43 protein-coding genes (2 of these 43 cut by a window edge) are annotated in these 57,671 nt (G+C 48.3%); 20 read left to right on the top strand and 23 right to left on the bottom strand.

What is annotated here, in order from left to right:
• The 5 genes from queA to N2K84_RS08145 all read right to left on the bottom strand — a co-directional run.
• Positions 1–1,043 carry the 5' portion of a tRNA preQ1(34) S-adenosylmethionine ribosyltransferase-isomerase QueA gene (queA, locus tag N2K84_RS08165; RefSeq protein WP_282591304.1) on the bottom strand. It extends 7 nt beyond the left edge of the window, so only the first 1,043 of its 1,050 coding nucleotides appear in the window; it begins with the start codon at positions 1,041–1,043; its stop codon lies off the left edge, out of view.
• Positions 1,044–1,142: 99 nt separating this feature from the next.
• Positions 1,143–1,856: a tRNA pseudouridine(55) synthase TruB gene (truB, locus tag N2K84_RS08160; RefSeq protein WP_282591303.1), complete on the bottom strand. Its 714-nt coding sequence runs from the start codon at positions 1,854–1,856 to the stop codon at positions 1,143–1,145.
• 156 nt (positions 1,857–2,012) lie between these two features.
• Positions 2,013–2,267, bottom strand: coding sequence for a DUF3098 domain-containing protein (locus N2K84_RS08155; RefSeq protein WP_282591302.1), 255 nt, complete (start codon positions 2,265–2,267; stop codon positions 2,013–2,015).
• Positions 2,268–2,294: 27 nt separating this feature from the next.
• The gene (locus N2K84_RS08150) at positions 2,295–3,173 is read right to left on the bottom strand and encodes a cell division protein FtsX (protein WP_282591301.1); all 879 of its coding nucleotides are present in this window, start codon (positions 3,171–3,173) and stop codon (positions 2,295–2,297) included.
• Positions 3,145–5,649: a YfhO family protein gene (locus tag N2K84_RS08145; protein ID WP_282591300.1), complete on the bottom strand. Its 2,505-nt coding sequence runs from the start codon at positions 5,647–5,649 to the stop codon at positions 3,145–3,147. The genes N2K84_RS08150 and N2K84_RS08145 overlap by 29 nt, the downstream gene beginning before the upstream one ends.
• A gap of 69 nt (positions 5,650–5,718) precedes the next feature.
• Here N2K84_RS08145 and N2K84_RS08140 point away from each other — a divergent pair, with 69 nt between their 5' ends.
• A complete protein-coding gene (locus N2K84_RS08140; protein WP_282591299.1) occupies positions 5,719–7,200 on the top strand; it encodes a lipopolysaccharide biosynthesis protein in 1,482 nt (493 codons plus the stop codon).
• A gap of 14 nt (positions 7,201–7,214) precedes the next feature.
• Here the strand turns inward: N2K84_RS08140 and N2K84_RS08135 are convergent, their stop codons facing one another.
• The 4 genes from N2K84_RS08135 to N2K84_RS08120 form a co-directional block, all read right to left on the bottom strand.
• On the bottom strand, positions 7,215–8,270 hold the full coding sequence (locus tag N2K84_RS08135; protein ID WP_282591298.1) for a polysaccharide pyruvyl transferase family protein: 1,056 nt from the start codon (positions 8,268–8,270) through the stop codon (positions 7,215–7,217).
• Positions 8,267–9,631 carry a Coenzyme F420 hydrogenase/dehydrogenase, beta subunit C-terminal domain gene (locus tag N2K84_RS08130; protein WP_282591297.1) on the bottom strand — a complete coding sequence of 455 codons (1,365 nt, stop codon included), beginning with the start codon at positions 9,629–9,631 and terminating at the stop codon, positions 8,267–8,269. Before N2K84_RS08130 ends, N2K84_RS08135 begins: the two co-directional genes overlap by 4 nt.
• Positions 9,631–10,818, bottom strand: coding sequence for a glycosyltransferase family 4 protein (locus N2K84_RS08125; RefSeq protein ID WP_282591296.1), 1,188 nt, complete (start codon positions 10,816–10,818; stop codon positions 9,631–9,633). Before N2K84_RS08125 ends, N2K84_RS08130 begins: the two co-directional genes overlap by 1 nt.
• A 96-nt stretch (positions 10,819–10,914) precedes the next feature.
• Complete coding sequence (locus N2K84_RS08120; RefSeq protein ID WP_282591295.1) at positions 10,915–12,198, bottom strand: glycosyltransferase family 4 protein; 1,284 nt, start codon at positions 12,196–12,198, stop codon at positions 10,915–10,917.
• 593 nt (positions 12,199–12,791) lie between these two features.
• On the opposite strand from N2K84_RS08120, the gene N2K84_RS08115 reads away from it, so the two are divergent.
• From N2K84_RS08115 to N2K84_RS08055, 13 genes are all read left to right on the top strand, one after another.
• On the top strand, positions 12,792–13,889 hold the full coding sequence (locus N2K84_RS08115) for a DegT/DnrJ/EryC1/StrS family aminotransferase (RefSeq protein ID WP_282591294.1): 1,098 nt from the start codon (positions 12,792–12,794) through the stop codon (positions 13,887–13,889).
• Positions 13,890–14,015: 126 nt separating this feature from the next.
• Positions 14,016–14,519, top strand: a complete 504-nt coding sequence (locus N2K84_RS08110; protein ID WP_282591293.1) for a GxxExxY protein — start codon at positions 14,016–14,018, stop codon at positions 14,517–14,519.
• Between the two features lie 102 nt (positions 14,520–14,621).
• Entirely contained in the window at positions 14,622–15,191 is a 570-nt protein-coding gene (locus N2K84_RS08105; RefSeq protein WP_282591292.1) for an acyltransferase, read from the top strand.
• Complete coding sequence (locus N2K84_RS08100) at positions 15,188–16,498, top strand: nucleotide sugar dehydrogenase (RefSeq protein WP_282591291.1); 1,311 nt, start codon at positions 15,188–15,190, stop codon at positions 16,496–16,498. The genes N2K84_RS08105 and N2K84_RS08100 overlap by 4 nt, the downstream gene beginning before the upstream one ends.
• A 2-nt stretch (positions 16,499–16,500) precedes the next feature.
• Positions 16,501–17,442 (top strand): Gfo/Idh/MocA family protein, encoded by a 942-nt coding sequence (locus tag N2K84_RS08095; RefSeq protein ID WP_282591290.1) that lies wholly within the window; start codon positions 16,501–16,503, stop codon positions 17,440–17,442.
• 18 nt (positions 17,443–17,460) lie between these two features.
• Positions 17,461–17,994 carry a nitroreductase family protein gene (locus tag N2K84_RS08090; protein WP_282591289.1) on the top strand — a complete coding sequence of 178 codons (534 nt, stop codon included), beginning with the start codon at positions 17,461–17,463 and terminating at the stop codon, positions 17,992–17,994.
• Between the two features lie 143 nt (positions 17,995–18,137).
• Positions 18,138–19,235 carry a 4-hydroxythreonine-4-phosphate dehydrogenase PdxA gene (gene pdxA, locus N2K84_RS08085; protein ID WP_282591288.1) on the top strand — a complete coding sequence of 366 codons (1,098 nt, stop codon included), beginning with the start codon at positions 18,138–18,140 and terminating at the stop codon, positions 19,233–19,235.
• Positions 19,236–19,247: 12 nt separating this feature from the next.
• On the top strand, positions 19,248–19,832 hold the full coding sequence (gene ruvA, locus N2K84_RS08080) for a Holliday junction branch migration protein RuvA (protein ID WP_282591287.1): 585 nt from the start codon (positions 19,248–19,250) through the stop codon (positions 19,830–19,832).
• A gap of 19 nt (positions 19,833–19,851) precedes the next feature.
• Positions 19,852–27,375 (top strand): T9SS outer membrane translocon Sov/SprA, encoded by a 7,524-nt coding sequence (sov, locus tag N2K84_RS08075; RefSeq protein ID WP_282591286.1) that lies wholly within the window; start codon positions 19,852–19,854, stop codon positions 27,373–27,375.
• A 275-nt stretch (positions 27,376–27,650) separates the two neighbouring features.
• The gene (locus N2K84_RS08070) at positions 27,651–28,040 is read left to right on the top strand and encodes a heme-binding domain-containing protein (RefSeq protein ID WP_282591285.1); all 390 of its coding nucleotides are present in this window, start codon (positions 27,651–27,653) and stop codon (positions 28,038–28,040) included.
• 50 nt (positions 28,041–28,090) lie between these two features.
• The gene (locus N2K84_RS08065) at positions 28,091–28,561 is read left to right on the top strand and encodes a heme-binding domain-containing protein (protein ID WP_282591284.1); all 471 of its coding nucleotides are present in this window, start codon (positions 28,091–28,093) and stop codon (positions 28,559–28,561) included.
• Between the two features lie 395 nt (positions 28,562–28,956).
• Complete coding sequence (locus N2K84_RS08060) at positions 28,957–30,216, top strand: peptidase U32 family protein (protein WP_282591283.1); 1,260 nt, start codon at positions 28,957–28,959, stop codon at positions 30,214–30,216.
• Positions 30,217–30,408: 192 nt separating this feature from the next.
• Positions 30,409–33,162, top strand: a complete 2,754-nt coding sequence (locus tag N2K84_RS08055) for a hypothetical protein (protein WP_282591282.1) — start codon at positions 30,409–30,411, stop codon at positions 33,160–33,162.
• A gap of 9 nt (positions 33,163–33,171) precedes the next feature.
• On the opposite strand, the gene N2K84_RS08050 is transcribed toward N2K84_RS08055, so the two are convergent.
• From N2K84_RS08050 to N2K84_RS08005, 10 genes are all read right to left on the bottom strand, one after another.
• On the bottom strand, positions 33,172–34,284 hold the full coding sequence (locus tag N2K84_RS08050; RefSeq protein ID WP_282591281.1) for an AMP-binding protein: 1,113 nt from the start codon (positions 34,282–34,284) through the stop codon (positions 33,172–33,174).
• A 136-nt stretch (positions 34,285–34,420) separates the two neighbouring features.
• Positions 34,421–35,446, bottom strand: coding sequence for an o-succinylbenzoate synthase (menC, locus tag N2K84_RS08045; RefSeq protein ID WP_282591280.1), 1,026 nt, complete (start codon positions 35,444–35,446; stop codon positions 34,421–34,423).
• Complete coding sequence (locus N2K84_RS08040) at positions 35,443–36,354, bottom strand: 1,4-dihydroxy-2-naphthoate polyprenyltransferase (RefSeq protein ID WP_282591279.1); 912 nt, start codon at positions 36,352–36,354, stop codon at positions 35,443–35,445. Before N2K84_RS08040 ends, menC begins: the two co-directional genes overlap by 4 nt.
• Before the next feature lie 12 nt (positions 36,355–36,366).
• Positions 36,367–37,503 carry an AAA family ATPase gene (locus N2K84_RS08035; RefSeq protein WP_282591278.1) on the bottom strand — a complete coding sequence of 379 codons (1,137 nt, stop codon included), beginning with the start codon at positions 37,501–37,503 and terminating at the stop codon, positions 36,367–36,369.
• A gap of 88 nt (positions 37,504–37,591) precedes the next feature.
• On the bottom strand, positions 37,592–38,416 hold the full coding sequence (menB, locus tag N2K84_RS08030) for a 1,4-dihydroxy-2-naphthoyl-CoA synthase (RefSeq protein ID WP_282591277.1): 825 nt from the start codon (positions 38,414–38,416) through the stop codon (positions 37,592–37,594).
• A 12-nt stretch (positions 38,417–38,428) separates the two neighbouring features.
• Entirely contained in the window at positions 38,429–40,111 is a 1,683-nt protein-coding gene (gene menD, locus N2K84_RS08025; protein ID WP_282591276.1) for a 2-succinyl-5-enolpyruvyl-6-hydroxy-3-cyclohexene-1-carboxylic-acid synthase, read from the bottom strand.
• A complete protein-coding gene (locus N2K84_RS08020) occupies positions 40,108–41,223 on the bottom strand; it encodes an isochorismate synthase (protein WP_282591275.1) in 1,116 nt (371 codons plus the stop codon). Before N2K84_RS08020 ends, menD begins: the two co-directional genes overlap by 4 nt.
• Positions 41,216–41,650 (bottom strand): PaaI family thioesterase, encoded by a 435-nt coding sequence (locus tag N2K84_RS08015; protein WP_282591274.1) that lies wholly within the window; start codon positions 41,648–41,650, stop codon positions 41,216–41,218. The genes N2K84_RS08020 and N2K84_RS08015 overlap by 8 nt, the downstream gene beginning before the upstream one ends.
• Positions 41,651–41,795: 145 nt before the next feature.
• Positions 41,796–43,925 (bottom strand): alpha-galactosidase, encoded by a 2,130-nt coding sequence (locus tag N2K84_RS08010; RefSeq protein ID WP_282591273.1) that lies wholly within the window; start codon positions 43,923–43,925, stop codon positions 41,796–41,798.
• Between the two features lie 319 nt (positions 43,926–44,244).
• Positions 44,245–45,534 carry a S28 family serine protease gene (locus N2K84_RS08005; protein WP_282591272.1) on the bottom strand — a complete coding sequence of 430 codons (1,290 nt, stop codon included), beginning with the start codon at positions 45,532–45,534 and terminating at the stop codon, positions 44,245–44,247.
• 180 nt (positions 45,535–45,714) lie between these two features.
• Here N2K84_RS08005 and N2K84_RS08000 point away from each other — a divergent pair, with 180 nt between their 5' ends.
• The 4 genes from N2K84_RS08000 (at position 45,715) to N2K84_RS07985 (ending at position 51,666) form a co-directional block, all read left to right on the top strand.
• A complete protein-coding gene (locus N2K84_RS08000) occupies positions 45,715–46,155 on the top strand; it encodes a DUF4395 domain-containing protein (protein WP_282591271.1) in 441 nt (146 codons plus the stop codon).
• Between the two features lie 271 nt (positions 46,156–46,426).
• Positions 46,427–48,214, top strand: coding sequence for a sensor histidine kinase (locus N2K84_RS07995; protein WP_282591270.1), 1,788 nt, complete (start codon positions 46,427–46,429; stop codon positions 48,212–48,214).
• A 95-nt stretch (positions 48,215–48,309) separates the two neighbouring features.
• Positions 48,310–50,880 (top strand): TlpA family protein disulfide reductase, encoded by a 2,571-nt coding sequence (locus N2K84_RS07990; protein ID WP_282591269.1) that lies wholly within the window; start codon positions 48,310–48,312, stop codon positions 50,878–50,880.
• A 9-nt stretch (positions 50,881–50,889) separates the two neighbouring features.
• Complete coding sequence (locus N2K84_RS07985; protein WP_282591268.1) at positions 50,890–51,666, top strand: LytR/AlgR family response regulator transcription factor; 777 nt, start codon at positions 50,890–50,892, stop codon at positions 51,664–51,666.
• Positions 51,667–51,703: 37 nt separating this feature from the next.
• Here the strand turns inward: N2K84_RS07985 and N2K84_RS07980 are convergent, their stop codons facing one another.
• Positions 51,704–52,945, bottom strand: coding sequence for a dipeptidase (locus N2K84_RS07980; RefSeq protein ID WP_282591267.1), 1,242 nt, complete (start codon positions 52,943–52,945; stop codon positions 51,704–51,706).
• A gap of 10 nt (positions 52,946–52,955) precedes the next feature.
• Complete coding sequence (locus tag N2K84_RS07975) at positions 52,956–54,371, bottom strand: UDP-N-acetylmuramate--L-alanine ligase (protein ID WP_282591266.1); 1,416 nt, start codon at positions 54,369–54,371, stop codon at positions 52,956–52,958.
• Positions 54,372–54,420: 49 nt separating this feature from the next.
• Here N2K84_RS07975 and N2K84_RS07970 point away from each other — a divergent pair, with 49 nt between their 5' ends.
• The gene (locus tag N2K84_RS07970; RefSeq protein WP_282591265.1) at positions 54,421–55,245 is read left to right on the top strand and encodes an MBL fold metallo-hydrolase; all 825 of its coding nucleotides are present in this window, start codon (positions 54,421–54,423) and stop codon (positions 55,243–55,245) included.
• Between the two features lie 68 nt (positions 55,246–55,313).
• Here N2K84_RS07970 and N2K84_RS07965 read toward each other — a convergent pair whose 3' ends face one another.
• On the bottom strand, positions 55,314–56,300 hold the full coding sequence (locus tag N2K84_RS07965; protein ID WP_282591264.1) for an NAD-dependent epimerase/dehydratase family protein: 987 nt from the start codon (positions 56,298–56,300) through the stop codon (positions 55,314–55,316).
• A complete protein-coding gene (locus N2K84_RS07960) occupies positions 56,297–57,106 on the bottom strand; it encodes an SDR family NAD(P)-dependent oxidoreductase (RefSeq protein WP_282591263.1) in 810 nt (269 codons plus the stop codon). Before N2K84_RS07960 ends, N2K84_RS07965 begins: the two co-directional genes overlap by 4 nt.
• Positions 57,107–57,529: 423 nt before the next feature.
• Between N2K84_RS07960 and mutA the strand changes: the two genes are divergently transcribed.
• Positions 57,530–57,671 carry the start of a methylmalonyl-CoA mutase small subunit gene (gene mutA, locus N2K84_RS07955; RefSeq protein ID WP_282591262.1) on the top strand. The gene runs 1,736 nt beyond the window's last position, so the window shows 142 of its 1,878 coding nt (coding positions 1–142); the start codon lies at positions 57,530–57,532; its stop codon lies off the right edge, out of view.

Below are 57,671 nucleotides of genomic sequence, written 5' to 3'. Positions count from 1 at the left end.
ATCAACATTGCATCGCCGTATGTGCCAAAGCGATAACCCTCTTTGATGGCTTTTCGGTAGGCTTCCATCACAAAATCATAACCTCCAAAAGCAGCCACCATCATCAGTAAGGTTGACAGGGGCAGGTGGAGATTGGTGATCATGCGGTTGGCCACACTGAATTCGTAGGGAGGGAAGATGAATTTATTGGTCCATCCTTCATATGGTTTCAGGTGGCCCTGGGTGGATACGGAGCTTTCGAGTGTCCGCATGACGGTTGTTCCCACGGCACATACATTTTTCTTGTTCATTTTTGCCCGGTTAACCACCTCGCAAGCTTCTTCGGTAATATAAATTTGTTCCGAGTCCATCTTGTGTTTGGTCAGGTCTTCCACGTCCACACTGCGGAAATTGCCCAATCCTACGTGCAGGGTAACAAAGCTGAAGTCAACGCCTATAATTTCGAGCCGTTTCATCAGTTCGCGGCTAAAGTGCAGACCGGCAGTAGGTGCGGCTACGGCGCCTTCGTGTTTGGCAAATATAGTTTGATAGCGATCTTTATCTTCAGGGGCTACCGGGCGCTGGATGAACTTGGGCAGCGGTGTTTCTCCCAGGCTGTAAAGCGTATTTTTAAATTCGTCGTAGGGGCCGTCAAACAAAAAGCGCAGGGTGCGGCCTCGTGATGTAGTGTTGTCGATGACTTCGGCAACCAGCAAATCGTCTTCGCCAAAATACAGTTTGTTTCCGATGCGGATTTTACGGGCCGGATCCACCAGTACATCCCACAAACGCTGTTCGCGGTTCAGTTCGCGTAGCAGGAAAACCTCAATTTCGGCGCCCGTCTTTTCCTTATTGCCGTACAAACGAGCCGGAAAAACCTTGGTGTCGTTGAAGACCATCACGTCCTGATCTTCAAAGTAATCGGTGATGTCTTTGAATAACTTGTGTTCAATCTCCTTTGTTTTCCGGTTCAACACCATCAGACGCGATTCGTCGCGGTTGTCGGACGGATGCAGGGCGATTAACTCTTCCGGTAATTTGTACTTAAACTTCGATAACTTCATAGGTAAATGATATCTGTATTTTCTTAATTGACTTTCATATAGCAGGATCGCTGTCCGGATGCTGCCTGTAATCCAAAGTGACCTTTTACGGCGCAGTTGTTAGTTGGTTACAAATTGATTTAAATTTTCCACAAAAAAATCGATGCTCATCGCTTCTTCTACGTCAAACTTTCCTATTTTGGTGCGTTTTAGGCCGGTCAAATAAGCGCCGCTGTTCAGTGCCTCGCCAATGTCACGCGCCAAGGCCCGGATGTAGGTGCCTTTGCTGCACGCCACCCGGATAACCAGTTGGCTGCCCTCAAAACGGATAAGTTCGATGTGCGGAATCCGGATCAGTTTGGCGTTTAGTTTCACGTCTTGTCCTTTGCGGGCATGGGTGTAAGCCCGTTTGCCGTCAACCTTGACTGCGCTGAAAATAGGCGGCACCTGCAACTGTTCGCCGGTGAAATGCTTCAATACTTCCTCAATCAACGTCTGGTTGATGTGGTCGGTTGGGAATTGTGCGTCTTCTTCTGTTTCCAGGTCGAAGGATGGCGTGGTGGCGCCCAGCTTTAGGGTGGCGATGTATTCCTTTTCTTCGGCTTGTAAACTTTCTATTTGCTTGGTGGCTTTCCCGGTACACAGAATCATCAGACCGGTGGCTTTGGGGTCGAGGGTGCCGGCGTGGCCCACTTTTAGTTTCTTTATTCCCAACGCACGGCAGAGTTTGTTGCGTACTTTTTGTACCAAATCAAATGATGTCCATTCCAGCTCTTTGTCAAACAGTAAAATTTCTCCTTGCTGGAAATCGTATTTTTTGGGTTCAATCCCCATTCTAAAGCCTTTAAAATTATTTATTCAACTGAAATTGCCTGTTCGGATTTTTTCAGCCTGCAAAAATAGTAAATCAACTGGTAATCGGGTAAGTCGAAGGAAAATAAATGGGTAAATAAGGGGAAAGGTAACAAAGCCTTACGATAAAGCTACCTGTTAGTCCTGTGGTTTGGCTTTTTTCATGATGGCAAAAATGACAAACATAAATCCGAACAGCACCACAACCGGGGCCAGGGTAATCCGGCGGAAGCTGAAAATCTCGGTATTGAAAACCGCAGGATCCTCACTTTGCCCGCCCACCATTAGGATAAAACCAATAACAATAATGACGAAGCCGATGAGCAGAAGTCTGAAATTTTCTTTTCCTAAAGCGAATTGGGAGTCTGTTATGTTTTGTTCTTTTTTTGCCATGATCGTAAACTTGCTGGTCAAAAATAATCAATAATATAACTCTTCAAACCGTAAGCGAAGAAATTTATTTACAGCCAGTAGGGTTGAAAGCCACGAAATTAGTACTCCGAACAGTAAAACAATAGCAAAGGTGATCCCAATCGTATCGATTTGCCGAAGATCCAGGATACCTTTAAAATCCTGTTGGAACGAATGAATCAGCAACAGCAGCGCCGCGTTGGCGATCAATCCGGCCAGTAGCCCGTAGCTGATGCTTCTCATCACAAAAGGCCGGCGGATAAAGGGGCGCGTTGCACCAACCAGTTTCATGGTGTTGATGATAAACCGCTGAGAATAAATAGAAATGCGGATGGTGTTGTTGATGAGGGTGGTGAAAATAAACAAAAGCGACAATGAAAAAACCAGCAGAAAGAGGCTGATGCGTTGCACATTTTCGTTGATGATTTTGACCAGGTCTCGCTGGTAAAAAACTTCCTGTACTTCGGGGAATTCCAGAAATTCGTTTTCGAGAATCACCAGACTGTCGGGTTGCATGTATTCGGCATATAACTTGACATCGATAGATGAGAACAGCGGGTTGAAGCCCAGGAAGCCGGTAAAATCCTCGCCCAACTCTTCGGTCAGTCGTGCGGCGGCTTCTTCCTTCCCGACAAATTCGGTGGATTTCACAAAGGGCGTAGCGCTCAATATTTTTTGCAGGCGGAGTACCTCCACATCGCGAACATGATCGTGCAGCACCAGCGTAAAGCCAACATGCTCACGTACGTATTCCGATAGCCGTTCGGCATTCAATACCAGCAACGACAGAATGCCCACCAAGAACAATACCAGAGTAATGCTGATGGTGGAGGTCAGGTATGAGCGCACCAATCGGCGTTTAAGCCTTGCCGGAGACTTCCTTTTCATGAACAGCCTTCTTTTTGTAAGTTGAATAGCCGACCAGTGCCAGCGCCAGGATCAGCAGGAGCGAACTGGCCAGCGAAATTTTATTTCCGGTGAAATACGAAGCCGGTTCAAAACGGAATTCAATCTCGTGCTCACCGGCAGGAACAGGCAGGGCCCGCAGCACGTAGTTGGCCCGCAGATGATCGGTTTCCTGCCCGTCGATGTATGCTTTCCAGCCTTTGGGGTAATAAATTTCGGAAAACACGGCCAGCGAAGTATTCTTTGCCCGTGCCTTGTATTTCAGGTAATTGGGGCGGTACTCCAGCAGTTCGATCTGCGACTCGCCGGCCCCGCCAAACTGCATGTCTTTCAGCATTTCGGAGAAACGTTGGTCAACCAGGGCTTCTTCCGCAGCATCAAAACCGGCCAGCGCAGCGATTTCCTCGTTGGCATCTTCCACCAACTTCACTTCATCCACAAACCAGGCATGACCCAGGGCATGGTGGTTTTGGAGCGGCGCACGGTTCGGGTCGTAGATGATGTATTTCGTGTTCAGCATGTTGACCACCGAAAGCGAACGCATCACCGAATCGATGGCTTCCGGCTTCTGAAATCCACCGATCAGCGTACGGACCTCGGGGAACAGCTGATGGTCGAACAATTCCTGGTAGCGCTCCATTTTAGCGCCATGATAACCCCCCAGCGATTTGTGGAAATACGAGGTGGAGGCATCCTGAAAGAGGCTGACTGTAAGGTTCAGGACGCGGTAATCCGGGTCGGTGTCTTTCAAAATTTCCTGATCGGCAGCCGACGCTTTATAGGGTGCTTCGGCCTTCGATTTGGAGGTGAAATTATCATCGTTCAAATATTTTTTATTTACCGGCCACATGTCGGCAAAGATCAGTGCCACCCAAAGTGCCAGTGCATAGCTGGCTTTGAGTTTTTGCTTCACGTACAGCCAGATGAGGCCTGCCGCCAGGCTGATAAATATCAGTGCTTTAAAGGCATCTGTTCGTAGCACCATGCGGCGGTCGTCGCGCAGGGCGCCAAGTAGTTGTTCGGGCCAACCGGCTTGCGCCAGGCGGGCATCCGTTGGTCCGGTAAAATCGCCTGCCAGTCCGGGGAACACCACGAATAGCAAGGCCAGTCCGCCCAAAATAAACCAGGCGTGTTTCAGTTTTTTCAGCAAAATAGCCTTATCCAGTCGTTGAAGATAGATTTCGCGGATGGCCAGCACGCCCAGTAAAGCCATTGAAAAATGCTGGATGACAATGATGTTCTTCACGTCGCGGAATTTGTTGTAGCCCGGAAAGTAGTCTATCATGAAATTGCTGAGCCAGGCCGCATTCTTTCCCAACGAAAGCAAGAAGGAAACGACTACCACGGCGGCAATCCACCATTTGTCAGTTCCTTTTACCACAAATAAACCAAGCACAAACAGGAAGCACAGCACGGCCCCGTAGTAGAATGGAGCGCTCGAAATGGGTTGGCTCCCCCAATACATCGGTAGGGCGGCAGTTACTTGTTTGGCTGCGGCTTTTCCCTGGTTCTTTTCGAAAAAGCGGTATACCTCCGATTTCTCGCCCAACGGTTCGCTCATGCCACCGCCTTTAAAGCGCGGGATGAAAGCCGTCATGGCCTCGCCCCAGTCGTAGCTGTAATCCAGGATGTAATTTTTATCGAGCCCCGCGGTTTGGTTGTCTTCGTCAGTGGTAAGCTCCGAAGCGCCGCGAATGGAATCTTTCCCGTATTCATAGGTGGTGTACAAACGGCCAAAGTTAGTGCCCACGGCCAGCACCAGGGCAATCAGCAGCAGGCCGGATGCTTTCAGGAAGGCAGGCAGCGTTTTTTCCCGGACCGCTGCAACCAGGTAGCTAATTCCGATCAGCACGACCATGATTCCGGCGTAATAGGTCATTTGCGGGTGGTTGGCGCTCAGCATCCACGACAGGCCAATGGCGGTAACCAAACTGCCTGCAACTGGTTGGTTTCGGTAGGCCATCAGTACCCCTGCAACCACCAGGGCCATGTACGTCAGCGTGTGTACTTTGGTCATGTGCCCGGCGCCCATCAGTACAAAAAAGAAGGTGGCAAAACCGTACATGAGGGCGCCAGCTGCACCGGCAAAGGGGTTGACGCCCAGTAACAAGGTCAGCACAAAAAAGAACAGGCAGTACAATACGAGATAGCCGGCCGGTCGGGGAAGGAGGGTGTTGTAAAATGTCTGCACCCTGGCCAGCAGCTCGCCGCCATGTTTCACGGAAATCAGGTAAGCGGGCATCCCGCCAAACATGCTGTTGGTCCACAAGGCTTCTTCGCCGGTTTCGGCCCGGAAATCATTGACTTCTTTTGCCATGCCCAGATAATGGGCGGTATCGCCGGCATCCAGCTTTTTGCCTTCAAGCTGGGGCGAAAAATAGAGAAATGCGGTGATGATAAAGAAGAGAATAATTCCGGTTACTGCCAATATATTGCGATTGCCTTTTATCTTTGCCATAATTATTTAAAGCTTTTCTCGTTTCAAATTGAAGCAAAAATAAAGAAATAATCAGGGAAACCGGTACAAATGGGCATTATCATTAAACAATCCATAAAAGGCAGTCTTTGGTCGTACCTGGGGGTGCTCATCGGGTTTGTCACCACTTCGTACCTGTACCCCAATTTTCTGACCACCGATATGGTAGGCCTGTTCGGATTGTTTGGCGCATACGCTACCCTGTTCGGTCAGTTCTCGATGCTGGGTTCGGCAGGAGTAACCTCACGCTTGTTCCCCTATTTTCGCAACAACGCAAGCGGGCACCACGGGTTCGTGGCCATTACGGCCCTGTTTATGGCAGTAGGCTTCTCCCTGTTTTTGCTGGCCTATTTCCTGTTTTCGCCCTTGCTGATGGAAAACAATCAGGAAAAATCGGCCTTGTTTGCCGACTACATTTACCTGCTGGTGCCACTCACCTTCTTTGCCATGATTTACACGCAACTCGACACGTACAATAAGGTGTTGTACGATGCGGTGTCGGGCATTTTTCTGCAGGATTTTTTGCAGCGCGTGTTCCTGTTTTTGCTGGTCGTGGTGTTTGCATTAGGGCTGATTAATCATCACCAGCTTATTTTGGGTTACGCAACTGTAATTTCCCTTAAAGGATTGCTGATCCTGATCCTCCTTTTCCTCCGGGGCGAAATCCATTTCCGGACTGATTTTAAGTTCATCAACAAATCGTTTCTGAAAGAAATGATCGATGTGGCTGCTTTTTCCATTTTGGGGGGGCTGGGCACAATGGCGGTTTTCAATATCGACAAAATTGTCGTCAACCAGATTCTGGACCTCAGCAATACGGGCGTCTATACCATCGCTTTTTACTTTGGAACACTGGTGGTAATCCCGTCGCGCCCACTGTTGAAGATTTCGGGCACCCTCATTGCCGATGCCTGGGCCGAGGGCAAGCTGGCAGCCATCCGCGACATCTACTATAAAAGCTGCCTCAATCAGTTTATCATTGGCGGTTTTCTTTTTCTGGGCATCTGGGCCAACATCCACAACATTCTCATTATTCTGGGTGACGATTATGTCCAGTCCAAATGGGTCATTTTTTTTATTGGCCTGGGCTACCTTTTTGATATGCTGACCGGCGCCAATGCGCAGGTCCTCGCTTTTTCAAAGCATTACCGGGTGTCGCTTTATTTTGTTGTGGTGCTGATCGCGGTGGTTGGCGTTTTACTGTATGTGCTCACCCCGCTGTGGGGAATTGTTGGGGCAGCCGTGTCCATTGCGGCCGGGCTTTTCCTGAACAACCTGATGAGATATTCTTATCTGCTATGGAAGTTTAAGTTGCAACCGTTTAATTATAAATTTTTGATTGTTGCGATTATTTTGATTTCAGCATTTCTTATACAAGAACTAATCGCCCGGCAGAATTTGTTTATCGATATTTTTTTGAGAGGATTCATTATTACGTCAATTTATTTACCAACGGTTTACTATCTTAAAATATCACCAGATATTAATGCATCTGTTGATAAGATCCTTCGCCTCATAAAAAAGGCTGTTTAGTCATGATTTGCTGTTCAGGTCAGATTTGTCTTCAGAAACTCGATTGATTTTCTTTTTTCGGATTCCAAGATGCTTGCAACCGAGTCATAATCGATAGGCTCATCTTCGTAATTCTCTTCAAAATCCTTCAGTCCAAGGAAATAATACTTTTCAAGGTTTAAGATCTTTAACAAGTTTAATAAACGTGTTGTCCCTCTTTTATTATTCGCCAGGCAAATAAATCTTTTACGGAAGATTATGGAAAAAACCACGCAGTGAAACGAATCGGTTACCACCAGATTTGCGTGTTTTAAATAATATAACCACTTAGATATATGGTTGTAATAAAACAAATTTTTACTTCTTGAGATCCGTTTCCCTTTAATGGAGATAAATTTGAGTTTTTTTTCCAAGGCAAATTTCCTGAAGTACGTTTCATTTTGCTTGGTTTCGTCAAGAAGCATGTAGGCTAAATAATTTCGCGACTCGTTTTGAGCCGTGTTTTTTATTAGTTCGTCAAAACAACTGCGATCAACCAATAGTGTTGGATCCAGTACTTTCACGGCGTTAACGCCAAAGTTTTCCCTACAAATCGTCACTCCGGATTCTTCCCGAACCGACACCGCTTGAAATCGCTTAATTAATCTGGAAATCTCCGTGGAAATTTCTTCGTTTGCCTCCCATTTATCGATGCCAAAACTTGCCGCGTAGGAGATCTTTCGTTTTTCATCATCAACAAAATCGAAAAAATAAGTACATAGTAACTTTTTATTTCCTTTATATCTCCATACCTGGTCGCTTCCAACCACAAAAGCATCAAGAACGTTGTTTAATCCTTTTAATTCCTCCTCAGTTATCGTTTTCATTAACATGTTTGGAAAATGTTCTTTCCTGAATTTTTCAAATTGATAACCGAGAATCTTAATTAGATATGCGATCAAACGATCTTTTATTGTATCCGCTTCTGGTTCAAAATTTATTATATATGCTTGATGCCCTAATGACTCGATGGATTTGTAAAGCGAATAGGCCTGTAATACAGCTCCAAAATTATGGTTTGAATAATGAAACGTAAGGATACCTATTTTCATTTTCTTCTGATTTTAGTAGAAATAAGAGTTTGGATATGATATAGAATGGTTGCAATTTTCAACATTTGTAAACTGCATTTCATTTTTTTATCAAAGAGCAATGCGCTTTTATAAGTTTTCCAAACCTCAAGACTTTTTTTTCGATTCTTCATCCGGAGGATCTGGACCAGCATAAACGCAAATGATATCTTTTCGTTTGTATGCCTTTTGGGCGGAAGTGAAAATTTGTTGTTGGCAACGCGTTTCATTCTGAAAGATAGGCCTTTGCATCGATGGTTGTAACTTCCTTGCTGCGAGGATATGAACCGGCTGATGCTTAATCCCTCAAGATGCAATTTTCCTGTATTAATTTCTTTCTGAACGAAATTATCCATAAACAACGTGCGGGTCACGATCAAACTGTTCCCTTTTCCGTCCTTTCGATAGGGTTCAAGCCAGGCATCTCCCAAAGATATATCCGCTAATTCGGTTGTAACATCATCGCAAAAATCACATGCATTTGCTTTAAACAAGCCTGTTCCCCACATGTCACCAGCCGATCTCATCCGAACCGATTTTTGCACCCCTGTATTTGTGTCATTACAGGTGAAATAGTAATCGCTTGCATCGCTTTTAAGATCTTTAATCCGATAGTTGGGATTTCTGTAGTATTGTAATTCAGCTCCCGCCTTAACAGCCAGATATTCTGTAAAGAACCGACTTTTTATTCCGCCGCAAATTATTCCGATCAGGAAAGGGATCTTTGATTTTAAGTTGGGATTCTGATGCTGCGCCAACCGAATTGCCTTTACAAAGCAGGCAACACCGGTAATTGCGACCTTCCCTTTCATGTCATTAATCCTTCTTAGTGCCTCGTCTAATGTGACAGGATAATATTTTGTAGTAGAAGCACCTAGTACCTCTTCCTTATTTTTGCTAATGGCATATTCGTATTGATAATCTTTTCGTTGAGACTCTTTAACTGAAATGACATAATCAATCAGCCCTTCTTCCATGAACCGCATGAGTAAAAACGTTGCAATTCCCCCGGATGATGAGCTTGGCCTGTAATCGTGTGAATAGCCTACATAGATTCCATTGTACCGGCCAATTAGTGGATGATGACATGTGCTATCGTCTAAAAAAATACCGGCTATTTCATTTTCTGTTTTAACTTCCTTTTGGGGGATTGGATTAAACGGGCAAACGTCCAGACATTGTCCCCCGGATTCACAATTACCCGTTAATTGCGGAATTAGAAAGCCATCATCATTCCATGACATTTCCAAGGCTTGCGAAGGACATTGATATACACAGACTCCACAACCAGTGCACAAATCGTGTTTTACCACTAACTCTATTACCCGAGGAAAATTTGACATTACGAGATCGAATGATAGAATTCAATTAATTCTTTGCTTTTTATTGCTTGATTGTACTTATCTCTAATAAATACAGAACCATTATGGCCTAAACGAGATCTTGATCCCTTGTCATTATACAACGACAAAACCTTATCGGAGAAATCTTCAACATTTCCTGCTTCAAATACCAATCCACAATCGGCTTCCTTTACGATCCTTTTTTGTGCCGGGCAATCACTTACAATAAGTGGTTTGCCCAAGGCCATGTATTGAAATATTTTATTGGCATAAGTGGTGTCATGATGCCGGTTCCGAAGCAAGGGAGAAATACAGATATCACTTGCACTAATATAGCTTTGAAGTAATGCTTCATCCTGAAAGCCTTCAAATGCTACATAGTCGGACACTCCTAAATCGACAGTGAGTTTTTTCAAAAATGGATCACTTTTACTGGAGCCGACAATAATTAATTTAATGGTTGGGATTGCATCTCTCAATTTTACCAGGCTCCTAATTGCTGTTTCCAGACCTCTTCTTATTCCGGTGTCGCCAAAATAGAAGAGAGAAAAGCTTGATTCGAATCTTTTGATGATCTGTTGTTTAAGGTCAAGCTCTAAATAAAATGATGGTTGCACACTATTGGGAACAATAAGTATTTTAGAGGCTTCCACCCCATAATTTTCCATGAGATCGTCTTTAGCTTCTTCTGTTACCACCACAATTTTATCCGATTCATGCACCAACTTTTTTTCCCATTTTTTCCATCTGGATGGATAAATAAGGACATTGCCCGGGAAATGAGTCACATGGTGGTACATCTTCATAATCTCTGGGATATTCTCATGAAGATCGAGAATAATCTTTCCGTTATAGCCTTTGATTGCTTTCAGAACAGCTTTCCCAATACGGATATTATGAATATGCAACGCGTCTGGTTTTTGTTCGCGGATAAACCTTTTCACTTTATACTGCATCACCATCCGATAAATGAAAATAGAATAAGCCAAAGCGGAAAATTTTCGAACAATATTTCCTGTTTTATAACGAACTACCTTAAATCCATCCATAATTTCCGATTCGGCCTCACCGGTATAATCCAGGCAAAAAAGAACGACTTCATGCCCTCCCTCGATCAGATTTACTGCCTCATTTTTGACTCTCGGGTGAGGTGGGTATTTTTCATCCAAGATCATTCCTATTTTCATGCGTAACCCTATTATTTAATTTTTTCTTTCAAGTGTAATTCTACTGTTTATTCCTTGGTATAGCTGCAACTCAGAATTTTCGTTTTCCTGAATCGTTTACTTTGAATTCATAAGCTCTGACATCCTTTGGGTCAATGCTTTTCGCGAATAATGGCGGGCCGTTTCACGCTTGCCACCCGTGAGCTTGCCATCCAGTCCCTCGCGCAAAAAATGGGCGATTGCATCCGAATCGTCGTATTCAAACAAGGCGCCGCAGCCGGTTTCGCCGATCAGTTTAGCCAGATCGCTGCCTTTGGGCCCCAGCGCCAGCACCGGTTTTCCCGAAGCGAGGTATTCGAAAAACTTGCCCGGCACAATGCCCAAGTTGTTTTTCACCTGTGGGATAATCAGCAGCTGCACCGATGCTTGCAGCAGGTAGGCCACCGACTTGCGGTGATCCACATAGCCCGTCAGATCGATTTCCACATGGGGAACGGCCTGCCTTACCTGCTCGAGAATGAGCGGCGGAATTTTCCCTACGAAGCGGAGCACTGTTTTTTCTTGTAATTTAGCAGGCAACGAGGCCAGCGCCGCCAGGAAGCCATCCAGCCGGTAGGAAGCGGCAATGGTGCCGGTATAGGTGATAACAAACTTGTCGGTGCCACCAGGCGCTTCCTGTTCAAAATCTTCCTCGTCGTACCCGTTGGGGATCACCTGTATTTTTTGTTGAACGGCTGCCCCGCCTTTTTCCGAGAAAATCCGTTTCACATCGTTGCTCACCACCACCAGTTGGTCGGCCTGTTGCAGCACTTTCAGCTCCAGGTTCCGGTCAATCTTTCGGGCCAGCGCCGAATGATAGAGCTGGCGGTAATAATAAATGTCGGTCCAGGGATCGCGCATGTCGGCTACCCAGCGCACGCCCAGCTTTCGTTTCAGTCTCAGGCCAATCAGTTGGGTAGAGTGGGGCGGGCTGGTGGTCACCACCGTGTCGATGCCGTGCTTCCGGATCAATTCCGCCGCCTTGCGAAAAGCGTAGCGGTTCCAGCCTTTGCGCGGGTCGGGGATGAAAAAGTTGCCGCGCACCATCTTGGCCAGCCGCTGCAGAAAAGTTTCCTTGCCCTCGTTGGCAAAGCCCCCGTACGGGATTTCCTTTTTGCCCGTCAGGCGCAGGTACAGGTTGTACAGCTCAAAAGTGGGGGTGCGGTGCACCTCGGTCTGGGGCGAAACCTCGTGCAGCAGGCTCTCGTCGCGCTGCGGATAGCTGGCCTGAGCCGGATCGACCGTCAGCACCACGGGCTGAACGCCAAACCCGGGCAGGTACTTGGTAAACTTCAGCCAGCGCTGCACGCCGGCCCCACCGCTTGGCGGCCAATAGTAGGTGATGATCAGGATCTTCTTCATAGGTTGATTGCGAGAACAAAAATAACATAGTTCCCGGATTTCCGGCTATCCGCTGATCGGGTATTCCGGTTCGCGAATGGTGCTGCATGTAATTTGCGGGCATGGGGGCAGAAGGTTGGAACCGGTTGTGGCGGTCCTGATGGGACTCGACAAACTGCCATGCCTCAAGCCAGCTCCCTGTCACAGCCGAATAAATGATGTTTTTACTATGTGTCAAAAATGTTTATTCTTTGTTTATAAACGTAGAAGTAACGCAGAATATACGCAGAAGTAACGCAGAAAATCTGAGCCAGATAAGGTGAAAATCCGGTTTGGGGGTTGGAAAGATACGGTGACAGCGAGTGGTGATCTCTTATAGGGGAATGATTCATTCCTTAATAACACACGAAAAGAGGCCTGACTTCTGGAGTAGTTGTTACCGGTGTGAGGCTGAGTTTTAATTTACTAGCCGGTAAAAACTAATCGTGCATCCTTCTGTGTGAATAACGGACAGCGGCCAGCACCGGGAAGCTAAGCGATCGACGTTGATAAAACAGCCCCAAGATAAGGTACTTCCCCGAATTCGCTTATTTTTGTAAACCAAACGGTTTCTCATGGAGTTTTGTGATCTGAAAAGGCAATACGCCGCTTACCAAAGCGAGCTGGATGCGGCCATCCGGTCGGTTGTTCAGTCAGCCACGTTTATCAATGGCGACGAAATCCGCCTGCTCGAAGAGGAGCTGGCCGGGTATCTTGAGGTGAAACATGCGCTGGCCTGCGGCTCGGGCACCGATGCCCTGTTGTTGTCGTTGCTGGCCCTGGGCCTTTGCCCTGGTGACGAGGTCATTTGTCCGGCGTTCAGCTTTATTGCCCCGGCCTCCATGGTGGCTCTTTGCGGGGGTAAGCCTGTTTTTGCCGAGGTGTCGCCAGTCGATTTCAACCTCGATGTTTCCAGAATAGAAGAGAAAATCACATCAAAAACCCGCGGAATTATTGCCGTTTCGTTGTTCGGTCAGTGTGCCGGTCTGGATGAAATCAACCTGCTTGCTGCCAAACACGGACTGTGGGTGATCGAAGACGGGGCCCAATCGTTCGGGGCAGCCATCAGCGGAAGAAAATCGTGCGGCATGACCGATGTGGCCACGACCAGCTTCTTCCCGGCCAAACCGTTAGGGTGTTACGGCGACGGCGGCGCGGTTTTTACCGACAACGACGAACTGGCCGCCACCGTCAGGCAACTTCGCGCACACGGACAGGAGAAACGCTATCATCACAGGCGTATCGGCATCAATGGCCGGATGGATACGCTGCAAGCCGCCATCCTGCGCGTCAAACTGAGGCATTTCGATGAGGAATTAAAGGTTCGCCAACAGGCTGCAGGTTGGTACACTTCCTTGTTGAAAGGTTTTGTGGAAACACCGGTTGTGGCAGCAGGAAAAACCAGCAGTTGGGCGCAATACACCATCCGCAGCAAAAACCGGGATGAATTGAAAGTTGCACTGGCTGAAAAAAATATACCATCTACGGTACATTATCCGTTACCTTTGCCGCGGCAGGAAGCGTTCGCGAAAGATGTTCAACCGGGAGAGCAATTTCCGGTGTCCGGCGAGCTTTGCAAAACGGTGCTCTCGCTGCCCATGCACGGAATGATCACTGAAGAAGAGGTGCGAAAAGTCGCAGGGGTGATTGTTGAGACGGTAGGGAAAGTTTGAAATATGAAACCGCAGAGGCGCCAAGACGCTGAGAAAAAAGATAAAAAAATAAATTCCTTTGCGGCTCTGTGTCTTTGCGGTGAAAAAAACATTAAACCGCGGAGGCACTAAGGCGCAGAGAAATAAATGGGATCATCTAAAATTAAGTCTTTGCGCCTCTGCGTCTTTGCGGCAAAAAAATTCGAAACCGCAGAGACACAGAGTCGCGGAGAAATAGTAATAACCATTAAGAATGTATTTATGATGACAAGTAACAGGCTCAATGAATTATCGAAAGAAATTCTGGATGCGGCAATAGGTGTTCATCGGGAAATGGGGCCCGGCTTGTTGGAGTCTGTTTATGAGCTTTGTTTGTTGAAAGAATTACATATAAGAAAAATACATGCTGAAAATCAGGTGTCAATACCTCTTTTTTATAAAGGAGAGAACCTGAATAAAGAATTTCGGATTGATATTTTAGTTGAGAAAGAAATTATAATCGAACTTAAGGCTGTTGATTTCATATTGCCGGTAGATGAAGCTCAAATTATTTCATATTTAAAACTTACAGACAAGAAGCTTGGTTTATTGATTAATTTTAATGTCCCGTTGTTGAAAGATGGCTTTAACAGGTATGTAAATAACTTTTAAAACTAAACAGAAACCGCAGAGGCGCTAAGATGCAGAGATATAAATGGAATTATTTTGAAAATAAAACTTTGCGTCTCAGCGTCTTTGCGGTGAAAATTACAAATGATGGAAAACTACTTTGCACACGAAACAGTTTGTATTGACGAGGGAGCAGCGATCGGTAACGGTACCCGGATCTGGCATTTCTCTCACGTGATGCGCGGCGCACAGATTGGCGAAGACTGTGTGCTGGGACAGAATGTGTACGTGGGTGGGAAGGCAATCATCGGCAACCGGGTAAAAATCCAGAACAATGTGAGCGTTTATGATGCGGTTGTATTGGAAGATGACGTATTTTGCGGCCCCGGTTGTGTGTTCACTAACGTGGTGAATCCCCGCGCATTTGTGGAGCGAAAAGCGGAGTACCGCGAAACCCGGGTGATGCAGGGTGCAACCATTGGCGCCAATGCTACGCTGGTGTGTGGGGTGACCATTGGGCGTTATGCCATGATCGGGGCGGGGGCAGTGGTTACCAGAGACGTAAAACCATTTGCGCTGATGGTGGGTATCCCGGCCCGGCAAAAAGGCTGGGTAAGCCGCTCTGGCGCCGTGCTTGGCGATGATCTGGTTTGCCCCGAAACCGGCGAAAAATACCGACTGATTAATCATCAACTTGAAATTATTGCAGGATGAGTTTGAAAGAAAATATGTTGCAGAAAATCGCCCGCTCAGAAGAGCTGGTGGGCGTGATTGGATTGGGTTATGTGGGCCTTCCCCTGGCGGTAAGCTTTGCCCTGGAAGGCGTTTCTGTGTTGGGTTTCGAGAAATCAGACGAAAAGGCCGGGAAGGTGAATTCAGCTCAAAACTACATCAGCGATGTGAAAGAGGAAGACCTGAAGCTGGTGGTGGAAAATGATCGTCTTTCGGCAACTACCGACTTTAGCAGGCTGGCCGGGTGCGACGCCATCCTGATTTGTGTACCCACACCGCTCGACATCTTCAAAAAGCCGGATATGAGCTACATTCAGGATTCGTGTGAGGCCATTGGGCAATACATGAAACCCGGTACTTTTGTGTGCCTCGAAAGTACCACTTATCCTACTACCACCGAAAGTTTTATTCTGCCGATTCTGGAAGAAAAATCGGGCATGAAACATGGCGAAGACTTTTGGCTGGCCTTTTCGCCCGAGCGCGTTGACCCTGGGAACAAGCAATACGTGACCCGCAATACGCCCAAAGTGTTGGGTGCCCTTACGCCCGACGGGCTGGAAATTGGCCAGGCCGTCTATAAAAAAGCCATCGACTTGGTGTACCCGGTAAGCTCGCCTCGCGTGGCCGAGATGGTGAAAATACTGGAAAACACCTACCGGCTGATCAACATCAGCCTGATTAACGAGTTGGCCCTGCTGTGCGGGAAGATGGACATTAACATTTGGGAAGTGATTGAGGCGGCCAAAACAAAACCTTATGGTTTTCAGGCTTTTTACCCGGGGCCGGGCATCGGTGGGCACTGCATTCCGCTTGATCCCTTCTACCTGGAGCATATTGCCAAAAAGTTCGGTTTCGACCTGAGCATGATCCATACCGCCGGGCACATCAACAACATGATGGGGCATCGTATGACCATCAAAATCACTTCGGCCCTCAACCGTCACAAAAAATCGATCAACGGCAGCAAGATCCTGTTCCTGGGCGTGGCCTACAAACCCAACATCGACGATGCCCGCGAGTCGCCTGCCCTGAGAATTATGGACGAAGTGGCCAAGAAAGGCGGATTGGTGCAGTACCACGACCCCTTTATTCCGGAATTGAAAACCGAGGATGGCCGCGTTCTCCGGTCAGCAGGCCTGTCGGCTGAACTGCTGCATGAAGTGGACTGTGTGGTCATCGCCACCAATCACGATGGGTTTGAGCCCGGCTTCATTCTCGAAAACGCCAGGCTGGTGGTTGATCTTCGCAATGCGATCAAACAACCTTCCGAAAAAGTTTACAAGTTATAGTTATGAAGGACTTCGCGTTGATTGGAGCCGCCGGACACATTGCCCGGAAGCACCTGAGGGCCATTCAGGAAACCGGGAACCGGCTGGTGGCTGCCGTCGATCCGTTTGACGTGATGGGCCGCCTGGACAGTTTCTTCCCCGAGGCGGAGTTTTTCCTGGACTGCAACTCGTTTGAACGGTTTGTTGCCGACAGGAAAAAAAACAATCATCCAATCAATTACTTCAGCATTTGTTCGCCAAACTACCTTCACGCGGCACATATTCAATCGGCTTTGCGCCACCAGGCCTTTGCCATTTGCGAGAAACCCCTGGTGTTATATCCGGAAGAAATCGAGACCATTGAAAAGGCTGAACAGGAAAGCGGCTGTAAAGTTTTCAATATATTGCAGTTACGATTGCATCCTGCCATTGCTGCCCTTCGCGAAAAGGTAAAAAGCGGGCCTGCAGGTCAGGTTCACGACATCGATCTGACATACATCACTCCGCGCGGAAAATGGTACTTCAAAAGCTGGAAAGGCGATGTGGATAAATCGGGCGGAATAGCCGCCAACATCGGTATTCATTTTTTCGATATGCTGACCTGGATTTTCGGGGAGGTGCAGCGCAGCACCGTTCACCTGCGGCAGCCCGACAAAGCGGCCGGGTTACTGGAACTGAAAACTGCCCGGGTGCGCTGGTTTCTAAGCATCGATTTTAACGATCTTCCGGCCGAGGCCCGGCAAAAAGGCCTGCATACTTACCGTTCCATAACGATGGAAGGCCACGAAATAGAATTTAGCGATGGGTTTTCCGATCTGCACACCGAATCGTACCGGCAAATCCTTTCGGGCCAGGGTTTTGGGCTGGGGGAAGCGGCGCCATGCATCCGGCTTGCCCATCAAATCCGAAACACCCAAGTCGTAGGTGCAAGAGGAGATTATCATCCTTTTTTTAAACAACGTTAAACGCAAAGGACAAAAAATATGATTGAGTTAATTCGCAACCGGCGAAGCATCCGAAAATTTAGCCCGCAAGCCATCGAGCCTGAAAAGATCACCTTGCTGGAGGAAGCTGTGCTGCGTTCGCCTTCGTCGAAAAACAGCAATGCCTGGGAGTTCGTTTTTGTTGATCGCCCGGAGCTGATTTCTGAACTGGCAGCTTGCAAACCGCATGGCTCCAGATTTCTGGAGGGCGCGCCATTGGCGGTAGTTGTGCTGGCCGACGAAAGCAAAAGCGATGTTTGGGTGGAGGATTGCTCTATCGCCTCCATTTTATTGCAACTTACCGCCCAATCGCTGGGGTTGGGCAGTTGCTGGGTACAAATCCGCAACCGGGCACACAGCGATACCCTCAGCGCCGAGGCCTATGTGCAGGAGTTGTTGGGTATCCCGCCAAACCTGCGGGTGCTGAGCATCATCGCCGTGGGCTACGCGGCACAGGTACGCGCAGGAAAGCCCGCAGCGGAATTGCAATGGGACAAAATCTCACGGAATGTTTTCGGAAAATCCGGGAAATAAGCGTAGCCAGCTGGTTCATGCGAAGTCGTTACGTGATCTTAAATCCGTTTTGATAAAGTCGATTTATGAATTAAATTTACACGGCACATCCATTTGTGCCCTCAGGTGTCTTTTATAAATATCTTTCAACTAAGAAATTCAACATGAGCAAAAACAAAATAAAGATTGGTATTTCACAAGGTGATATCAATGGAATTGGTTATGAGGTGATTATGAAAACGTTGAGCGATCCGCGCATTCTCGAAATGTGTACGCCAATCGTTTACGGGTCGCCCAAGGTAGCTGCTTACCACCGGAAGGCGCTGAACATGGAAAGCTTTAACTTTCACACGGTGCGTGATGCCGGTGAGGCCGATCCGCGCAAAGCCAACATCATCAATTGTATCGACGACAACATCCGCGTTGAGCTGGGCAAAATTTCGGATGTGGCCGGCGAGGCCTCGTACATGTCGCTGGAGGCTGCCGTGAACGACCTGAAATCAGGAGCCATTGATGCGCTGGTGACTGCCCCTATCAGCAAGGACAACATCCAAAGCGAAAAGTTCAACTTTCCGGGGCACACGGAGTTTTTAGCCGAGCAGTTCGGCTCGAAAAACTACCTGATGCTGATGGTGAGCGAAATGATGAAAATAGGGGTGGTAACTACGCACGTACCGCTGCACAACGTGACCAGCCTGATTACCAAGGAAGCGATTGTCAACAAGCTACGGATTATCGCCAGCTCGCTGGAGCAGGATTTCAGCATCAAGAAACCGCGCATTGCCGTGCTGGGACTGAACCCGCACGCCGGCGACGGCGGCTTGCTCGGGAGTGAAGAAAACGACATCATCATCCCAGCCATTGAGAAAGCCAAAAATGAAGGAATCCTGGCGATTGGACCGTACCCCAGCGATGGCTTTTTTGGTTCGGGCGACTATACCAAGTTTGATGCTATCCTGGCCATGTACCACGACCAGGGACTCACCCCATTCAAGGTAATTTCGTTTGAGCGCGGGGTGAATTATACCGCCGGATTACCTTTCATCCGCACCTCCCCGGCTCATGGCACGGCGTTCGATATTGCCGGCGAAGGAAAAGCGTCGCCCGAGTCGTTCCGCGAAGCGCTGTACCTGGCCATCGATATCCATAAAAACCGTGAGTTGTACAAGGAGATCAGCAAAAATCCACTTAAAAAATACGAAATCAACCCCAACCAGGTGGACGAGAGTGTTGACTTTGTTGACGAGGAACCAACCATCTAATTCTGATCGGTTATGTTTGAATATATCCAGGGTAAAATAGCCGGGCTGACACCTGCCAATGCCGTTATTGAGGCAGGGGCTGTCGGTTATTTTATCCACATTTCATTGAATACCTATTCCGCCATCAACGGGAAAGAACAGGCCAAGTTGTACCTGCACCAGGTGGTGCGCGAAGATGCCCACCTGCTGTACGGCTTTGCCAGTTCTTCCGAGCGCGAGTTGTTTCGGCTGCTGATCTCTGTTAATGGAATTGGCTCCAGCACCGCGCTGATGATGCTCTCATCGCTCACCCCTGATGAAATCCGCAAAGCCATCCTTGAAGAAAATGTCAATTTGCTGAAAAGCATCAAGGGAATTGGCGCCAAAACGGCCCAACGGGTCATCATCGACCTGAAAGATAAAATCGGCAAAACCCCGGCCAGCGACCAGATTTTAATCTCCCCGGCAAACAATACAATACGCGATGAAGCGTTATCAGCTTTAGTTATGCTCGGATTTGCCCGGAAAAACGTTGAAAAAGAACTCGATAATATCCTGAAAGCAAATCCGGCACTAACGGTTGAACAAATGATAAAGATGGCTCTGAAAGGCCTGTAAACATTGAAAAATAGCGGCATTGAAAAAATACTTGAAAAATACGCTGCTCTTGATTGTTTTTTCAGGGATCATGGCTATGGGCTGGACTTCCGTGCCGGTTAACCTTCACTTCCGTTCCGCGGCTGTCTTTCCCCAACTGCCGGATTCTGTTGAGATAGATACGACCGGGGTGCTGCCCTATCCTTTTCGCGACAAACCCGCTTTTGAAACTCCCGGCACCCGCGACAGTTCTGGCCTCTACCTGCAAAAACCATCGAACATCAAAACCCAGGTGGAATACGACCCGGTAACGGGAACCTATATCTTACAGGAAAAAATTGGCGACATGGACTACCGGCTGCCCAAAACCATGTCGTTGCAGGAATATGTTCGGTACGACTTTCAAAATTCCATCCGAAACTACTGGCGGCAACGTGCCAGTCAGGCCGACCTGGAAAGCCAGGGTACATTCATTCCCAGGCTGACCGTAGGCGGCGAGGCCTTCAACCGAATTTTTGGTGGAAACACGATTGACGTGCGTCCGCAAGGTTATGTGGAAGTGAGCTTTGGCTACCAGATGAATTCCACCGAAAACCCGTCCATCCCCGAACGGCTGCGCAAAACCCCTTCGTTCGATTTCGACCAGAAAATCCAGATGAACGTGAACGGCAGTATCGGCGAGAAAATGAAGATGCGCGTGAATTACAACACCGAGGCCACCTTCGACTACGAAAATAAAATGAACCTGGACTATTCGGGGGATGAAGACGACATCATCAAAAAAATTGAGGCCGGAAACGTGTCGCTCCCGCTCAACGGTTCGCTGATTTCGGGCGGCACCAACCTGTTTGGGGTGAAAACCGAAATGCAGTTCGGGAAGCTGAACCTGACCACCATTTTCTCGCAAAACAAGGGAGAAACCAAGGTGGTAGAGATGGAAGGCGGTGCGCAAAAAACACAGTTCGAAGTAAAAGCTTCGGCTTACGATGCCAACCGGCACTTTTTTCTGTCGCAATATTTTCGGGATCATTACGACGAGGCCCTGGCGCAGCTGCCCGTCATCCGTTCGTCAGTTACCATCAATAAAATAGAAGTTTGGGTAACCAACAAATCCGGGAATTATAACGAGGCGCGCAACATCCTGGCACTGATGGACCTGGGTGAACATGCCTCAAATTTGTACAACAGCGTGCCCGGCTTTGGCGACCCCGGCGGCCAGCCTTACCCCGAAAATGTGTACCCCTTCAACGGCGCCAACAGCATGTACGAAGAGCTGACGACCAACTACGGCGATATCCGGGAGGTATCGCAGATTACCAAAACCATGGCCGCCTTCTCGACCTACGGATTTGCCGGCGGCCAGGACTTTGAAAAAATCGAGCAGGCACGTAAATTAAATGCATCCGAATATACCGTCAATCTCAACCTGGGGTACATCTCGCTGAATTCGGCGCTCAATGCCGACGAAGTGCTGGCCGTCGCTTTCAACTATACGGCCAATGGGAAAACTTACCAGGTGGGCGAATTTTCGTCGGACGGGATTGAAGCTCCGCAAACCTTGGTGCTGAAATTGTTGAAAGGGACCAATCTTAGCCCCAAGCTCCCTACCTGGAAGCTGATGATGAAAAATATTTACAACCTGAATGCCTATCAGCTCAGCAGCGAAGAGTTTATCCTGGATGTGCTGTACCTGAACGATTCAACCGGAACCTACATCAACTATTTGCCGGAATCCAACTTGCAGGGACATATTTTGTTGAATGTGCTGAACCTCGACAATTTGAATTCCCAGCTCGATCCCGGGCGAAACGGCGTTTTCGATTTTATTGAAGGGGTGACGGTACATTCGGCCAGCGGGCGGATTATTTTCCCCTCGGTGGAGCCTTTTGGCAGCTTGCTGCGCGACTCCATCCAGGGAACTGATTTTGCCGAAAAATACGTCTATCAGTCGTTGTACGATTCCACCCGGACGTATGCCGAGCAAGATGCCAGTCACAACAAGTATGTGTTGAAGGGGAGCTACAAAGGTTCGTCCAGTTCCGAAATATCGCTGGGCACCTTCAATCTGGCCCAAGGGTCGGTGAAGGTAACCTCGGGGGGGATCACCCTGGTTGAAAATATTGACTACACGGTGGATTACACCTTGGGGCGGGTGAAAATCATCAACCCGGCTTACCTGGAGTCGGGTGCCAACCTGCAAATTTCTACCGAAAGCGAAGACCTGTTTACCGTTCAACGAAAAACGCTGATCGGGACCCACGCCAATTATGCCTTTTCGGACAATTTCAACCTGGGCGCTACCATCCTGTATATGAACGAGCGACCACTGACCCAGAAAGTGAATTATGGAGACGACCCGATTTCGAACGCCATGTTCGGGCTGGATGCCAATTATACCACGCAGTCCAATTTGCTGACCAAACTAGTGGACAAACTGCCCTTCATCGAAACCAAAGAAGTGTCAACCGTGTCGGTAGAGGCCGAAGTGGCGCAGCTGGTCGTGGGCGAGTCGGGCGTGACCAATTCCACGGTTTATATCGATGATTTTGAATCGACCCAAACGTCGATCGACCTGCGGGCACGGCAATCGTGGGTGCTGGCCAGTACACCGCAAAAGCAGGCCCGTTTTCCGGAGGGCGATTTGGATGACGAACTGGCTTACAGCTTTAACCGCGCCAAACTGGCCTGGTATGTGATCGATCCGCTGTTTTTGCGTAATACCGCCCAAACACCGGCCCACATCCGGCAGGACAAAGAGCAGTTATCGGACCACCTGGTGCGCGAAGTGTATCAGCGGGAGATCTTCCCCGACAAGGATACCGAAATCGGCGTGCCTACCAATATTTCGGTGTTCGACCTGGCCTATTACCCCGAAGAGCGCGGCCCGTATAATTTCGACACCAATCCTTCGCCCTATTCGGCCGGGATTAATCCTGACGGGACCCTTCGCCAGCCTGAAACACGCTGGGGCGGCATTATGCGAAAGATCGAAACCACCGACTTTGAATCGGCCAACGTCGAATACATCGAATTCTGGATGATGGATCCCTTTGTGAATGATACCCTTGGCTTGCATGAGGGTGGTGACCTGTATTTCAACTTGGGAGACATTTCGGAAGATATGCTGAAAGACTCGCGCAAATCGTTTGAAAATGGTTTGCCCGAAACCGACGAAATTGCCAATGTGGATACAACCGTGTGGGGACAGGTTTCAAACAAAACCCAAATTACCAATAGCTTTGTCACCGACCCGGAAATCATAATCCGTCAGGATGTCGGTTTCGACGGTTTGTCCGATGCGCACGAACAAACCTTTTACAGTGGTTATTTGCAGGCCGTGCAAAACATTCTCGACCAGGATGTACTTGAAGAATTTTTGCTGGACCCTTCGGGCGACAACTATCACTACTACCGCGGATCGGATTTTGACGCGGAGGAAGTTGGCATCCGCGACCGGTACAAAAAATACAACGGACCGGAGGGGAACTCTGTTCCGGCATCGAAATCGCCCGAATCATACACCACTTCGGCCTATACGCTTCCCGATGTGGAAGACATCAACAGCGACAATACCCTGAATGAATATGAAAGGTACTACCAGTATCGTGTAAGCATTCGCCGCGAGGATATGATCCTGGGCAACAACTACATTTCGGATATCCGGACTGCCCGGGTGGAATTGGCCAACGGCAAGGTGGGCGAAGTGAAATGGTACCAGTTTAAAGTGCCCGTAAAACAGCCGGAACAGGTGATTGGAGGCATTTCCGATTTTAGCTCCATCCGGTTTATGCGTATGTTCCTGAGCCAGTTCAGCGACCCGGTGTTTCTGCGCTTTGCGACCCTGGAGCTGGTGCGGGCCGACTGGCGACGCTATACCGACAAGCTGGAACTGCTGGATGACGGCACGGGCATGAATACCCAGTTTGACGTTTCGGTAGTAAATATCGAAGAAAACAGCGACCGCAAGCCGGTGAACTACATCCTTCCCCCGGGCATCGATCGCGTGATTGACCCGTCGAATGCGCAGCTGTTGCAGTTAAACGAGCAGTCGCTGGTGCTACGGGCAACCGATCTGGAGCAGGGTGACTCGCGGGCGGCTTACAAAAATATCTACCTCGACTTCCGGCAATACAAGCGGCTCAAGCTCGAACTACATGCTGAAGAACTCGATGGCTATCCGGTAAATGATGATGAGCTGTACTTCTTTATGCGTATTGGCTCGGACTACGACAACAGCTATTACGAATATGAAGTTCCGTTGAAACTGACCGCACCCGGCCTGTACAACGGGAATATCGAGGGCGACCGCTATGCCGTGTGGCCCGAGGCCAACCGGATCAACATTCCGCTTACGTTGTTTACCGATGTAAAGCTTTCGCGCAACGAGGCGATGCACGAGCCCGGCTCTACACTGCGGACTTCGGATGTATTTGAGATGATCCACGAAGGCTGGAACGACAACAAGAATTATGTGAAGGTGAAAGGGAACCCCAACTTGGGCAACGTGGAAGTGATGATGATGGGGATCCGTCATAAAAAGACGTCGGAATTTAATCCCGGGCCAAAGTCGGTGGAGGTATGGGCTAACGAACTTCGTCTGAGCGAACTGGACGACAATGGGGGCTGGGCGGCCAACCTTCGGGTATCGACCAAGCTGGCCGACTTGGGATCGGTCGTTTTTGCCGGTCGTCACCGTTCGGTTGGCTTTGGCAGCATCGATCAGAGTGCCAGCGAACGGGCGATGGATGCCCTGACCGAATTCGATATTTCCTCCAGCCTGGAGTTGGGTAAGTTTTTCCCGAAAGAGGCTCAGGTGCGCATTCCCCTGTACGTGGGCGTTTCGCGCAGTGTAAGCAACCCGAAATACAATCCGCTCGACCCGGATGTAACCATGAAAGATGCCCTGCGCCGATCCGGCTCCTCGGCCGAAAAAGACTCGATCAAAAAGGTGGCCCAGGATTTTTCGACCCGTAAAAGTATTGTTCTCAATAATGTGAAGGTGGACAAAGTGAGCAAATCCGGAAAGCCCCGGCTTTACGATCCGGCCAATTTCTCGGTATCGTATTCCTTCAATGAGGAAAAAGAACGCGACATTAATACCAAATACAGCACCGAAAAGAGCCACCGGGGCGCATTGACCTACAATTTCAGCACGCGCCCGGAGGTAATCGAACCGTTCAAAAATTCAAAACTATTGAAGGGTAATGCATTTAAACTGGTTAAGGATTTCAATTTTTACCTGCTGCCTACTCAAATCTCTTACAGGAATGAACTTTTCCGGTATTATAAAGAGGTGCAGACCCGCAACATTGCCAACCCGAACCTGATTATCCCCCTGACGGTGGAGAAGGACTTTATTTGGCGACGGAATTTTGATATCCGCTACAATCTTACCCGCTCACTGAAAGTGGATTTTTCGTCGGAAGGTACAGCACGTATTGATGAGCCGGAAGGCCGCATCAACCGGGGAGACGACGACTACCAGATCAAAAAGGACTCGATCCTGACCAACTTGCTGAATATGGGACGGCCTGTGCTTTACCACCATGTGCTGAATGCCTCGTACCAGGTGCCTATCAATAAATTCCCGCTGTTTAACTGGATTACGCTCACCGGGCGCTACCAGGCCATGTACGACTGGACGGCCGGGTCGCTCACCGATGAGGCAGTGGAGTTGGGTAACGTGGTGGAAAACTCGCGGGTGATGCAGGGCAACGGCCAGTTCTCGATGCTGAACCTGTACAACAAGGTGCCCTTTTTGAAGGAGGTGAACCAGCGTTTTGTGAGCCAGTCGCGGTCGGCGCGCAGTTCGTCCAGCCGTGCCCAAGCAGTTGAAAAGGCCGCTGCCGGGGCGAACGGTACCCGGGTGAAGGAGGTGGAATATTCTTCGACAGTTGATCTGAAGGCCAACGTGCCCAGCGTGATCGACCACAAGTTGAAAACGCGCGAGGTACAGGTGCAGGTGTTCAACGAACGCGGCATGATGGTGCGCGGTAGCGTGGAAATTGTAAATGAAAACCAGGTACGCTTTACTCCGGTTGCCAACCTCGAAGGTGCAAAACTCACCGTGAAAGGGAAACGCCAGCTGCCGGAAACCCTGCCTTACAAGATGGCCCTTTATACGGCCCGTACACTGATGAGCGTAAAAACGCTGGCTGTGACCTACTCCTCCTCCGACGGGACCGTTTTGCCGGGATTCATGCCCGAGCCCAGTTTGTTTGGTTCCGGCAAGTATAGCCCAGATCCGGCCATGTTCGGCAATATTGCTTCGACTCGTGCCCCGGGATTGCCATTCCTGTTGGGTTGGCAGGACGAGAACTTTGCACGCGATGCCGCCCTGAAGGGATGGATCACCCGCGACACCACGCTGAACGCTCCCTATACGATGAGCCACAACGAAACATTTACCTTCCGGGCCGATATCGAACCGTTGCCCTTTCTTCGCATCGATCTGACCGCCAATCGCGGGAAGTCGGAAAATATCAGCGAATACTACATCTTCGATAGCCAAACTGGAAACTTCAACGCCCTAAACCGCACCGAACGGGGCAACTTCACCATGTCGGTGAATACCTGGAAAACGGCCTTCAGCAAAATGGGCGAAGCAGAAATAGAGGTGTCGGATGCTTACCAGACGATGTTGGACAACCGAATTGTTATTGCCCGCAGGCTGGCTGCCCGGCGTGTGCCGAATCCGGCCGAAGGCTACGATCCGCAGATGGTGAACCCGCAAACCGGTTATCCACTGGGCTACGGGCCTACCTCGCAGCAGGTGATGATTCCCGCGTTTATTGCAGCCTACACCGGGCAGTCGGCTGAGAAAGTGGCGCTGGAGCCTTTCCCCTCGCTGAAATACATGCGCCCCAATTGGCGGATTACCTACGACGGGGTGGTGTCCAAAATCAAAGGGCTGAGCAAGGTGGCCAAGTCGATCAACCTGAACCACTCGTACCGCTCGTCGTACAATGTGGGCTCATACCTGACGAACCTCAGCTACGACGATGCGTTTTACGGCGATGGCTTCAGCTATGTCACCAACCTGCTGAACGGAGATTTTGTGAACCAGTACGATATCAATTCGGTGAGTATTACCGAACAGCTCAACCCGCTCATCAATATAGATGTTACCTGGTTGAACGACATGTCAACCCGGGTGGAAATTAAGCGGGCGCGCAACCTGACACTGAACTTTGCCAACAACCAGCTCACCGAAGTGCTGAGCAACGAGGTGTCGTTTGGTTTCGGCTACCGGTTTCAGCGGATGGACCTGATTATTAAAACCAAAAATTCGCAAAAAGCGTATTCGAATGACCTGAATATCCGGGCCGACCTTTCGTTCCGAAAGAACAAAACCCTGTTGCGCAAGTTGATGGAAAACGATAACCAGCTGACGGCCGGACAAAATGCCATCACCATAAAAACCACTGCCGACTACATGCTGAGCGATCGCTTCCAGCTGCGCTTGTATTACGATAAGGTGATCAACGAGCCGTTTACCTCGTCGGCCTTTCCTACCGCCACCACTAACTTCGGGGTGAGCTTCCGCTTTACGCTGGCGCAATAAAAGGATTTAAGTTTGTTTTTTTGGGGGGGAGATAGGCTTTTGTTGGCTGTCATCCTGACCTCGTTTCAGGATCTGTTGGAAGTTGGCTTCTTTGCCGTTGCAGGTACAGGTACCGGAATACATTCGGGATGGCGCTTTGAGGTTTCTATTTTCATCATGTTGAGGGCAACGTAAGGAACCTGATTTTGCACGCTTTGAACAAAATCACTTGTTGGGAAGTTTTTACTGGAGCGCCCAACTATTCATCAGATGGCTGGGCTTTTAATTGTGAAATCATGATAAAACAAGCCCATTTATTCGTCCTGCTTATGGCGTTGCCGGGGGCAACAGCGGCATTTGCCCAGGAAGCTCCCAAGCCCGAAAAAATTACCTACCCAATGCCCGGGCAGGTGAAAACGGTGATGATCAACAAATGCTACGATTGTCACTACGACGGGGAGAGAGATGAAGAAGCGAAGGCAGGACTGAATTTCAATACGCTGGATCAACTGGGTAAAATCAAACAACTGGCCGTGTTTTCCAATATCCAAAAGGAAATTGAGAAGGGCGCCATGCCGCCTAAAAAGTTTGTGACGAAGTACCCCAAGGCAGCGCTCACCAAAGAAGAGGCCGATTTGCTGGTTGAGTGGGTGAAAAAAGAAAGCGCAGCTTTGTTGAAGCAATAGTCCGTTGCAGCCTAAACCGGTCGGTTTCAAACACGTTTAATCTCAATTATATGAAGAAGATCCTTCGCCTTGGTGGATTGCTATTGGTGGCCGTGTTTCTGGCCATGCAGTTTTTTCAGCCAGAACGAAATTCGGGGGAAGTAACCGCTGCCCATTTATATCGACAAACTCAGGTGCCGCCGGGTGTGCAACGGATGCTGAACAATGCCTGTATGGATTGCCATTCCAACCAGACCAATTACGATTGGTACCACCGCTTGGCGCTGGTTTCGTGGCTAATCAGCCAGCATATCACCGAAGGGAAGCAGGAGCTGAACTTCTCGGAATGGGGAAGCCTTTCGGTTATTGACCGCATCGGTTTGTTGGAAGACATGAGCGGGGAAGTAAAGCGCGGGGCCATGCCCCTGAAATCGTATTCGTTTATCCATCACGAAGCGCGATTGTCCACCGCCCAGGTGGATTCGCTGGCCGAATGGATCCGGCATTACCAGGAAGGCTTGCTGCTGCCGGTCAGTGAATAGGGGAGCATTCCTCGCTTCGATCAGGGAAATCGCTTTTAAAATATAGTTCACCCTTTCAAGGCACATGTGCCTCAATAGTTTCCAATGCCTGAGGCATTTCCGGTAGGTGCAGGATAAGTTAATATGGGCTTTCCACGTGGCTATGGCATGTTGGTCACGACGTGTCGTGACCGTACTTGGCTTTCCCGTTTTAGGGCGTTTCGGATTTTATACGGCGTGTAAGGCCACGGTATGCCGTGGCCGGACGGGTGGTGACGACCTAAAAAGAGCAGTTTAACATCTTCTAACAGAAAGAATGGCATTTAATTCCTAAAAGCGATTTCCCTGTCCCTTCGCCGCCAAAATTGGCACATCGCCAAATTAAATGTAATTTTGCGGCCAATTGATTGAACCACATGGAAAGAAGAGATGTAGAGATTATGGCCCCTGTGGGCTCATACGAGTCGTTGGCTGCTGCCATTCAGGCGGGTGCCGGATCGGTTTATTTTGGAGTGGAGCAGTTGAATATGCGTGCCCGCTCGTCGAACAATTTTACGCTCGACGATTTGCATGCCATCGCCGAAAAGGCCCACGCAAACGGGGTGAAAACCTACCTGACCGTCAATACTGTTATTTTCGACAACGAACTCGACAAGCTGCACCGGGTGATTAATGCCGCCAAAGAGGCAGGCATTTCGGCCATCATTGCCAGCGATATTTCAGCGATTATGTATGCCCGTTCCATCGGCGTGGAAGTCCATATTTCTACCCAGGTGAACATTACCAACATTGAGGCGGTGAAGTTTTATGCCCAATTTGCGGATGTGGTAGTACTGGCCCGCGAAATGGATTTGGACAAAGTAGCGGAAATCAGCCATCAGATTTGCGAGCGAAATATTCGTGGACCGAAGGGCGAGCTGGTGCAGTTGGAAATGTTTGTCCACGGGGCGCTGTGCATGGCCGTGTCGGGCAAATGTTACCTCAGCCTGCACGAGATGAACAGCTCGGCCAACCGGGGCAGCTGCATGCAAACCTGTCGCCGCGCCTACACGGTTACCGACCAGGAAACCGGCGCCGAGCTGGAGATCGACAATGAGTATATCATGTCGCCTAAAGACCTGAAGACCATTCATTTTTTGAACAAGCTGCTCGATGCCGGCGTCTCGGTGCTGAAAGTTGAAGGGCGTGCCCGTTCCCCGGAATATGTAAAGACGGTGGTAGCATGTTACCGCGAGGCCGTCGATGCCTATTTCGACGGCTCGTTTACCGACCAAAAGGTGGCCGGTTGGGACCAGCGTTTGAGCACGGTATTTAACCGGGGTTTCTGGGATGGCTACTACCTGGGGCAACGATTGGGCGAGTGGAGCAAAAATTATGGTTCGCTGGCTACCGAGCGCAAGGTTTATATTGGCAAAGGCATGAACTATTTTCCTAATATTGGGGTGGCTGAATTCCACCTGGAAGCCGGTTCGCTGAAAGTGGGCGACAAAATACTGGTGACCGGTCCCACGACCGGCGTGGTGGAAACGGTGGTGGAGGAAATCCGGGTGGACCTGAAACCTGTTTCCGAAGCCAAAAAAGGGGATCTGTTTTCGGTGCGTGTGGCCGAGAAAATCAGAAGGTCCGATAAACTGTACAAGATAGTCCCGGCCCGCGAGGTGAAGCACCGGCGATAATGGTAACAAACCACCCCGGCTCCGGCATACCGAAGCCACCCCTCCTTGAGAAAGGAGGGGAAAGGGTTTGGCGCAATCGCATGTTGACAGAAAATAATGTCTGCGACTATGCCACTAATTACTGGGTAATTCCCCCTCCATTTATTTACTTTGTGGCTGGTAACCGACTATTTTTGTTCAAAAACCGGTATTATGCGCAAGTTTCTTTTTCCCACTCTAATTTTGTTGATTGTTATTCTGGGGGCTGTTTGGTTTTTCATGGCCCGGCAAACCCAGGCGTATTCCGAAAACTCAGCTTTTCGTGCCATCCCTCTGAAAACCCCTTTGGTGGTTGAGGTGGCCGAGATGAAAAGTATGGTAAAAATGCTGAGCAGCGACAACCCCTTGTTGGCGGAGCTAAAAGCTATTCCCGAATTACAGGCATTCTGGAATGATGTGAATAGCCTGGAAGCGTTGCTGGGCGATAATGACCAGCTCCGGAAGGCCGTGAATGATAAATCGGTGCTGATTTCCTTTAATCCAGCCGGGAAAAATGGAGTGGGATGTTTGTTTGCTTTCAGTCTCGACAACCGGGCCGAACGCAAAAGCCTGATCGGTTATTTTGAAGGACTTTCGCAAAACGGGCAAGGAATCCTTTCCAGGCGGATGTACGACCAGGTTGAAGTTTTCCAATTCCGGTCGGGTGACGAGGAATACCATTTTGCCGAAGATCAGGGAATTTTTCTGTTTAGCCGCTATGCGTTGTTTGTTGAAGAGGCTGTGCGCCAGATTTCAGCAGAAAGCCTGCTCGATCAGGAGCAGTTTAAGTCGTTGTATAATACGGTGGGCGGCAGTTCCGATTTCAACCTGTTTATCAATCACGAAAAAATTGCGCAACTGATTGGGAGTTCTATTGCACCCAACTTTCGAAAAATGTTGCAGCAGCTGGATCGTTTTGCTGACTGGACCGAGCTGGATGTGAACCTGAAAAACACGGAAATTTTACTTGGCGGGTTTAGTTTTTCCAATCCGTTGAATGATAATTACCTGGAGATTTTCCGCAGGCAGGACGCCGGCCGGTTTAATATGGATCAGGTGTTGTCGGCCAATACCAGCCTCTTTGTCAGTCTGAATGTACCCGACTTCAAAGCGTTCCAATCCGAATTTGAGGAGTTTTTGAAAAAGCAGGGTAGCTACTATTCGCGCGAAGCCAAGCTCAAGGCTTTAGAACGGTTCAGCAAAAAGCCGTTCATTTCGTTTTTCGAAGAGATTGCCGGCGACGAATATGCCCTGGCTTTTGGGGCAGTCACCCAAAACGAACCGGCCAGCAACCGCTTCTTTATTGCCCGGGTGAAAGGGCAGTCGGTGGCGCGTGAGAAGTTGCTGCCCATGCTTGAAAACTATGCCAAGGCGAACAAAAAAAGTCTGGAACAGATGCAAACTAACTATCAGATTCAGCAGGAGAAGGCATTTACCATTTACGAATTTCCGTTTGGCAATGTGCCAGAATTGTTATTTGGCCAGGCTTTCAGTGCCGCCGAAAGCAACTACCTCGCTTTTTACGACAATTACCTGATTTTTGCCGACAACCTCCCGGCCCTGAAAAATTACATTCATGATCTGGTGCTGTCGTCCACGCTGGCAAAAGATATTCATTTCCAGAAGTTCAACCAGCAAATGGCTTCGCGGTCGAGCCTCTATTTCTACCTCAATTTTTCAAAGGCCTTCAACCTGAAAAGTTATTATCTGACAGAAGAAACCTCTGGTGCCATTCAGGAAAACGAGGTTGGCCTGCGCAAATTTTACGCGCTGGGTTGGCAGTTTTCGTCCAATTCGGGCCAATTTCTTAACAACCTGTACCTGAAATACGATCCGGTATTGAAAGAAGAACCGCAAACGGTATGGCAAAGCAAGCTGGACACTACGATATCCATCAAGCCGCAGCTTGTTGTTAATCACAACGATAAAAAAAATAAAGAGGTAATTGTCCAGGACAATAAAAACAATTTGTACCTGATCAATAAGGAAGGCGTGAGTTTGTGGAAGATCAAGCTTTCCGGCAAAATCCTGGGCGATGTTTACCAGGTAGATTATTACCGGAACGGCAAATTGCAGTACCTGTTCAATACGAAGAACCACTTGTACCTGCTCGACCGGAACGGCAACAACGTAGCCAAATTCCCGGTCAACTTCCGCTCGCCGGCCACCAATGGTGTGGCGGTGTTCGACTACGATAGCAACCGGAACTATCGCTTTTTTGTGGCTTGCGAGAACAAGCAGATTTATGCGTACGACCGCGACGGGAAACTGGTATCCGGCTGGAATTTCGACAAAACGGATGGCGTGGTGGCCAATCCGCTGAAACATTTCCGGGTTGCAGGAAAAGATTATCTGGTTTGTGCTGACCGGTATAAAACGTACATCCTCGACCGGCAGGGCAGCATCCGGGTGAAAACGACTGATAACTTTGATCATTCGGGTAACGATTTGTACCTGGCCGATGGGGCTGCCCCGGCCGTGGTTACTACGGATAGCAAAGGAGTGGTGCACCTGCAATACTTCGATGGCAAATCGGCCACACGCGACCTGGGAAGCTTTGGCGCCGACCACTATTTTGTGGCCGAAGATCTGAATGGCGATGCAAAAACAGATTTTATTGTGGCCGATGGAAACCGCTTGTACGCCTTTACCGATCAAGGCAAAAAGCTGTTCGACCGCAAGTTAAACGCACCAGTTTCAGGCAGACCAAATGTCTATACTTTTGCTGCGAATAATAAGAAAATTGGTGTGGTGTGCCGCGATGAAAACCGCGTTTACCTGATGAATATCGATGGCAAATTGTACGATGGCTTCCCGCTCCACGGGAATACCGATTTCAGCATTGGCTTTCTGAGCACCGGCAACCCCTATTTCAACCTGCTGGTTGGCAACGAAGACAACAGCTTTTTCAATTATAAAGTGGAATAGGTTTTCCGGTTAACGAAATAGCCGGGCCGCCCGGTTGATTTTTCCGTTTGGTGTGCGGGGCAGCTCCCTGACAAAGCAAATCTGGCGCGGCTGCTCGTATTTATTGAGTTGTTGACGGCAGATGGACTGTAATTCACCGGACAGTTCCGGGGTTTCGGTTTCTTCAACGGCCAAAATCAGTTGCTGGCCCAGTGTTTCGTGTGGAAGTGAAGTGATCATAAATGGCTGGACGATAAACGGCTCCAGCTTTTCCTCCAGCTGCTCGGGCGAGAATTTGATGCCTCCTGAAATAATAACGTTGTCTGCCCGGCCCAGAATGCGAAAGCTATGATCATCGACCAGTTCAGCCAGGTCGTTGGTTTGCAGAAAGCCGTTTTCCAGTCCGGGCATTTCAATACGGATGCAGCCGGCCCCATTCAGTCCCACCCGGACGCCATCGAGGCAATGGTACCATTCGTCTTTCCCTTCACCGTTCAGTTGCCGCAGGGCAATGTGCGTTGCGGTTTCGGTCATCGCATAGCTCGAATAGCAGCGGGTGTGCACCGTTTGCAGTTTTTCTTCCAGGGTTGAAGGAATGGCCGAGCCGCCGATCAACAAAAATTCCAGGTTAGAAATTCCAAATTCCAAGCATTTTTCCACTTGGTTGATCACCATGGCGGCGAATTTGAAGGGAGCAGCAGATCCCGAAACCCCGTCTGACCGCCGGGCAGGAAGTTCGGGATGACGGAGAATGTCAAAATCGGTGGATGGGTCAACCACATACAAATCCAGTTTGCCGAGCAGGGCGCGGACCACCATCAGTTTGCCGGCAATGAAGCGGTTGGGGAGGCAATGTAACGCGCGGTCGCCTTCCCGTAAATTAAAAAACGAAATGGTGCGCAGTGCGCTGGCTGCCACAAATTCTTTTTTCAGATGAATGGTTTTGGGACTGCCCGTACTGCCCGAAGTCTGCACTTCAATAAAATCGTTGTCGTTGTACCACTCCGCCAGAAAGTCGAGCCAGTCGCGTTCCCAGCCACTGCTTTTATCGCGGTTTTTCAGGAGCTGCTCAACCTCGGTTGGCTGGCCGTTTAAGGTGATATGTGAAGGGAATAGTTTCAAATTCCAAATTTCAAGTTTCAAGTTCCAAATTTCAAGTTTCAGGTTTCAAATTGTCATCCCGAATTTATTTCGGGATCTGATGTTATTTTTCAAGAGATCCTGAACCTTGTCTGGCCGCCGGGCAACAAGTTCAGGATGACGGAGCATTTTCATCACCTCAACGCCCAAATCCCAGATTTGGATCAAACCAAAGCTGCTCGCCGCGGATTTCGAGCGGCGAATCGATATTGTTGGTGAACAGTTGGCCTGTTCCCAATCCCTGGTGCGTTTTTATGTTTTTGGTAAAAGCCCATTGGGCAATGGCATTCAGACCGATGTTCGATTCCAGGTAGGAGGTAATCCACCAGCCGATATTTCGTTCTTCAGCCAATTCAATCCACTCGTCACAGCCCGATAAGCCACCAAGCAAGCTGGGTTTCAGTACCAAGTATTGGGGGCGCACCATGTCGAGCATCAGCTCCTTGTCTTCGCGTTTGTTCAGGCCAATCAGTTCTTCGTCCAAGGCAATCGGAACGGGTGTTTCTTCGCAGAGTTTGGCCAGGTCGGTCCAGCGCCCGGCCGCAATCGGTTGCTCGATGGAATGCAGTTGAAGGGCTGCCAGTAGTTCCAGTTTTTTGCGTGCCTCGTCCACCTTGAAGGCCCCGTTGGCATCTACCCGCAGGGTAATTTGCCCGGGGCTGAAACGTTTGCGGATCGATTGCAGTAGTTCCAGTTCGGTTTCAAAATCGATAGCCCCGATTTTCAACTTTAAACAACGAAAACCCGCTGCCAGTTTGGCTTCTGTTTGCGACTGCATGTTCGCTGCCTCTCCCATCCAAATTAAGCCGTTAATGGGGATTCCGGCTTTCCCTTCGGTAAAGGGCGAAGGAAACAGGATGCGATGGCCACCGTTTTTCAGGTCGAGCAATGCCGTTTCCAGCGCGAAGCGCAGCGACGGATAGTCGAGTAGCAGTTCCTGGTTTTCGGCAAAGTGCATCGGGTCGGAACACACATCTTCGATGAGGTAATCGATTTGATCGGGTGTTTCCTTGCTCAGCCCGGGCAGCGGGGCACATTCGCCTAAACCCGTCCGACCGTTTTCTTCCACATACAAATACCAAACGGTGCGTGTGTTCAGCACCCCACGCGAGGTTCCGGCAGGCTGTTTAAACAGTAGTTCGTATTTTTTGAAATAGCCAATCATCGGATGGATAATAGAAGTCCGGCACAAAACAAGAGGGTGAACGCCAGTGTTCCCAAGGCCAATCGTTTCAGGAACGGGTCGAGTTGGCGGGCATCGGCAGTGCGCCAGATTTTGACTAAGTCGATCAGGAAGAGAGGGAAAGTCAGTAAAAACAGCCATTGCCACCGTGATTCCTGCTGGTGCAGGGTGAAAATAAGGGTGGCTAGCCATCCCCACGCGATGATGGCGATGTGGTAAACACGGCTGTTGCGGGCGCCGATGCGCACCGGCAGGGTGATTTTGCCCGAGTGCCGGTCGTTTTCCATGTCGCGCATGTTGTTGAGGTTAAGTACGCCAGCACTGAACAAGCCCATGCTGATGGACGGCAAAACGATAGCTGTTTCAATATAATTTGCATGCAAAAAGAAGACACCGATAACCGGCAGCAATCCGAAAAACAAGAACACCGACAGGTCGCCCAGCCCGATGTAGCCGTACGAACGTTTTCCGGCAGTATAAAAATAAGCTGCGATCAGTGCCAGAATACCCAGGACGATAAAGCTAAAAAAGGCAATCGGGCTGAATTGCCAGGTGCCAACAAAAACCAGCGCAACACCCAATATAAAGCTCAGTCCGCCAACCATCCACATGCCTTTTTTCATTTCGGACGGGGTAATTTCGCCGCCTTGCAAGGTTCGGGTTGGCCCCAACCGAAGGTGGTTATCAGTACCTTTCTGAAAGTCTCCATAGTCGTTGGCAAAGTTCGAGAAAACCTGGATGAGCGTGGCCGTGACCATCGCTAATACAAAAACGGTGAGGTTGAATGCTCCGTAAAAAGCTGCCAGCGCCGAGCCCATCAGAATGCCCGACAAGGCCAGGGGAAGCGTGCGCAGCCGCGCTGCCTTGAGCCAACTTTTAGGTGTTGCCATTTTCGATTCTAATCAATTTATTTTAAAGTATTCTTTTTCGAGCCAAAAACGGAACATCGGGTCCAGGATTGAAATATTGGCCCCTTGAATGTCGATGATCTCTTTATTTTCCAGCGTTCTCTTTATCCTTACAATGTTTGCCGAAGTTCCAAGCTGATAGTTTTGTAGTGTTTCTTTTGAGCTGAATTTTTCAACGCCTTGCAGCAAGGCATGCAGAAAATTTATTTGCGAATTCGTTAGTTCATCGGTTTTCGACTGAAACAGCAAGCTAAGCTGATCGACAATCCCCTGGTGGGCTTCGCGGACATTGGCTTCGGTACACTCATTCTCGGTGCGCAACCAGCTTTGTTGGGCCAATTGCTGCACGTAATAGGGGTGGCAGTCGGCCAAATCGGCAATCAGCGCTGCATTGTCTTTCGATATCAGTTTGTTTGTATCCTTGAACCGGCCTGTGATGAAACTTATCCAGTTTTTCTTCTTGATTTTTTCCAGAAAGATCAGATCGCCGAATTTGTAAAAAGGCATCGAAGAGTTGGTGAACACCTCTAGCAGCATGTGACGTTTACTCCCGTAAAGACAATAGGCAACATGTTGCTGTTTTTGCCAGCTCGATCTCAATTTCTTTTGAAATGCCAACGGATCATTGAACATGGCAATATTCTGAAACTCATCGATGCAGAACACGAACTTCCATCCTTTCTCAACGGCTATTTTCTCGGCCATGTTTAAAATATCGTCCGGATGCCTGACCACTTCTTTCCAGTCGAGGCTCAATGATAGGCTTTGCTGGTTGTCCGGGCTGAATGAGATTTTGGGAAGAAACCTCCCCAGAAATTTACCGGCATTTTCGAGCACAACTTCCACTTTGGAAGCTGAGGCCCGTAGCACTTCGGTTGCCAGCAGCTGGTAAAATTCTTCTTCAGTCCGCACACTGAAGGTATCCAAAAAACAAAAATGGAGATCTTTGTGTTTTTTTAAAGCTTTGTTGGCAGCATGTTGTACCAAGGACGATTTTCCCCATCGCCTGGGTGAAATGAGAATGGTATTGACAGATGCTGAAAAATTATTTACCAACCGTTCCTGTTCGGGTTCACGGTTGGTGAAATTCTGCTCAATCGCCAATTTGCCAAAAACAAAAGGTGCCTCCATAGTTTCGATTTTGATGCAAATTTAGCTAACAATCTTGTAACTAACAAAAATGTAACTAACAATTTTGTTAGTTTGTAATTTGCTCTAATTAAGGAAATTTCGGAAACTTTTTAAAATCCGGCTTCCGTTTTTCGAGGAACGCGTGTTTGCCTTCCTGGGCTTCTTCAGTCAGGTAATACAGTAAAGTTGCGTTTCCGGCAAACTCCTGGATGCCGATTTGGCCGTCGAGTTCGGCATTCAAACCTAATTTCAGCATACGCAGCGCCAGCGGACTGTGCTCCTGCATTTTTTGTGCCCAGGCAACCACTTCGTCTTCCAGCTGGTCAAACGGAACGACTTTGTTTACGAGACCCATTTCCAGCGCTTCGGCAGCCGAGTATTGGCGGCACATGAACCAGATTTCGCGGGCTTTTTTCTGTCCTACGATACTGGCCAGGTACGACGAGCCCAAACCGGCATCGAAGCTGCCTACTTTCGGGCCGGTTTGCCCGAAGATGGCATTCTCGCTGGCAATCGAGATGTCGCAAACTACATGCAACACGTGACCGCCGCCAATAGCGTAGCCGTTCACCATGGCAATCACCGGCTTGGGCATGCTGCGGATTTGTTTCTGCACTTCGAGGATGTTCAATCGCGGAATGCCGTTTTCGTCGATATAGCCGCCGATACCTTTCACGGTTTGGTCGCCGCCTGCGCAAAAAGCTTTGTCGCCTGCGCCCGTTAGTACAATCACATTAATGCGGTTGTCCTCGCGGCAAATGTGCAGCGCGTCGCTGATGTTGTTCACCGTTGTGGGACGAAAGGCGTTGCGTACTTGTTCGCGGTTGATGGTAATTTTCCCAATCCCGTCGTAGTAATCGAAGAAAATATCTTCGTATTCTTTAATGGTTTCCCATTGGCGTTTTGTAGTCATGGTATGGTGTTTTTATTGTTTTATAAATTTGAATAATCCCCTGAATGTTTGGGTGTTCACCTCTGCATCCGTGAAAATTTCAAGCAAAGCCGGGGTCTGCTGTTTCGGTGAATAAAAAATTCTCAACGCTTCATTTAGCTCGGCGTCATTTTCAGCTTTGTAATAATCGAGGCCAAAGGTTTTGGCGATGCCTTCCGCCTTAAACTTGTTTTCGGTAAAGAAATGTTTGCGGTAGGCGAGTGTTTCGCCGGGGCCTTTGATGAGGCCAAAAATATTGCCGCCGCCGTTGTGGATGACGATCACGCGAAAATTACTGCCCACGTTGTTGTTCCAAAGAGCGTTGGAATCGTAGAAAAACGACAGGTCGCCCACGATGACAGTGTTCAATTTTTCGGAGGCAACGGCAAAACCCACCGCCGTTGACAGGCAGCCATCGATACCGGCCGTGCCCCGGTTGCTAAAGTATTGTGTGTTTTTCGCGGCATCACAGATCAGCGCGTACCGTACCGGGGTGCTGTTGCCCAGGTGAACCACCGAGTTTTCGGGCAGGGCCTTCCGGATTTGCTCAAAAACGGTGAGGTCGCTCCTTTCTGCCTGTGCCAAATACTGGTCGCGCAGCTTGTTTACACGGGCTTCTTTATTTTTCCAAAACTGCAAATAGCCTTTTTCTTTTTCATTCAATTTGGGTTGAAGGGCTTCGAAGAAGTCGGCGGTATCCATCGAAATCACTTTCGTCAGCGACTGGTACGTGTCGAAATGTTCGCCTGAAGCACTCACGTGCCAGTGTTGTGCTGCTTTGTTTTTCCGCAGAAATTGCTTGAGCGATTTCGAAACGTACTGTCCTCCAAAACTGATCAGCAGGTCAGGCTGAAAGTCTGTCGGATTGTCTTCCAGCAAGGCAGCCATCAGCGTGTCGATGCTGCTGCAAAACCGCGGACCGTTCAGGTTGGCCAGGTGTTCTTTCAGTACCACGGCTCCGGTTTTATCGGCCAGTCGGGCCAGCAAGCCTTCCAATTCGGGGTTGGGCATTTGCTGTCCGGGCAAAATCAGCACTTTTTCAGCCTGGTTAAAAGCCAACGTAAGCTTTTCCAATTGGGCGCCGGAGAGTAGTTGGTGTGTTTCTGCCCGTTCAATCACCTTCACGGGCGGAAGTGGCTCATCCAGCAAATCGTGCAGCGGTTCTTCCATCGGAATGTTGATGTGCACAGGGCCTGGCGTGCCGGAAACGGCCAGGTTCAGGCATTCATTTATTTCACGGGCGGCCAGCCACAGTTCTTTTTCCGACTCTCCCAGGGGCAGGTTGATTTCTTTTTTGACGAAATTCCGGTACATGTTCTCCTGCCGGATACATTGACTTTCCAGTTGGTCGATCCAGTAGCCGGGGCGGTCGGCGGTGAGCACAATTAGCGGAACGTTTTGGTAAAACGCTTCGGCAATGGCCGGCGTGTAGTTAAGGGCGGCTGTGCCTGAGCTGCAGGTAATGGCTGCCGGTTTGCCGGTTTGTTGGGCCAGGCCCAGGGCAAAGTAAGCTGCACTGCGCTCGTCAACAACATTGCGGCAGATGAAGCCCTCGCTCCCTGAAAACGTGTGTGTGAGCGGGCCGTTGCGCGACCCCGGCGAAATGATGATGTCCTCTATTCCCTTAGCCAGCAGGAGAGAGGCCAGTTGCTGAATGTGTTTTTTTGTTGAAATCATATATTCTGAACCGCCTCAATGGCTGATAACAAGGTTTTTGCTTTGTTGTTGGTTTCTTCCCATTCGTCTTCGGGGACTGACTTAGCCGTAATTCCACCCCCGGCGTACAGGATATATCGGTCGGGCGTGAGTTCCATACAGCGTAAATTGACAAACAGACGCACCGATCCGTTCATTTGCCAGGGGCCTAAATAACCGGTATAGTAACGGCGGTCGTGCTTTTCAATTTTCGAAATATACCGGTCTGCCGTCGACTTTGGCAAACCGCAAACAGCCGGCGTTGGGTGCAACCCGGCAATAAAATCGCCCAGCCGGTCTTCAAGCTTTTTGGCCGGAAAATAGAAACTGGTTTTCAGGTGGGCCACCCGGCCGCTTTCCATCGTTTCGGGGCCTTTAGTTGTGTAGGGGTGAATGTTGAAGCGGTAGAACACATCGAGCATGTAGCGCGAAACGAACGCCTGTTCCTCGATGTCTTTGGTGTGCCAGCCGTAATCCGAATCGGCTCTGCGTGCTTGTGTGCCGGCCAACGACACGGTTTCCAAGGTTTTGCCGTGCGACTGGAGCAGTACTTCCGGCGTGGCCCCCATCCAGAGCCCGGCTTCGGGCAGGTTTACCAGATACACAAAAGCATTGGGCGTTTGTTTGCGCAGTTGCATGTACAGCTTGCCGATCGATTCGTCATTTCGTTTCTGCGGAATCAGACGGGATACAATCACTTTCGATAGTTTGGTTTTGCGGATTTCGGTAATGGAGGCCTCAATATCTTTCAGGTAATTGTCTTTATCGATGATAAAATGATCGCGGACAGTTTGTTCGCCGCAATTGCATTGGGGAAGATCTTCAGGATGAAAAGTCTGAAGATCGTGGTAGTTTCGCAGATATATGCCGGGTTTCAGCAAAAGCAAAGGCGATGTTTCACCCAAACGGTAAGGGGCAAAAACGAAACCTTCCTGTCCGTTCAGTTTATTGAAATCAGACAGGTTGATTACATCTTCCTTTTGGCCGATCAGGATTTCCGGATGGTGTTCCGCTGGCATCGACCAGGCAGCAAACGGCAGGTTTCTGGTCAATAAGGAATCAATAAAAAAACTGTATTCGTCTCGTCTAACCATTCCTTTTCACGATCATATTGGTCACCCGGATGGTTGAAACCAGGCGTCCGTCTCCATTTGTTACATCAACATTCCAAACGTGGGTCTGGTTTCCCTGGTGAATAATTTTTGCAGTTGCCTGCACGGTTCCTCCCCGCACGCTTCCGGTATGGCTTCCGGTAACGTGAATCCCCCGGATGTCGAATTCTCTCAGGTCGATCACCAGCATGCTGCCCAGTCCGGCAATGGTTTCGGCCAGGGCCAGGTTCGAACCGCCGTGCAGGAGCCCATCGGGGCGGGTGGTTTGCGGACAAACCGGCATGGTGGCCTTCACTTCGCCCGCGGCGATTTTTTCAATTTGTATCCCCAAGTTGCCAATCAGACTGTTTTGCATGGCCATGTTGATGGTTTCAAGGGGCGTATCAAGGCTTAATGTGCTAAAATCCATAGTGTATTTTCTGAAATGAAGGCCCTAAAAATAGCGCTAAGTTTTAACTTTTAGAAAGACTTGTGCCCCTAATTGGCGGGTGAACGGGTAAAACCTCCGTTTTATTCATATCGCGTCGGCGATGAATAAAACGGAGCAATAATGGTTATTCGGGTTGGTTAAAACCGATCAAATCGTGTTTACGCAGATATTTTTCAAGTTGGACGCCGCTGATCGACAGGTCGGACGGGGGATTGTTGTTGTTTTCGGTCAGGTATAACAGTTGTGATTCGTGCGGTTTCAGGCTGAGGGTGATTTTATCCAGGTTGCCCAGGCCAGTGCTGGTCTCTGGTTTCCATTCATAGACCCAACATTGTTTTTCGCCATTGAGTTCAAGTATGTAAAAATCTTCATTTACTGTTTCATCGGTATCGTTTACAACAAGAACGCCCCAGGCTTTTGGCGATTTGTAACGACGAACAGCTACTTTGCATTTTTTATTTTGGCCCCAATAGGGCAAGGAGGCGCTTTGCGGTCGGTCCTGTGGCTGGAGGAAGCGCCAGTGATTTAACTCTTCGTCTGTCAGTGTTGAAAAGCGGTCGGAGGTGTGGACCACGCCTCCCAAAATTCCGTTCCAGTGGGCAATGGTGGTTTGCTCCACGTCGGAAAGCTTGTTATTTACCTGGCGCAGATAAATGGTGTCGGGGTCGTTTTGCCAATACACATTGTTGAAGTACTGGCAGGCGTATGTTTCGCTGAACATATTGCCCACGCCCTGGTTAGTCCATTCGCTTTCCACATCATTTGATATGCGCATAGCATCAACAAACCCGATGAGTGGTGCGAAAGGCGAGATGCTTGCCAGCCAATAGCTGCCTGCCCCAATTTCTTCACGGATAATCCGGAGAACCTCAACGAGGATTTGTACCGAAGATTTATCCCGGTTGTAACGTTTGATGTTGTAACTGTCCCGCAGTCCCCAATCCAGGAAATCGGTTTTAAAGAAGGTGTAGCCCATTTTCCGGAAAGCACGGAAAACCCGGGCAATGTATTTTTGCACCTCGGGGTGGCTGCCATCCAGCGCATAATGCGGCCCCTCGGGAAGGTTCCCATGCGGTACCGGATTGCCGTCCAGGTCGTTGATGAGCCAGTTGGGGTGGTTGCGGAAAAGCTTGCTGTTTTCATCTACAATAAACGGGGCCACCCATATTCCGGCGCGGTAGCCGCGCTGAAAAATTTCGCGGGCAGCATCTTCCATCGAACGGGGCCATTTTTCGTTGGTGTCCAGCCAATCGCCGTGAACACAATAGCAGTCGTCGATCTGAATAGTTTGTAGCGGTATTTTTGGGGAGAGCTTGTCGAGTGTCTGAAGCTGTTCTTTCAGTTTTTCAAAGGAAAAGTCTTGTTTGTGTTCGTACCACGAACTCCAGTGAAAGCTGGTTTTGGTGTCTTTACGGGCCACCATGCTTTCCGAAATGTTCCAGGCAATGTGCTGCAGGGTTTCGAAAGGCAGGTTTCCCTGGATGATGTAAATATCAGGCAGTTTGATGAAATCATCTTTCAGGGGGATATTTTCCATCACAAAACCTGTCTCAAAGAAAATATCTTCTTTATCGGGGTGCCGATCGAGGAGGCCTTTGCGGTGAGGTCGGTTATAAATGGTACTTTTCTGAATGAAGTCGTAATGCTCGTACGCGCCAAAAACTAAGGTGTCGTTATTGTCGGCCAATAAAGCTGTGGTCAGGTGCGAATCGTACGACCAGGCCTGTTCGCCCAAGCGGTTGCCCCACTCCTGTGCGCTGGGTTTTTGGATTGGGAACAGGCCTGACTGGCCGCCAAAGCCCAAGCCTTGTTTAAAGAAGCGGTCTGCCCCTTCCAAACGACCTTCTCCCAACGGTGAAAAATAGAAGGGAGCACGTGACATGCTACTTAGCTCTGCACCAATCGAAAGGGATCCGTTATTGATTTTCAGGTCGAGCATCACAAAGCCGCGATCCAATTCATAAATGATGCGTTTCCCCTTTGGCGAGTCTCCCATGAAGGTGTTTCGCACAAAAATACTTTGACCGTCGATGGTGGGGCGGCAATTGCGCAAGCGAATGTTTCCGGCAATCAGATCAAAGGTACCGTCGCTGTGCAGGATCCATTCCGGTCTTCCCAGCTTAAACTTGGGGGCGGCCTGTGGTACGTCATTCCCAAGCGCTTCCTGAAAAGAAGCGAATGGCAACATTGTGCTTCCCAGGCCGGCAGCCATCATCTTCAGAAAACTTCTTCTTTCTAATGGGTTTGAAGTCATCAAGCAGTAATGTTTAGTTTTTGAGCAAGGTAAAATTAACAACTTTTAACACACTTCGGTTAATTCTGATGAAAGTTCGGGAGGGTATGACCCTCTTGTAAATGAGTGTATTGATGCAGGATATGTTGTATAAAATGTTTCCATAATATGGGTTTGGGCTGGTTGGTACCGTGTTTATTTGATTGTTCGCCTGAAAGTTGTTCTTATCCTAGGTAAAACAGAGACAGCAACAAGCTGGTTCAAAACTTCGGGGAAGTATTCAACTGTTGATCAATTCCGTTCCCGGGCGTTTCGCCGGTTTCCAAAGCTCCACAACGATTCAATGCAGTTGCTTTTTCATTGATTTCAGTAGCTTATTCTTTTGGTGGACAGGCAAGTCCTGAATCCGGGCTTTGTGGCATCCTCCTGGCAACACGATTACCTGGTTGTTGCCTCTTTTCCGGACGCTGGCTGCGCTGGCCGACCAGGGGTCAATTTCGCCGTAAATCAGCAGGATGTTTTTTGCGTGGTTTTGTAAGAAGTTATGTACCATCAGCGAGGTTTCCGGATGATATGGCACTGGTTGGTTTCCGGGGATCATAAACCGTTTTAAATAACCGTTTGCTGAAGCAATGGACAAAAGATCACTGAAAGGTTCGGTGTCGTACCCGTAATAGCCGAGTTCGCGGGCGGCTTGGTAGAAGAAGGCCCGGTAATGGGCTGAGCCTTCCTGCGAAAAGTAATCAGGCGGACTGATTTTCACGAAATGCTTAAAGAGTGTTTGATCGTTTGCAGAAAGGTCGGGAATTTCATGTGCCGCATGCCCCCACTGCCAAAAGGAATAGGAATATTCCAGGACTGAAAAGTCCAGAACTTCATCCATGCTGATCGGGTAATTGTAATTTCTGGCATCAGAGTAATTCTTCAACAGGGCGACCATCTGCTGCCTCCTTTTTAATATCTCACGTTGAAAAGCCATAATTTTTTTCCTACATGTTTCCGAACCTACCTGTGCGAGGAAACATTCGTGACGCCCGTCCTGCACACCAAAGTTCAGTGGGGCGACGTAGGCCACTGTCAGGCTCACATCATCGGGGAAAATGGCCCGGTGTGCCAAAGCCGTTTGTCCGCCTTTGCTGATTCCTGTATTCAGCCATTTGCCGCTGTAATACAATTTGAAAAGCTGGGTGATCCGGTGATGGTCCCTGGCCGCGTTTTCGACGGTTAGGTATTGCCAGGCGATGGAATCGGGGATCGATTCGCCAAAGTAACGGTGTTCCACACAGATTTGGTTGGCGTCGAGCAGTAAGCTTAACTCGTTTATATAATTTGGTTGGGCCGCATATTCGGCGCTGTAACCCTCGGTGATCAGAACCACCGGGTGGTCAACTGCTCGTTCGGCCACAAAAACCCGCTGGTTGAAAAAGCCGGCTGTGGTATCGTTGTGGTTGAGTGGTTGGCGAATTTTTAGCTGGTATAAATTGTTGAAAAAGCCGTTCCCTTCCATTTCGCGAATGTCGGACAGGTCGGGCTGAGATTGCAAAAATTGCATTAAATCCCGAGCTTCGGACTGCCAGGAAGCATTTAGTATAAAAATGAAACCGATCAGAATTGGGCGTATTTTTTTCATGTTTAGACTTTGTATCCGAAAAATAATCAGGTTGAAAGATATTCTTTCAAATATGAAGAAACTATTAAGTCTGTCAGGTGTTATTTAGAATATTTTTAAATAGCCCAAATTAAGAGATATTTTTGTCTGAAAATTAATAGTGACCATCACAAGTCATTTTTTAGTGGAGGATGAAAGTTTATGAAGAATTTATTTTGCCCGATTTCGGATGAGCGAATTAACGAACAGGTTCCGCGTATGACGGCGGTACTTGTTATTGTATCGGTGATTATTGGATTTGCCTTCAGTTCGGTTCTGGTGATGGCCGTTGTGGCTGCTGACTTTTTTATTCGCGCTTTTACAAAAATGAAATTCAGTCCGCTGAGCTGCCTGGCATATTGGCTGGTACGTTCGTTAAAGTTACCGGCCAAGTCGATCGACAAGGCACCCAAGATATTCGCGGCCCGCATGGGGTTTGTAATGACTCTTGCGTTCACTTTTTTGTATGGAATGCAATTGTTTACCGCATCGGCGATATTGGCCGGGGTGCTGGTGTTTTTTGCCGCACTGGAATTTGCTTTTGCCTTTTGTGCAGGATGTACCATCTACACATATCTGGTCTTGCCTTTTTACAGGAATTAGTTTTCCAACACAAATAGTTTTTTCTCGCAAACCGGCTTTGTCCGGTTTTTTTTTTTTGATTTATTTTTTTGCCAGGGTTCCAGGCACAGCCTCTACTTGCCGGAAAACGCGCAGCAGGTTGCCTCCCCTTTTTTTAAATTCTTCTTATGACATCCGGGTGATGGTCGATCAATTTTCTGGCAGTTGATCCTGGCCGATTTGCAGTTTATCGGTTTTTGCTATTAAATCGGTTGAAGAAAGGTTTACTTTGAACAAAAGTAAAAATACTTCTATGCAACGGTTAATTTTATTGCTACTGTTCTCTTCAAACATGCTTTTATTGTTTGGCGGGAACAATCGGTATTCGGTGCATAAACTTGCCGAAGAGCAGGTGCAGGCAAAATTTCTTACTGACCGTGCGCCGGTTCGTTATTATTCTAACATATTGATCCAGTTTCGAGGGAATCCAAGTGAGGAGGATTCGTTGATCATGACGGAATTGGTGGATTCGCTGAATGTTTTGATTGAGAAATGGGATGTTTACTTGCTTCCCGAAGGAACCTCTAATCTTGACGTTGAGATACATGATCGTTGGAGTGACGATGATGAATGCAGGATTATTGAACAAGGCGAGAATCCCCGACAGATCGTGAAAAGAACGGTTGTGTTGAACATTCCTGAAGAAGCAGGTTTTACGGAACGCAAGAAGTTGATTTACTTTTATGTGCTTCGGGCATTAGTGAAGCCAAAAGCCGGCAACGGGGATACCGATCCCATCAGCGGGTCTGTATTTTCGGAAATTGACCCTCAAAAGATTACCTTCCACCCGGTTGATTTTGCGATTATCAAAGAGCTCTATTCTCGAAAATACGAGGATAACAATGCAAGTAGCTCCAGAAAAATGTCACCTGGCATCCTGAAAGCGTATTCACTCCGGATACTTGTCAACCTGTTTGCATTATTGTTTTCGCTGTCCTTCCTGATATTCATGTCGCTTCTTGGGAAGTTTAGGGAGCACAACTACTCATTCGTTCCTTTTTTGAAACAAGGCTTGTTGGTTGTCATGGGTGGCTTGATTTACATCATGGTCATTCTGCTCGCATCTGTCAGTAACGCGCCAGGCATCTCAAATTCGTTCTCTATAATATTCGTGATCATCGTTGCTCATTTTTCGATTGGATTGATTGTAACCAGTTTGATTTTCCTTATTGAGCGGGCTGTTCTAACACGTAGCCGGAATGTTTATCTGGAGATTATTGTTCCTTTTCTTACCGTTGTTTTGATTGTGCCCATTTTTATTTTGCTGTCTGCATTTTTAATACCAATGGGTAAGCCCTCTTTTTCAATCTATTTTTCAGCGGAGGCAGGGGCATTGCTTTACGTTTTATTAATGGGTTTTGGACGGTCGATTTTCATTTTCAACCGAAAAAAATCGGAGCGTATTATTCGTAAAAAGGATCTGGAACTGGCCAAGGTAAACGAACTCCACAAACAGGCAGAACTCCAGTCGCTAAGGGCGAAGATCAATCCGCATTTTTTGTACAATGCGCTCAATTCGATTGCAAGTTTAGCAACTGCTGATGCCAGTAAAGCAGAGCAAATGGCTTTAGCACTTTCCGACTTTTTCAGATATGCTATCAATCGGGAACAAAAAAGCTTTAACACACTCGCCGAAGAACTAACAGCTATCCGCACGTATCTCGAAATTGAAAAAGTGCGGTTTGGCGAACGGCTTCATTTTGACATCGAATGCCCTTCCAGGCTTATGGAAACTCAAATCCCGCAACTTCTCATTCAACCGTTAGTCGAAAATGCCATCAAGCATGGATTATCGCTCCTTACAGGTAATGGGCTTATCCGGATTGTTGTTGCCGAGGTGCATAACTTGTTAATTGTCCGGGTAGCTGACAATGGCCCCGCCTTTCCGGATGGCCCTCTAAGTGGTTATGGGATCCGGAACACGCAGGAGCGGATTTCTTTGCTTTATGGTGAAGAAGCTTCGATAACGTGGAAGAATGGAGAGGATAAGTACATTGAGATTCAGTTGCCTGTAAATTCGGACAATGTTAAAAAAGCTTAATTTAAGCCATGAAATTGTGATTATGTTCTTTTGATGAAGTAACTTGGTTCTACATAAAAAATAATACATCTCCATCAACCTTTAAATTATTTTTAATGAAACGAATTTTCCTCCTGGCCTTTTCCGTGGTCATGGGTGTTTTTACTTTCGCCCAAACTGTTGTTGAAAGTCCCAAAATCGGGATGAGCACCGCTTCCAATGTAAAACTTAATAAAGTTGAACTGCTTGATAGTGAGACGATACTCTGGTTTCATGTTCGCTATACGCCAGGCAACTGGATTTTTATCCCTGACCAATCGTTTATTCAGCCGGTTGGCTCACCAGAGAAACTGTTTATCGTTTCAGCCGACGGCATTCCGGTGAACGAAAGGTTTATCATGCCCGAATCTGGCGAAGTGAGCTACAAATTGGTATTCCCTAAAATTGATGCGGCTGTTGCCAAACTCGACTACGGTGAAGCCAACGATGGCGGCAGCTGGTTTATTTATGATATCCAGCTGAAGCCCGAATTATTTCAATCGGTACTTCCTGAGAAGCTGAGTGGTAACTGGTTTCGAAATGACAATGCGCAATGGGAAATCAGCTTTTTTGATTCTGTTGCTATTTACAATAGCCAGGTGTGGAAATATGGTTCATATTCAGAAAAGGACGGGATTGCTAAAATTGTGCTGAAAAACGACTCAAAGAAATTGGATATTTACACGCAGCTGATTAACGACTCGGTTTGCATGATTGGTGAATCGCCTGCTGCAATGGCTGCTTGCTCAAGCCAGCCGGATAAATCAGTGATTCCGGCCGATGAGGACTTGTTTGAATCATCGGTCTTTAAAGTGGACACGGTCACTTATCGCGGTTACATTCGTAATTTTAGTCCACGCTATTCGCAGCGCACAGGAATGGTTTATGTGAATGATGCGATTGTGGGCGATCAGATTTCCCACTTAATCAGGATTGCTGAAGACGGTAGTTTCGAGGCGAAATTCCCAAATTGTAACTTGCAGAATGTTCTTATTCGCTTACCATTTTTTTATGGCTCAGTTTTTCTTGAGCCGGGTAAAACAACTTTTCAGCTTTTTGACGACAACAGCCCGGAAAATCCGGTCTTGTTTATGGGGGATTGCTCCCGGATAAATACTGATTTGTTCCAACTAAAGGATATTCGGAATTTTAATTATCAGGAAATGCAGGAAAAAATACTGGATTTTTCACCTGAACAATACAAAGCCTGGTGCCATGAACTAAAACAGCGGGATTACGATGAGTTGGCAAACCACGGGCAAAAATACCCGCTGAGTGCCAAAGCAAAACAGGTGAAAAGTCTGGAGTTTGACTACCGGAACGCCGAAAGACTTTTGAGCTATGATATGCAGAAGGTTTCAGCCTGGCGGGCAAAAAACAATATCCCAAGAGATCAATGGGAAATTGATTTTAAACCCGAAAAGCCGGATAGTAGTTACTATGACTTCTTAACGAGTGATTTTGCAAATAATCCATTGGCTGTTTTGACCGGGGAGTATTATTTTTTCATCAACCGGCTGATGTACTTGGATATTTTAAGAGAGAATGGATCGAACATTGGTTTGACGACACAGGATATTCTTGATGAATTGAAAAAGACGGGCTATCAGTTAAAACCTGAAGAAGAGGAAATGGCTGCCCGTTTGACGGAAATCGACTCGCCTGAATTTAAAAAGCTCCAAGAAGAGTTTCAGGAGAAATATGGAGAGCAGGCTGGAAATTTTCAGAAAAATTATGGCGACAAGTTACAGGGATTTTATCAGGAGAATCGTGGCAAGGCCATTACGCCCGAGATGGTGGAGGAATATTTAATCGGGCAGCATGTTGAGCTGACGGAGGAGGACAAGGCATATCTTGCTGCCTGGAAAGAGCATGCCTCCCAACCTTTAGTGAGGAAAGTAAGCCTGCTTCAATCAGAAATAGGAGATTTGCTGAACAAGTTTCATACGGACCACAGGTCTTTTGTGAGTGGCATATTTGCAAAAAGAAGGATAGAAACCCGGAATGAAAAGATCCAAAGCGTTTTGGGTATTCAACCTGGATTAGCGACCGATGTAATGCTTTCGCAGGAATATTGTCGCCCGATTGTTTCAGAAATGACACCCGTTTCGGATGAACGACTAAAAGAGATGCAAGCTCAGGTCAGCACTCCGTTTATTGCCCGCTATATTGGTTTGATGAATGAAGCTACGAGGACAAAAATTGAGGAGAACAAAAAACTGGCGGTGGCAAACGTAAATGATGTCCCTGAAAATGAAGGCGACAATGTTTTCGAGTCCATCATGAAGAAATATAAGGGGAAAGTGGTTTATGTTGATTTTTGGGCAACCTGGTGCGGCCCCTGCCGGTCGGGTATCGAACGAATTAAGCCGCTGAAAGAAGAGATGAAAGATGAAAATGTGGCTTTTGTTTATATCACCAATCAAAGTTCGCCAAAAGGAACGTACGATAATATGATTCCGAGTATCAGCGGCGAACATTACCGGGTGTCGGAAGACGAATGGAATATTCTGAGCGACAAGTTTAAAATCTCCGGAATACCGCATTACACCTTGGTTGGCAAGGATGGGCAGGTGATTAATCCACATTTGGGGCATATGGAAAATTCGCAGTTGAAAACCCTATTGATGAATTATATCAACGAGTAGCAAGTCCCCATGATGGCACAAGCACCTTCTCGATACAGGACACTGATAGCCGACGATGAACAACTTGCCCGTGCCCGGTTGATCAAGTTATTATCGATATATCCCAACCAAATTGAACTAATTGGTGAAGCACAAAACGGGCTGGAGTGCCGCGAAATGATTGACCGGCTAAAGCCAGACCTGTTGTTCCTTGACATTCAGATGCCAGGCATAAACGGGTTCGAAGTTTTGCAACAAACGAGTCACTTACCAGTAATCATTTTTTGCACGGCCTACGACGAGTTTGCTCTCAGGGCGTTCGAGACCAATAGTATCGATTATATTGTGAAACCGGTGAAAGCTGAACGCATCGGGAAGTCGATTGAAAAGCTTAATTTGCTAAACCAGCAGACGGGGAAGCGGGAATTGCTGGAGATGGTTGAAAATTATCTCGGACAAAAACAGAAAAAAGAAATTACAAGCATCCCGGTCAAATTGGGCGACCGGATGCTTTTTGTCCGGATTGAAGATGTTTCTTATTTCTCGGCCGAAGACAAATATGTGTCAATCCATATAAAAGATGGGAAAACCTATTTGTGTGATCTTTCGCTGAAAAACCTGGAAATGAAACTGGAAGACAGTTTCCTGAGGATTCACCGCTCCTTGCTGGTTAACACGAACCGGATTAAGGAATTCAATAAACATTACGGCAGTAAGTTCATCGTCAAAATGGACGATATTAATAAGTCCCGTCTTGTTTCCGGGCGTGCCTATTGCGAGAAGCTGAAAGGGTTGATGAAAATTTGATTTCGAAGAGGAAGATGACGGATTTTTGTCGTTTCTGTCAGTTCCTTTGGCTCTCTGCCAGCGTTCCGGCCACCGTCTCTACTTGCCGGAAAACGCGCAGCAGGTTGCCTCCCCAGATTTTTTTGATGTCTTCTTCTGTATAGCCGCGTTTCAGCAGTTCGAAGGTGATGTTCGGAAACTGGCTCACATCGGTACAATCGGCCAAACCGCCGCCGCCGTCAAAGTCGCTGCCAATGCCCACGTGATCGATCCCAACCAGGCTGGTTACATGATCGATGTGGTCAACCAAATCGCCTACTGTTGGCAGTGCTTTGGGGTATTGCTGCTCAAATTCATCCCACGACTGGTAAAAGTCCGACCGTTGTGTGTCTGTCATATTTTTCAGTTCGTGGCGGTAAATGTGGTAAAATTCCTGGGCTTTTCGGTAGCGAACAGTTGTTGTGTCGGGTGTTTTTACGTAGTCGTCCAACAGGCAGATCTGGATGACGCCACCATGCCGGGCCAGTGTTTTGATCATGTCATCACTCATGTTCCGGTCGTGGCGGCAAACCGCACGCACGCTGCTATGCGAGGCAATTACCGGCGCTTTGCTGTGCTGAATGACATCGTAGAATGATTTATCTGAGATATGAGAGCAGTCGATCATCATCCCCAGGCGATTCATCTCGGCAATAACTTCGCGGCCAAATGCGCTCAGCCCGTTGTGCTCGGGCTTTTCGCCATCGCTTGACGCGTCGCACAGATCGTTGTGAAACGAATGGCAGAGGGTAATGTAACGAACACCCCGGTTGTAAAATTCCTGCACCCGGTTCAAATTAGTTTCCAGCGGAAAGCCATTTTCCATTCCGATGTAGATGGCACGTTTGCTTGTTCTCTCAATTTTTTCAGCATCATCGGCAGTAAGGGCAATAGTCGCCATGCTGCTGTTGCGCTCCACGGCTGAATAAATCGAATCGAGCATTTGGTGTGCCAATCGGTAAGCCTGATCATAATTTTCCGGTGTTCGTGGTTTTTGTCCGGTAAACACGGCAAAAAACATGGCATCCAGTCCGCCTTTTTTCATTCTGGGAAAGTCCACCCGGCTGGCGGGGCTTTCGTGGCTAACACCCAAATCGAACCCGCTTTTCAGCATGAGCAGCGGTGTATCCGAATGCGTGTCGATTGTCAGGGTTTGCTCGTGTATTTTCCGGGCTTTCTTCCAACGCTTTTGATCTTTATCCTGTGGGTAACCAGTCAGGATGGTTACCGACAGCAATGAACAGAGGAGGTATTTCTTCATGGAAATAAGTTTAGTTCATGGTTGTACCCTGTTGTTTGATCCATTTTTCATTTCCAAACCGGATCGGATTTCCGGTTAGCCCGATTGCAAATTCTTTTAAATTCTGCCCCGAAAAATTTCCTGAAGTCATGATTAACAGGTTCTTATTTTGCCAATCTTTTTGCCGAAGGAGGTCAAAAAGTTCTGTAGGATCGGTAAAAACATGCAACTCCGGTTTGCTAAAGGCAGCAGCCACTTCTTCTTTTGAAATTGGCGTCAGCCGTTTGTGTTCAATTGTTTTGGGGTTGAAAAATACAAACGCCTCATCGGCTTCGTCCATGCAACCTCCGTATTGGGGGAGAAATTCCTTTTTCAGCGAGCTGTAAGTGTGCAATTCCATCACGGCCACCAATTGGCGATTGTCGAATTGCTTTTTAACAGCAGCCGTAGTGGCTTTCAGTTTGGAAGGTGAATGGGCAAAATCGTAAAAAACAGTGGTTTTTTCATTTTCAGAAAGCACTTCCAATCGACGGGCAGCTCCCTTAAAGCTGGTCATGGCCCGGTAGAATTGCTCGTCGCTGATGCCCACTTTGCTGCACACCAGCTTGGCTCCGGCAATGTTTTGCAGGTTGTGATCGCCAAACACATGCAGGCGAATTTCCCGGTCGTTGAATTTCAGATAGGTTATGCCATCTTCCACCACAGATTCGTGTTCGCTGTAAGGCAGTTTGTCAATGTCATTCCGGCTTTGCCCGGCAATCCGGCGTAAGTTTTCATCTCCTTCAAAATAAATAAGCGCCCCGTTTTCTTCAACCCCATCCGCAAAAATCTGAAATTGTTCCACATAGTTTTCGAAGGTAGGGAACACGTTGATGTGATCCCAGGCAATGCCGCTCAGCAGGGCGATGTGCGGGTGGTAGAGGTGAAACTTGGGGCGTCGGTCGATGGGCGACGACAGGTATTCGTCGCCTTCAAAAACAGCGATTTTGGTGTCTTCTTTTAAAGAAACCATGGTGTCAAAACCTTCCAGGTTGGCTCCTACCATGTAGTCAAAATCCAGTTGGTTGAATTTAAGCACATGCATCACTATCGAGGTTATGGTGGTTTTTCCATGCGAACCGCCAATCACCACGCGGGTTTTGTTTTTGGTTTGCTCGTACAGGTACTCGGGGTACGAATAAATTTTCAAACCCAGCTCCTGCGCCTGTTTCAACTCCGGATTGTCGGGATGGGCGTGCATGCCCAGAATAATCACGTCGGGTTTTTGGGAGATCAGCTCGGGCTGCCAGCCGGTTTGGGCAGGCAGTAAGCCATATTTTTCCAAGCGGCTGCGCGAGGGTTCAAAAATCTCGTCGTCGCTACCGGTTACTTTATACCCTTTTTTATGCAGGGCAATGGCCAGGTTGTGCATGGCGCTTCCGCCAATGGCAATAAAATGAATGTGCATATCCTTATCTTTGCGGAAAGTCCAAAGATAAACATTCAAGGCAAAAATTATGAAACTCTTCCCGATACATGCCGGACATTTTTCGTGCGATGGCGGCGCCCTTTTCAGTGTGATCCCAAAACCGATGTGGTCGAAGGTTTACCCCGCCGACGAGAACAATGTAACCCGGTTGACCATGCGCTGTTTGCTTATTGATCAGGGTGACCGGAAAATTCTGATCGAGGCCGGAGTGGGCTATCACTACCCGGAAAAGGTGAAACGTAACAACGGGCATGAGGAAACTGACGCGCTGCCCCGGTCGCTGGCAAAAGCCGGCTACTGCCCCGCCGATATCACCGATGTACTTTTTACCCATTTGCACTGGGATCATTGCAACGGGGCCGTTTTTACTGATAATGGAACGCTGAAGTTGCTGTTTCCGAATGCCACGCATTGGTGCAGCCGGGTGCAGTGGGAGCACTCCGGAATTTCCAACATCCGCGAGCGGGCTGCCTATTATCCTGAGATCCTGAATTTTTTGAAAGAAAAGGGGAACATGCAGTTGGTTGAGGATGATGGCGAATTGTTTCCCAAGGTTTCGGTACGTTTATTTAACGGCCACACCCCCGGACAAATGATCCCGCTTATTGCAGTGGAAGATAATACCTATGTGTACATGTCCGATTTCATTCCGACTTCGGCCAATATTCCGATTGTTTGGCTGGCTTCGTACGATTTGTACCCGGTGACAGCCATGGAAGAAAAAGAAGCGTTCCTGAAAGAAGCTGCTGAAAAGAATTACATCCTGTTTTTTGAGCACGATTTCTATGCCGAATGTGCTACAGTTGAATGGACTGAACGTGGCCCAAAGGTGAAAGAAACCTTTTCGTTGTGAGGTAATCCGGTACCCGAAACCTGCCAATTTTAGCTAAATACGGAAACTCGACTTGCCAAATTTTCAATTTACGGTAACTTTCCCATCTCCCCAAACCATTCCAGTGCCTCTGCAATTGCCTGTTCAACCGGTGTTTGTGGGAGTTGCAGCTCACGGATAGCTTTCTCTGGCGAGTAGTAGTTTTCGGCCATTAACAGCCGGGCATTGGTGAGGTTAAGTCTGGCAGGGTTTCCACTAAGTCGTTCGTAAAAGGTACCCGCCCATCCTGCCGTTGAAATGATCGGTTTGGGAAGTCGGATCAATTGTTTCGGGTAACCGCAAACCGACTTCATCTTCCGAAAGAACTCGTCATAGTTCAGGTTTTGGCCGCCCAGCAAATAGCATTCGCCGGGTGTCCCGTATTCGATGGCCCGGATGATGCCGCAAGCCACATCTTCCACATGAACGAAATTCTTACCGCCGGGAGGGCAGAGCATCAGCTGTTTTTTGTGGGCCATCAACAACAATTGACCGGAGCTTGGTTTGGCATCGTATTTTCCGAGCATAAACGTGGGGTTGACCACCACCGCCGGGAAATGGTGTCGTTGATGAAATTCGAGCACCAGTTGCTGCGCTTCGTATTTACTTTGCATGTAGCCCGATTGGCGCTGGATGTGGGTGAATGGCGACTTCTCGGTACCTGGTTTTTCTTTGCTTCCCGGGCCAAAAGCATTGGCCGAACCCACATAAATAAACCGTTCGATGCCAGCTTTGCGGCTTTCATTCAGCAACAAGCGGGTGCCGTCAACATTCATGGGTTGGTAAAAGCGGTAGTCTGATGGCCATTGGGTGGTATTGGCGGCTGCATGAACAACGACCTGACAGCCCGTTAGTGCTTTTTTCAGGTCGCGGGCATCCAGCACATTACCCCGGAACATCTCAACATCAGCTCCGGCGAGCGACTGCAAGTTACTATTTTCGCGAACCATCGCCCTCACCCCGTAGTTTGCTTTCAGCAACTGCCGGGCCAGGTTGCTTCCGAGCAGTCCGTTTGCCCCGGTGATCAGTACCTTCATCGCTGTTTGCTTTTTCCGAGGTCGCGCCTGAAGATGGATGTGCCCACATTGAGGCGCCAGCTAACGGGTGCCAGGCGAATGAAAAAAGCGTTGAACCGGTTCATAAAACCCGGGATGATTACCGCGTGGCCCCGCAACAACCTTCTTACAGCGATGCGGGCAATCCGTTCGGGGCTCATAATCGACAAGCGCACATAGAAACTTTGTCCGTTAATTCGTTTGGTAACATCCTTGTTGGTCATGATCGGTCCCGGGTTCAGCACACAAACCCGGATGTTCGTGTCTTTCAATTCGGCTTTCAGTCCACGCGTAAAATGATGGATGAATGCCTTGGAAGCCGGATAGATGGTTTTGAAGGGGACCGGCGAAAATGCCGCCAGGCTGGATACATTCAGGATATAAGCTTTCGGATGTGTTTTTAGTTCCGGCAGCAACAGGCGGGTGAGCAGGGTCATGGCCCGAATGTTTAGCTGGATCATATTGTCGAGGTAATCGATAGGTGAGTCGATGAAAAATTGGGTGCCGCCGATCCCCGCGTTGTTGATGAGCATGTTGATGGCAAAATTTCCGGTGATCCAGTCGGTCAGCTCTTCCAGCAACTTCCGGTTGGTCAGGTCAACTTCGCGGCAGGCCACCCTGATCGAGTAGGATGCCGAGAGTTCCTGCCCCAATTCTTCCAGGTTTTCATGCGGCAGCGAAACTAAAATCAGGTTCATGCCGCGCCGGGCACATTCAATGGCAAATTCTTTTCCAAGGCCGGTGCTGGCGCCGGTTATCAGGGTATATTTTTCGTTGTTAACTTTCATATTTCGTAATACGGTTTTTGTTCCGGTTTGCTTCGGAGAAAGCCAGGCAAAAGTTGCTTGCCTTCCTTTTCCTTATCGGTGTTGCTGTGTATGCAATCCGGTTTTTCCTGAAGTTTCAGCAGCCAAAGGTAGCTTATTCTCAGGGAATGCAAGTATTTCAGGCGAGAATGCACTAAAGGTTGCGTCAGGTCTTCCTGCATTTTTTTTGCTCCGAATTCCTTGAAAAACTGTCAAAAATCACTTTTTTATTTTTACTGTTTACAAATAAGGCGTAAAACCCACATATTTAAACTGCTGCATATTTAAATGCCTGAAAATCAAATCGTGAATTTTGTTACTTAAAGGTTAAAAACTTGAGGGTTTTGCAATGTAGCTGATTAAAAACAGCTAATTTTGCCCCCTGATTTTCTTAACAGTTACATTATGGCAGAAAAATATAACAAACTTTTTGAAGAATTTCCTCCGATCAGCACAGAAACGTGGAAAGCAAAGGTGGTGGCCGACTTGAAAGGCGCCGATTTTGACCGCAAGTTGGTGTGGAGGACAAACGAAGGTTTTTCAGTTC

Origin of the sequence: Gaoshiqia sediminis (assembly GCF_025907915.1) — a bacterium.
Classification (GTDB): domain Bacteria; phylum Bacteroidota; class Bacteroidia; order Bacteroidales; family Prolixibacteraceae; genus Gaoshiqia; species Gaoshiqia sediminis.
This window is presented reverse-complemented; position numbering and strand designations above follow the sequence as displayed.

What these genes read in the sequence shown, in the direction of transcription:
- N2K84_RS08115 (WP_282591294.1), top strand. Translation starts at nt 12,792, where the DNA reads ATGGAGTTTTGTGATCTGAAAAGGCAATACGCCGCTTACCAAAGCGAG.
- N2K84_RS08120 (WP_282591295.1), bottom strand. Translation starts at nt 12,198, where the DNA reads ATGAAGAAGATCCTGATCATCACCTACTATTGGCCGCCAAGCGGTGGG.
- N2K84_RS08040 (WP_282591279.1), bottom strand. Translation starts at nt 36,354, where the DNA reads ATGGCAACACCTAAAAGTTGGCTCAAGGCAGCGCGGCTGCGCACGCTT.
- N2K84_RS07995 (WP_282591270.1), top strand. Translation starts at nt 46,427, where the DNA reads ATGCAACGGTTAATTTTATTGCTACTGTTCTCTTCAAACATGCTTTTA.
- N2K84_RS08070 (WP_282591285.1), top strand. Translation starts at nt 27,651, where the DNA reads ATGATAAAACAAGCCCATTTATTCGTCCTGCTTATGGCGTTGCCGGGG.
- N2K84_RS07970 (WP_282591265.1), top strand. Translation starts at nt 54,421, where the DNA reads ATGAAACTCTTCCCGATACATGCCGGACATTTTTCGTGCGATGGCGGC.
- N2K84_RS07985 (WP_282591268.1), top strand. Translation starts at nt 50,890, where the DNA reads ATGATGGCACAAGCACCTTCTCGATACAGGACACTGATAGCCGACGAT.
- menB (WP_282591277.1), bottom strand. Translation starts at nt 38,416, where the DNA reads ATGACTACAAAACGCCAATGGGAAACCATTAAAGAATACGAAGATATT.
- N2K84_RS08135 (WP_282591298.1), bottom strand. Translation starts at nt 8,270, where the DNA reads ATGAAAATAGGTATCCTTACGTTTCATTATTCAAACCATAATTTTGGA.
- N2K84_RS08155 (WP_282591302.1), bottom strand. Translation starts at nt 2,267, where the DNA reads ATGGCAAAAAAAGAACAAAACATAACAGACTCCCAATTCGCTTTAGGA.
- pdxA (WP_282591288.1), top strand. Translation starts at nt 18,138, where the DNA reads ATGAGCAAAAACAAAATAAAGATTGGTATTTCACAAGGTGATATCAAT.
- N2K84_RS07975 (WP_282591266.1), bottom strand. Translation starts at nt 54,371, where the DNA reads ATGCACATTCATTTTATTGCCATTGGCGGAAGCGCCATGCACAACCTG.
- N2K84_RS07960 (WP_282591263.1), bottom strand. Translation starts at nt 57,106, where the DNA reads ATGAAAGTTAACAACGAAAAATATACCCTGATAACCGGCGCCAGCACC.
- truB (WP_282591303.1), bottom strand. Translation starts at nt 1,856, where the DNA reads ATGGGGATTGAACCCAAAAAATACGATTTCCAGCAAGGAGAAATTTTA.
- N2K84_RS08055 (WP_282591282.1), top strand. Translation starts at nt 30,409, where the DNA reads ATGCGCAAGTTTCTTTTTCCCACTCTAATTTTGTTGATTGTTATTCTG.
- N2K84_RS07980 (WP_282591267.1), bottom strand. Translation starts at nt 52,945, where the DNA reads ATGAAGAAATACCTCCTCTGTTCATTGCTGTCGGTAACCATCCTGACT.
- menD (WP_282591276.1), bottom strand. Translation starts at nt 40,111, where the DNA reads ATGATTTCAACAAAAAAACACATTCAGCAACTGGCCTCTCTCCTGCTG.
- N2K84_RS08110 (WP_282591293.1), top strand. Translation starts at nt 14,016, where the DNA reads ATGGGATCATCTAAAATTAAGTCTTTGCGCCTCTGCGTCTTTGCGGCA.
- N2K84_RS08005 (WP_282591272.1), bottom strand. Translation starts at nt 45,534, where the DNA reads ATGAAAAAAATACGCCCAATTCTGATCGGTTTCATTTTTATACTAAAT.
- N2K84_RS08130 (WP_282591297.1), bottom strand. Translation starts at nt 9,631, where the DNA reads ATGTCAAATTTTCCTCGGGTAATAGAGTTAGTGGTAAAACACGATTTG.
- N2K84_RS08090 (WP_282591289.1), top strand. Translation starts at nt 17,461, where the DNA reads ATGATTGAGTTAATTCGCAACCGGCGAAGCATCCGAAAATTTAGCCCG.
- N2K84_RS08125 (WP_282591296.1), bottom strand. Translation starts at nt 10,818, where the DNA reads ATGAAAATAGGAATGATCTTGGATGAAAAATACCCACCTCACCCGAGA.
- N2K84_RS08100 (WP_282591291.1), top strand. Translation starts at nt 15,188, where the DNA reads ATGAGTTTGAAAGAAAATATGTTGCAGAAAATCGCCCGCTCAGAAGAG.
- menC (WP_282591280.1), bottom strand. Translation starts at nt 35,446, where the DNA reads ATGATTGGCTATTTCAAAAAATACGAACTACTGTTTAAACAGCCTGCC.
- N2K84_RS08015 (WP_282591274.1), bottom strand. Translation starts at nt 41,650, where the DNA reads ATGGATTTTAGCACATTAAGCCTTGATACGCCCCTTGAAACCATCAAC.
- N2K84_RS08065 (WP_282591284.1), top strand. Translation starts at nt 28,091, where the DNA reads ATGAAGAAGATCCTTCGCCTTGGTGGATTGCTATTGGTGGCCGTGTTT.
- N2K84_RS08020 (WP_282591275.1), bottom strand. Translation starts at nt 41,223, where the DNA reads ATGGTTAGACGAGACGAATACAGTTTTTTTATTGATTCCTTATTGACC.
- N2K84_RS08150 (WP_282591301.1), bottom strand. Translation starts at nt 3,173, where the DNA reads ATGAAAAGGAAGTCTCCGGCAAGGCTTAAACGCCGATTGGTGCGCTCA.
- N2K84_RS08105 (WP_282591292.1), top strand. Translation starts at nt 14,622, where the DNA reads ATGATGGAAAACTACTTTGCACACGAAACAGTTTGTATTGACGAGGGA.
- N2K84_RS08035 (WP_282591278.1), bottom strand. Translation starts at nt 37,503, where the DNA reads ATGGAGGCACCTTTTGTTTTTGGCAAATTGGCGATTGAGCAGAATTTC.
- ruvA (WP_282591287.1), top strand. Translation starts at nt 19,248, where the DNA reads ATGTTTGAATATATCCAGGGTAAAATAGCCGGGCTGACACCTGCCAAT.
- N2K84_RS08140 (WP_282591299.1), top strand. Translation starts at nt 5,719, where the DNA reads ATGGGCATTATCATTAAACAATCCATAAAAGGCAGTCTTTGGTCGTAC.
- N2K84_RS08000 (WP_282591271.1), top strand. Translation starts at nt 45,715, where the DNA reads ATGAAGAATTTATTTTGCCCGATTTCGGATGAGCGAATTAACGAACAG.
- N2K84_RS08060 (WP_282591283.1), top strand. Translation starts at nt 28,957, where the DNA reads ATGGAAAGAAGAGATGTAGAGATTATGGCCCCTGTGGGCTCATACGAG.
- N2K84_RS07965 (WP_282591264.1), bottom strand. Translation starts at nt 56,300, where the DNA reads ATGAAGGTACTGATCACCGGGGCAAACGGACTGCTCGGAAGCAACCTG.
- N2K84_RS08010 (WP_282591273.1), bottom strand. Translation starts at nt 43,925, where the DNA reads ATGACTTCAAACCCATTAGAAAGAAGAAGTTTTCTGAAGATGATGGCT.
- N2K84_RS08095 (WP_282591290.1), top strand. Translation starts at nt 16,501, where the DNA reads ATGAAGGACTTCGCGTTGATTGGAGCCGCCGGACACATTGCCCGGAAG.
- N2K84_RS08145 (WP_282591300.1), bottom strand. Translation starts at nt 5,649, where the DNA reads ATGGCAAAGATAAAAGGCAATCGCAATATATTGGCAGTAACCGGAATT.
- N2K84_RS07990 (WP_282591269.1), top strand. Translation starts at nt 48,310, where the DNA reads ATGAAACGAATTTTCCTCCTGGCCTTTTCCGTGGTCATGGGTGTTTTT.